The following is a 57,671-nucleotide window of genomic DNA, read 5'->3' as shown; positions in this document are numbered from 1 at the left end:
TGGGTGTGCAAGGTTTGCAAATTTTCGAGCAATGCTCTTTGGAATGTGCAAATAAAGATGAGTACGTAAAAGCTGTTGAACCGCTGTATTTGCGCCGTCCGGACGTGTCTGTGCCAAATCCGCTTAAGCATGTGCTTGGCTCTGGCGAAGCGAATAAGGCAAAAGAGAAATAGAAGCGTTTTAACGATTTGAGTAATTATGATTGTTGATATAACGCGTTCTCAATTTCCAGCAGTAGCCGAGAATTGCAATATAGTTCCAAAGTGCGATTTTACTTGCGATGAGTTAGCGCAAAAAATAGCGCCTATTGAAGCTGACTTGTTTGGCAAAGGCTCATGGAATGAGAGCATGATTTCGCAAGAATTACAAGCTCCTATGCGCGCGTATTACGCTCAAATCGACGAAAATACGCATACGTTATGCGGGTATGCTGGCTACTGGTTTGACGGCGACGACGCGCAAATAATGACAATTGGCGTTGCGAAAAAATATCAAAGAAAAGGCTTAGCGGCGGAACTTTTATCAACTATGATCAAAACCGCAGAAAAAATTGGTGCCAAACGCATGCTGCTAGAAGTGCGAGTTGACAATGTTCCTGCGCTCGCGTTGTATGAACGTTTTGGTTTTAAGAAAATGGGTTTGCGAAAACGTTACTATCAGCCGGAAGGTGTGGATGCGTACACAATGTGCGCTAATCTAACCGCAAAAAATAACGGAACTGAGGAATAACGAGGAATAACGAGGAATAAAATGAGCGAAGCAATCGTATTGGGAATTGAATCAACTTGTGACGAAACTGCCGCAGCTATTGTGCGCGGACGCACGCTGGTGTCAAATGTGGTGGCATCTTCAATGCAAGAGCATGCGCGCTACGGCGGTGTGATTCCAGAAATTGCTTCTCGTGCGCACGCTGAAGCTTTTGTGCCGGTTGTTTCTAAAGCTTTAGCAGACGCAAACATGGATTTAAGCGATGTTGACGCGATTGCAGTAAGCGCAGGTCCTGGTCTTGCTGGCTGCTTAGCTGTGGGAGTTTCGGGAGCTAAAGCATTAGCTTGGGCTGCAAATAAGCCGATTTATGGTATTAATCATGTAATTGGGCATATTGCAGTAACGCAATTGCAATTCGGCGATGTGCCGGAAGATGTACTTGCTTTAATTGTTTCCGGCGGTCACACTTCGCTTCTTCACGTGAACGATATTGCTAAAAGTATTGACGTTGTTGGCACAACTTTGGACGATGCTGCCGGCGAGTGCTTTGATAAGGTTGCGCGATTGCTTGGATTCCCATACCCGGGTGGTCCTCATATTGATAGGCATGGAAGGCTTGGAAATCCGAATACTTTGAAAGTTCCGCAAGGTTTAACGCAAGGTCGTTCCGGCAAAGAGCATCCGTACGATTTCAGCTTCTCGGGTGTAAAAACTGCTGTTGCTCGTTGGGTTGAAGCGCGTGAAGCTCAGGGTCTTGAAATTCCAGTTGATGACGTGTGTGCTTCTTTGGCTAATTCTGTGGCGGAAGTGCTTTCTAGAAAAGCTATGATGGGCTGCGAGCAGTACGGTTCTAAAACGCTTATGATTGGTGGCGGATTCTCCGCTAATTCGCAGCTTCGCGAGCATTTGTTGGCTTGCGGCAAGGAGCATGGAATTGAAGTGCGTTTGCCAGAGCTTAAGCTTTGCACGGATAACGGTGCGATGGTTGCAATGCTAGGCGTGAATTTGGTAGAAGCAGGGGTTCGTCCTTCTGCTCCTGATTTTGCAATCGATTCTGCTATGCCGCTTACGACGGTGAGCTTATAATAGTAGAAATAATAAAAGTCGCGCTAAGAAATCGTGCTCTAAAAATAAGTGAGGTGTTTTGTGCAGTCAGTTAATTCGCGTAGTGGAGTGTTACGAGTAGGTGAGAAGATTCAGTTCACCGATCGTAAAGGTAAGCGAATTACTGCACAGCTTGTTGCAGGCGGGGTTACGCAAACTGAGCACGGTCTTATTTGTCACGACGACGTGATTGGTCAAAGCGAAGGCGTTGTAATTACTACTGTTAGCGCAAAGCGCGAAACGCAACAAACTATTGTTGATCCTTCTAAATCGTCCAACAAACCTTGGAAGGCGGCGCGCGCTATTGGTGGCTGGGATTATGTAGTTATGCGGCCGCGCATGGTTGACTACGTGCTTTCTATGCCTAGGGGTGCGCAAATTATGTATCCGAAAGATATTGCGCAAGTAATCGCTTTAGGAGATATTCGTTCTGGCATGCGCGTTTTGGAGTCGGGGGCAGGCTCTGGCGCGATGAGCTTAAGCCTTTTGGACGCAGTTGGGGAGTGCGGAAAGCTTACTACGATTGAGCTTCGCCCGGATTTTGCACGAATTGCTGAATCTAACGCAACTTTGTACTACGGAAAGCGACCAGAATGGTGGAATTTGCTTACTGGCGATTTTGATTCTGTTGCAAAAACCTTAGATGCGCACAGCGTGGATCGCATTATGCTAGACATGCTTGACCCTTGGAATCGCCTTGAACAAGCACATCGCGTTATTGTGCCTGGAGGCGTGCTTATTGCGTATGTTACGACTACTACGCAAATGTCTCGCATGGCTGAAGCTTTGCGAGAAAGTGGCATGTGGACTGAGCCAGAAATTCAAGAAACATTGGAGCGCACTTGGAAAGCTCAAGGTTTGGCTGTGCGCCCGGATCACGCGATGATTGGTCACACTGGATTTTTGATTGTTTCACGCGCAATGGCTGAAGGTTTTAGTGCTTTGAAGAAGCGTGAACACGGTACTAAAGATACTGTGAGCGATATTGACGATATGACAGCAGAAGAGCGCGCTGAACAGTTGGAAGACTTGTCTTTGCGCGATATTTCGGATCGTAAATTGCGTAAAGTTTTACGTGATTTAGACGTGCAACTTGCGCAATTGCCGGAAGATTCGCAGTCGCAAGATTTGCAAGATTCGCAGTCTGCACAACAATCAGCGCATAATCAAGCTAAGTAGGAGAGCATTATGGCATCACCAATGAAAAAGCTTATGAAGAAAGCACATCATAGTAAGTACGTTTTGTTGCTGATGCGTCATGCGAAGGCTGAAGCTCCTGAAATGGGCGACGACTGGGGTCGTGGTCTTACTGATAAGGGCTTGAAGCAGGCGAAAATTATGGCAAAAGGCTTGGAATCTTTGAAGCTTGTGCCGAATTATATTGTGTGTTCTAGTGCGAATCGCACTGAGCAAACTTTGAAACGCATGTTGAAGCGTTTTGGCGACTCTCCTGTGGTTGAGTCGCGCAAAAGTCTTTATGATGGCGGCATGCAATCTGTTATGGACGAGTTGCAAGCGATTCGAGGCGATGTTCATACGACGATGATTGTTGGGCATGAGCCGACGATGTCGATGGCTGCGCAGTGGCTTTCTTCGCCTGATTCGGATCCGGATGTGCTTGGGGCGATGCGTTTGGGGCTTGCTAATGCGTCGGTTGTGGTGCTTGTGTCTGATCGTCCATTCGCGACTTGCGGATTGCGCGGTGCTACTGCTCTCGCAATCCTTACGCCCAAATCCTTTGCCTAGCTAAGAATGCGCTGATTTCTGTTGTTCAAGGCACACTAGCATCAGTGCTGCCGCCCACACCACGCCAAAAAATAATCCCCCCGCTGCGCACCCACCCGTAGCTTAATTGCATAGTTTATGTTATTTTGATTGGTTTGTTGTGAGCAATGGAAATTGCTTGGTCGAGCAATATAAAAGCGGAGCGATAGTAATATCTTTTTGATAAATAACTATTTTTGAAAGAAAGTAAGTAAAAAACTAAACTTAACTATGCAACCTTTAAGTCTAAATAAGGTATAAGAGCGTAGCGCTGCGAGACAAGTAATTTCCATTGCTCACATTTCGCCAAGGAAAAGAAACGCGCACGCAATTAAGCATATAAATTAATCTTATAACGACACCCCAAGTTCTTGAATGACCGCATTCAAGCATTTCTTTGCTAGGCTAAAGCGAGTCAAAGAAATTTTTTGGAGGATGTATGTCTACGGTTTTTACTTCGGTTTCCGGTTTTCCACGTATTGGCGCTAATCGTGAGTTGAAGAAGATTATTGAACGTTACTGGAAGCAGGATGCTTCTTTGGATGAAGTGCGTGAAGTTGCTCAGTCTTTGCGAGCTAAGCATTGGCGTTTGCAAGCTGAAGCTGGGATTGATTTAATTCCAAGTAATGATTTTAGCTACTATGACCAAATGCTCGATACTGCTATTTTGCTTGGTGCTGTGCCTGAGCGTTATCGTAAATTGAATTTTGAGCATGCTGAGGATACGCTTTTTGCCATCGCGCGCGGCTACCAGGGTGAGCGCGGAGATGTGACGGCTTTGCCAATGAAGAAGTGGTTTACTACGAACTACCACTATATTGTTCCGGAAGTTGAGAATCCGGAAGGCTTGCATTTGGCTGGAACTAAGCCTTTTGACGAGTTTTTGGAGGCTCGCGCGCAGGGTTTGGAAACGAAGCCTGTGCTGATTGGTCCGTACACTTTTTTGAAGTTGGCTCGTACTCCTGAAGCTCAGGAGTTGGAAGTAACAGAGTCTGTGATTTCGGCTCTGGCTTTTGCTTATGCGAGTATTGTTAAGCGTTTTGGCGAGCTTCACGCAACTTGGTTGCAATTTGATGAGCCTTATTTGGCGTTGGATAAAGAGCAAGGCGATTTGGAGCTTTTTGAAGCTTTGTATAAGCCTTTGCTTGAAGTCAGGAGTGCGGAAGTTAAGCTTCTTCTTAACACGTATTTTGGCAATATTGCTGACGCTTACGAAACTGTGAATAATCTTGGTTTTGACGGCGTTGGCGTTGATTTAGTGGAAGGCAAGGAAGAAAATCTTGCAGCCATTGAGCATTATGGTGTGAACGAAAAAACTACGCTTTTTGCAGGCGTTGTGAACGGCCGTAATATTTGGCGCAACGATTATGCTGTAAGCCTTGGTTTGGTTGACGCTTTGCGCGAGAATATTACGGATCGCGTAGCTGTTTCTACTGCTTGCTCGCTTCTTCACGTGCCTTTTAGCACTGTTGGTGAGGATGCTTTGGGTGCGGATGTGTTGCAACATTTTGCTTTTGCTGTTGAAAAGTTGCAAGAGATTCGCGATATTGCCAATCTTTCTGCAGAAGGCGACGAAAGCCGCAAATCTAGTAACGTTTTGGCTAAAAATCAGGCTTTGTTTGACGGTTCACGCGTGAAAGCGGATGTTGCTGTTGCTAATCGTCTTGCGAATCTTAAAGATTCTGATTTTGTGCGATTGCCTAAGAGGGCGGAGCGTCAGCGTCTGCAAAAGGAATCGCTTGGCTTGCCGGATTTGCCAACGACAACTATTGGATCCTTCCCACAAACTAAGGATATTCGTAACGCTCGTGCTGATCTTCGTAAGGGTGAAATTACTCGCGAAGCTTACGACGAGTTTATGCGCAATCGCATTGCTCAGTGCATTGAGCATCAGGAGCAAATTGGCTTGGATGTACTTGTTCACGGCGAGTTTGAGCGAAACGACATGGTTGAATATTTTGGCCAGCATTTGCGCGGCTTTAAGTTTACGAAGAACGCTTGGGTACAGTCTTATGGCACTCGCTGCGTGAAGCCTCCAATCGTGTGGTCGGATGTTTCTCGCGAGTCTGCAATTACTGTGGAGTGGAGTGCTTATGCTCAAAGCTGCACGAAGCATATTGTTAAGGGCATGCTTACAGGTCCTGTGACGATTCTTAACTGGTCTTGGCCTCGCGAGGATATTACGCACGAGGAGCAGACTCAGCAGTTGGCTCTTGCTATTCGCGATGAAGTGTTGGATTTGGAGCGCGCTGGTATTCGCGTGATTCAGATTGATGAGGCTGCTTTGCGCGAAAAGTTGCCGCTTCGTCGTTCTGATTGGCATAAGAAGTATTTGGATTGGGCTATTGCTGCTTTCCGCCTGGTTCATTCTGCTGTGGCTGCGACTACGCAAATTCACACGCATATGTGCTATTCGGAGTTTAATGACATTATTCGTGACATTGACGCTATGGATGCGGATGTGATTTCTTTTGAGGCTTCTCGCGGTGACTTGGTTGTGCTTGACGCTATTCACGACGCGCATTTTGAGACTGAGGCTGGTCCTGGCGTTTACGACATCCATTCTCCTCGCGTGCCTAGTGAGACGGAGCTTGTGGAGCGTATTCACGAGATTTTGCGCAAGATGCCTGCCGAGAAGCTGTGGATTAACCCGGATTGCGGTCTTAAAACTCGAGGTGACGCTGAAACTTGGCCAAGCTTGGAGAATCTTGTTTCTGCAGCTAAAGAGGTTCGCGCGCAATTGCAAGCTAACAAGCTAAGCAATCAGCAGTGCAATTCTCAGTGCAAGGGGTGAGTTATGCCATATAAACCAAAGTTTTCGCTGGAAGTTTTCCCACCTAAGCGCACATCTCCTATTGGTACGATTTACGATACTTTGGATGGGTTGAAAGGCCTTGACCCGGATTTTATTTCGGTTACTTACGGCACTGGAAAGCTGCAGGATCGCACTGCTACTGCGCGTATTGCGAATACTATTCGCTCCGAATACGGCATTGATGCGGTTGCTCATTTAACAGCTCGATACCTTGATTACGATGCTGTTGATGAAGCTTTGGAAATGTTTGATAATGCTGGTGTTTCCGGTGTTTTGGCTTTGCGCGGCGACGTGATTGCAGGCCAGGAAGCGGCAGGCGTTTTTGAGCACGCTAGCGACTTGGTTTATTATATTCGTTCAAAGCACCCGGATTTGCCGATTTTGGGTGCTTGCTACCCGGAGAAGCATCCGGAAGCGGAAAGTTTGCAAGCGGATATTGATAATTTGAAGCGCAAGGTTGATGCGGGTGTTACGCATTTAATTTCGCAACTTTTTTACGATAACGAGGATTTTTTGCGTTTCCGTGATTTAGCTCGTGCCGCTGGTATTAATGTGCCAATTGAAGCTGGCGTGATGCCTGTTGCGAACGCTTCGCAAGTTAAGCGCATGACGAGTTTGTGTGCGTCTCGCATTACTTCGCAAGTTTCCGCAATGATGGATCGTTGGGGGAGTAATGCTGATTGTTTGCGCGATGCTGGCAGTATTTTTGCTTCTCAGCAGATTAACGATTTAATTGCTGAAGGTGTGGATGGCATTCACTTGTATACCATGAATCACCCGGGCATTGCGCGCAGGATTTGGGCGAATGTGAAGCCGCTGTTTACGAAGATTGGGTAGTTTGCGGCTTTTTGCGAGTTTTTGTTTGATGTGGCGCGAGTGCGCGGCTGGTTGCGCGGCTTTATAAATATTAATGTTAGTGTATAAATGTATAAAAAATTGCGTTTTATACTAAACATGTGTTTAGAATCGCCATTAAAACTGTAATCTAGCTTACATTTACTATATTAATTTTGATTGCAAAAACCTGCCGAAAACGTTGAAATAAAGTCTCGCGGGGGGGGGGTTAGTAGGCTATGCATCATAACAGATACATTGCAAAATATTCATATATTAGGTATTATTGAACATAAATCTCAACAAGGGATTCGTGCTTTTGAAAGCTGAGTGGAAGTTTTATATGTATCTGATTGTAGTTCAATCAGCGTTTGATTACTACATAAAGCTCTTCACTAATAAATTCATAAAGACTTATTCAGAGAGAATCGATATTAAGGAGATATCATTATGATAAATTCAAATTCCGGAAAGCACGCACGCAAGGTTACATTGGATGCTGCAGTAAGTAACGCGATTGCGAAGGCTGTGGATGCTCGCAAGGTGGCGGCGTTTACGGTTGGCGCTGCAGGCGTGTTAGCTGGTGCGTCGTTCGCTTTTGGTGCAACTCCGGCAATGGCGGCGGAGGTGAGTGGTACTCCTGATACTAAGCCGGATGTAGCTCAGACGCCTGTGACTGCTGGTGAGAATGCTGGGACTGGTAAGAAGGCTGAAGCTGGCGATAAGAATCAGACTGAAGCTAATAAAGAGGCTGGGTATAAGGCTGAGAATACCAATAAGCAGGCTGAGCAGAAATCCGAGAATACTGTAAATACTGATGGTACTGAAAATAAATCGACTGTTGTAAAGATTCGTGGTAAGCGCTCGGTAGATAATCCGCCGTCTGGACATACTGCGACTGTTCAAGATCGCGCTTCTGGTGGTTCAGCAGGTCAAGATCCTAATAAAATTAATCCAGACACAACGGATACCTCTAATACCAAAATCGATATTAACGAGAATAACGCTGAAACTATGCCAAATGCGTATGCTTGGGGAAGCTCAGACAACACGTATAGTGTAGATGGCGAAAAGCATACTGTTACTTTCCACTTTGCAGCACCAAAAGATGGTAGCAAGATTACCAGTATTGCTATTTTCCCTGCTAGGACAAATGGTTTCAATAATGCAAAAAGTGAGAAAGGTATTGATTTTTACTCGAAAGATCAAAACAAACACCAAGCTTATTCTGGTGAATATACATTTACTCCTAATAACGATGGATCTGCTGATCTTAAGATGACAACTCTTTTCAGAGATGGCAACCTTAATGGCGGCGCTGAGAAGTATGTAGCCAGTCGCTCTATTTTCGTGTACGTAACTAAAGATGGTAGTAGCACAGAAACTATTGCATATAAAACAAACGTATTCCGCGCTGTAACGCTTGTTCCGCCAAAGACTTCTGGCTCTGTGGTGCTTAAGTATAACCAAGAGCTTACTCCTGAAAAGGTTCAAGCAGCAATTACTGAAGCTGGCAATGTTAAAATACTGAGCGTAGCGATAAAAAGTCGGTAAATGATCAGCTTTCTGGAGCGTTTACGCAAAATATTAACGTAAAGTCTGATGATGCTTACGACAAGACTACATTTAATGCTATTAATACTGAAACCTCAGCTCAAGGCGCAACGGATAAGACTTACGTAGCTGGCGCGAAGACGCTTAACACCTATATGGTTACGGATTTGGGCTTTAAGTCGCAAGCTATTCCGCTTACGGTTGCGCGCTACGACACGCGTATCGACAAGCCAACTGTTGAAGATCCAACTAACGTTTCGCAAGAAGTAAAAACCGACATCATCAAAAAACTTGCGGCGCTTAACAATGTTGCCCAAGACAAGGTAAGTATCAACGACAAAGGCGAAGCTGTAATCCACTTTGATGGTGTTGATGAAAAGGACGCTCCTAAGATTGCGCTCAAAGACCTCGTCCTCAAGAATCTCAAAGCTGGCGAGTACGTTGTTCCAAGCGATGATAAAGCAGTCTTTGTTGCTAACCCACTCGATTACTCGAAAGACGAGATTGCGCGCATTAAGCAGGCTATTTTTGATGCTAATAAGACCAATAAAGACCTTAACCTTACCAGCGTAGATCAGATTTCACTTGAATATCTTAAGGGCGATTTTACTAAAGCTGGTCAAGCTAATCAGGGCATCTCGAACGGTCAGGCGGAAAATACGATTACCGTTAAGATCAAGACCGATAAGGCGGTTGCTGAGTTTACGTCTAATGTAAAAGAGAGCAAGCTTACTAAGCTTCCAGACATCCGCAAGGATTATGACGTTTCGTGGACTAAAACCAAAATTGATGGTCGCGACACCGACGAGGGTATTTCTTGGAGTAATGATCAGAAAACCACTATCATCTATCGTTACGATCCAACTAAAGCAGAAGGGTTTGATACAACAAAGATTCTTGGTTTGCTGAAAGCTACGCCAAAAGACAAGCAAGCTGGTTTGCGCGACCTTACAGGCGGCGAGACGCTTCAGTATGAAGGTACAGGGACTAACGCGCAGAAGTCACACATGCACTATGCGTTGCAAAATGGCGAGCCAACGGGCGAGCTTACGCTTGGCAATATGGGTGGTCCATACTGGTCTGGGAATCAGAAAGTCTCTAATTCTGATGTAGACCTCGGTGATGCAGAGTCTGAAGCAGGCTCGTATTCGTGGGATACAGAAGCTGGCCCTGTAAAGGTAGCCGGCAAGAAGGGCAAGATTTTCAAGGCGCGTCTGTTTGTTGAGCCGTATGCAATGACGTACTATAAGCATGTTTATATGGAGCAAGGCCGCAATCCTGGTAATACAGCAAAGGCAATTAACGTTATCTTTGTGCCGCAGACGAATCATAAGACGAAAGACCTTTCGGATTCGATTGGCGAGCACAAGACCGAAAACGTTGAGGGCAAGGATGTTCCAACACAGTCGAAGTATTACAACGCGTCTGCTGATAAGAAAGATGCGTATGAAAAGGCATTAAAGACTGCAACAGACTTGCTTGCAACTGTTAAGGACAAGCAAGAAAAAGACCTTACCGAAGAGCAGAAGGCGCAAATCGATAACGCTACGATTAACCTTAATAAGGCACGCGCCGAGCTTGATGGTGCTGACACCAACAAGGATAAGCTGAACGACTCGATTGATGCTAATGGTAAGGCTGCAGAAGGCACTACCGCCGCAACTGGCACGCAAGCAACAAACCAGTTCAAGAACGTAAGCGACCCTGACTTCAAGAAGGCAGACGGTTCTGATGATAAGGACAGAAACGAAGCTGCTAAGAAGGCAAAGACAGATTACGACAAGGCTCTTGAGGAAGCTAATAAGGTAAAGGAAGACAAGAACGCCACGCAGAAGGCTGTTGACGACGCTAAGGCTAAGCTTGATGCTGCGCGCGAAAAGCTTAACGACTTTACCACCAACAAGGATGAGTTGAATAATGCCATCGCTAAGGACGGCAAGGTAAACACGGGTAGGGATAATCAAGGCAATCAAACGCTGACAAATGCCGATCCAACTTACCAGAACTCGACTCCTGAACAGCGCAAGGCGTACGACGACGCTGTTAAGAAGGCTGATGAGGTCTTCAAGGATCCAAACGCTTCTCAAAAAGAAGTAAACAAGGCTATTGATGATCTTAAGAAAGCTAAGGCAGCACTTGATGCCAACGCAACCGACAAGGCTCCTCTTGCCGCTGCGGTGCAAAAGAGCTTAGATAAAGATCCTAACAAGCATAGCGTGTTCTACACGAACGCCAAGAATAAGACTGGCGATACTGCTGCTCAGCAAGCCGTTAAGAATTACGATGACGCACTTGCAAAAGCTAAGCAGGTTCTTGCTGACGACAAGGCCACCAAGAAAGACGTTGAGGATGCCAAGAAAGCACTCGAAGATGCTGAAAAGGTACTTTATGCTGAAACTTATCAGACAAAAGCAACTGATTTAGCGGAAGCTATTGCGGACAACTTCAGCGGTTATTTGATGCCGGCCTACTTCAATGCCTTTGATAAGGCACAAGCTGAGGGCAAAGATTCTCAGGCTGCTAAGGACTTCAAAGCCTATAACGACGCTTATCACGCTGCAAAAGACTTGATGGATGAATTAAATAAGCCTGGGAGCACCGTAGATCAGAAAAAGGTTGATGCGGTTAAAGAGCAGCTAATCGCTGCTCGCAAGATTATTGACACCTACGCAACCGACACCAGCAGACTTTCGGCTGCTGCGCTTAATGACTTTGCAATACAACACAGCCCAGCCTACGCGAATTTGAAAGAACTTGCCGAAAAGCAAAATCCTAGTGAAGAAGAAAAAGCTAAGGTAGAAGCTGCTAAAAAGGCTAAGGAAGCGTATGAAAAGGCAGCAGCGAAACTAACAGCTGCGCTTACTAACACGCTTCCGAAGGATCAAGCAAATGGTCATGATATTCCTGATAACATTATCCCAAAGGAAGATGGCGATCCTAACGATAAGGACTACCTGAAAGACATTCAAGCGCACAAGAACGGTGAGCCGCTGAACAGGGATGTTGACACAATCCTTAAGGAAATGAACGAAGCAGCGAAGGCACTGGATAAGTTTGCGACTAAGACCGACGAGCTGATTAAGTCGATTAACGAGGACGCAACCACTCATCCAAGCCCTGCGTTTAAGAACGCGTCGCAGCCAAGCTTCCAAAAGCCTGATGGCTCGGGACCGGATGATGCCAAGAACGCTGCTGCTAAAGCGGCAGCAGATGCCTACGGCAAAGCACTCAACGAAGCCAAAGACTTGCTCAAGAAGCCTGATGCTACGCAAAAGGAAATTAACGACGCCAAGGCTGCTCTTGACAAGGCTCGCGCCGAGCTTGACAAGTACAACACCGACGTCGCCAAGCTCAAAGCGAGCGTAAAGAAGCATGGTACCAAGGCAGACGTTCCTGCTCCAGAAGAAGGAACGCTTACCTCTGATGCGTATCGCAATGCGTCTGATCCTCACTTCATGAAGGAGCAGGATGGCAAGCTTGTTCCTGATGATGATAAGAACAACAAGGCCGCCGCAGACAAGAAGGCGTATGATGAAGCTTTGACAAAAGCTCAAGAGCTTTTGAAGAAGCATGATGATAAAGATACGCCGCAAGACGCAAAGCCAACTCAAAAAGAAATCGACGAGGCGCTGAAGACTCTTGACGAAGCTCGCAAGAAGCTTGAGGATAACTATAAGACTGTTACTACTGGTCTTGAGACAGAAATTAACAAGTCTACTGCTGAACATGCTCCTGCTGTTACTGAAGGCGACTTTGAAGCTACTCCAGAGTTCAAGAATGCTCAAGCTAAGACAAGCGATGGTAATGAAAATGCAGACGTTACTGCTTACAAGAATGCTCTTGCAAATGCTCGCAAGTTAGTAAGTGATGCAAAGGATACAAACAAGAAGAACAGCGAACGTCCAACGCAACAGCAGATTAACGATGCGTTCGATGCTCTTACTGCAGCTAAGAAGCAAATTACTGACAACTACAAGACGAATTTTGAAGCGTTGACTTCTGCCAAAGACTTTGCAGATGATGGCTTCAAGAAGACGCCTGAGTATCAAAATGCTCTTGCTAAGAAGACTGCTGGTGATCCAGGTGCTACAAATGACTTGGGTGAAACTGGCAAAGACACTGGCTTCGAGAATGTTCTCAATCAAATCAAGCAGAAGCTTAATGATGATAACTGGAAGAAGACAGCAACTCAGAAGTCTGTAAACAACTTGCTAAAGAAACTGCAAGCAGCTCAAGACAAGATTGCTAACAACTACAAGACTGATGCAAAGCTTCTTGAAAACGAAGTCGGCGATAAGGACGCACAGGGTCAACCTGTAACACCTCCATTCGAGGCGTCGGTTGAGTACAAGAACGCGCTTGAAAAGAAGAACGCTGGTGACGCTACTGCAACGGAAAAGCTTAAAGCTTATGCCGAGAAGCTTGCTAAAGCAAACGAGCTTATTGAAAAGGTCAAGAATCCTGATCCAAACGCAAAGCCAGAAGATCGTCCAACTCAGAAGCAGGTTGATGATGCTCTTGCGGCTTTGAAGAAGGCCAAGAAGGATATCGACGACAACTTCAAGACCAAAGTCGACGCTCTTAAGAAAGAAACGAAAGAGCTTAAGGACGACGGCGGAGCTAAGCCAGACACCGAGAAGTTCGAAAAGTCTACCGAGTATCAGAATGCTCTTGCCAAGAAGGGTGCTGACAGCAAGGATAACGCAGACATACAAGCGTACAATGACGCTTTAGCGAAAGCCAATGAACTTCTTGATCTATTCGACGAGAGTGGCAATCCAAAAGCCAACATTCCAGCTGGAAAGCAACTCCCAACTCAGCAAGAAGTTGACGAGGCTCTTAAGAATCTGAAGGAAATTAAAGATAAGATTACTAAGAACTACGTCACCAGTCCGCATGACTTGCAAGAAGAAGTTGATAAGTCGAAGGGCGGAGATACTGACACCAGAACCGACGTGTTCGAGAATACTCCAGAGTTCAAGAATGCGACTGCTAAGGGTGATGACGCTGCTAAGAAAGCTCTTGACGACTATAACAAGAAGCTCAAGGCTGCCAAGGATCTTCTTGATAAGTTTGATCGCACTACTGGAAAGCCAAAGACTGATCTTCCAGATGGTACTAAAGTCCCAACTCAAAAGCAACTTGACGATGCTCTGAAGGATCTCCAAGCCGCCAAGAAGAAGATTGCCGATGATTACAAGACTGATCCTTCCAAGCTGAAAACAGAAGCAGATGCTGATGCTAAGTTCCGTGATTCTGTATTCTTTATGATTGGAATGACTGAGGATATTGACGCCTATAACAAGGCTTTGGCTGAGGCTAACAGTGTGCTTAAGGATCCGAATGCTACTCAGGCTGAGGTTGACGCGGCTTTGAAGAAGCTTCAGGCGGCTAAGTATAAGATTAATCACCCGTTTGGCATAGGCAGTGGTGTTGGAAGCGGTAGCGGCTATGATGCTGATGCTAGTGATTCTCAGAGTGCTTCGGTTGATAAGACTGCTTTGCGAGTCGAGGTTAATAATTCTGAAGCAGATTCTTCTGCTGCGTCTAAGGCGAATACTGCTGCTGCTAGAGCTTACGTGAAGGCTTTGGCTGAGGCTAAGCGTGTGCTTGCTGATAAGAATGCTACTCAGGCTCAGGTTGATGCCGCTTTGAGGAATCTTAAGGCTGCTAAGGCTGCGTTGCGTAATGCTTCCGGTAATGCTGGTGGTCTTGCTAAGACGGGTGCTGCAACTGGCTTGTTTGCAAGTCTTGCTGCAATCTTCTCCGGTCTTGGTGCTGCTGGCGTAGCTTCTCGCCGTCGTAAGCACTCTAACGAGTAGTCTATCGCGTAACTAAAATCCCTCGCAGGTTATCTTCCGATAATCCGCGAGGGATTTTTTCATCCGCTGCCGCTGCACATGCTGTTCCTGTAGCTTTGCGCCAGTGCTTTGCAAACGGTGACTATTTGTTGCTTAAAGAACATTAGCGTCCGTGCTGAGCGAAGACATGCTCGCGCGGGTAACGCGCTTGCTACGAAACTCGCGTTGGAAGTCCACTGGACTTCCAACTTAAGCGAGTTTCCGCTCCGAGTTACCTTCGCGCGCTACGCTTTAAGCGCTTCGGCAGGTCGTCGCGCAGAGCCGCAGGCTGCTGATTCGCCAAGCGAAGAAGAAAAATCGAAAAATCTCTGCGATAGACACGGTTATTAACGAATTAGCACGCAGAGTTTGGGGGATTTCTTTACGAGCACTAAAAGAGGACTGATGGAGCAACGTTCGTAGAGAACAAAGTATGCATGAGAGTCTTTAACAGCCAAAGCGACTGAAGGACGGGACGTGCGAGGAGAGAAATCCCCCAAAACTTGCGCCACGTTAAGAATGATGCCTAAAACTCGCCACGCTATGAGCGCGAAAGCAGGTAGTTTCGCAGCCTTGTACACCACCACAATGTAAAGTTGCGGTATGGAAAGTGCGAACAGAACAGATAGTGCAACTACTGAAACCAACTGCAACGAAAGCAGCACAAACTCTTCCGCACTCACCTCAAGAAGCCTTATTAAAGCCGGTTTTTCTCGCCCGGATGCCGCACGTTGCGCAATGATAGCAATATGCAAAAACTGCAATAAAATATCTTTTGAAACACTACTAAGAAGCGCGCTCACAGTTGAAGATCCAGATTCTGCATTGCTTTCATTGCAAGATTTAAGTGAAACATACCCCGAAATAATAAATAATATTTCAACTTCAAATTCGCAAGTATCTGACTCATTAACAAGCCTAATGCAAGTATTAGGTGCGTCTAACGCGTTGGCAATGCTTATGCGCACAAGACCTAATCTTATAAAAGCTGCAGCAAATGACCCGAATCATCTTTTTGCAATGACTAGGGAAGAACGCGTAAAAGACTTACTCGAAGCAATACAAGCTTACACTGCAACAGTTGTTTCTTCTGAAAGCAGCGATTCTAACACAATTTACTTAACATCACTCGGCTTTGCACAAGCAGTTTCTGCGCTTCGTGCGCGCTACCGTGAGCATGTTGCTGCAATTATGGCGGCTGATTTAGCGAGCGCTGACCCTGTTGAAGTGCAGCCAGATATTAGTCGTAAGCTTTCCGACGCTGCCGATGCTGTTTTAGAGGCAGCGTTGTCTATTTCGCGAGGACAGGTTACTGGTTCTTCCGCATGCAGATTTGCGATTATTGCTATGGGCAAGCTTGGAGCGCAAGAAATTAACTACGTTTCCGATATCGATTTGATTTATGTTGTGGAGCCTGCGGATTTAAGCAACAAGCAGAACCAGGATGCTGCTTTGCGCGTTGGTGTTTCTATGGCAATGGTTTTGCAAAAAGTATGCCAGTCGGTGGTTATGGGCTCTGTGGAGCCTCCGCTTTGGCAGATTGATACTGCGCTTCGCCCGGAAGGTAAGGATGGTCCTCTTGTTCGTAGGCTTGATTCTCATAGAGAATATTATGAAAAGTGGGCGAGTAGCTGGGAGTTTCAGGCGCTTTTGAAGTCGCGCCCTGCAGCAGGGGATACGGATCTTGGAAAAGCTTATCGCGATATGGTTGAGCCGTTTATTTGGAAGGCTTCTGGTCGTGAGCATTTTGTAGCTGACTGCCAGCATATGCGTCAGCGTGTGGAGTCGCTTATTCCGGCTTCTCAACGCGATTTGGATATGAAACTTGGTAAAGGCGGCTTGCGCGATGTTGAGTTTACTGTGCAAATGCTGCAGCTTGTGCACGGAAGTGAGGATGAGTCGCTTCGAGTAAGGGATACTATTTCCGCTTTGCAAGCGTTGGCTCAAGGTGGCTACGTCTCTAGGTCTCAGGCGGCGCTATTGGCAGAACACTACCGTTTTGAGCGTGTTCTTGAGCATCGTCAGCAAATGTGGAGTATGCATCGCACGCATTTGTTCCCAGATTTGGGTGCGCAAGGAAACGGCGGCTTGGATCGCGCGCGCACAATTTCTACAGAGCAGCTTAACAACAATGAGCAGATTTGCCGCCTTGCTCGTGCTGTGCGGCTTCGTCCGGAAGAGTTAGTTGCGCGTTTTGATAAAGCTCGTCGTGAAATTCGGCACTTGCATAAGGATATTTACTACCGTCCGATGCTTCCTATTAACGCTCAAACGGATGCGGATCCTATTGTACTTTCGCCGGAGGCTGCTCGCGCGCGCTTTGCTTCTATTGGTTTTGCGGATGCTCGCGCAGCACAGTTGCATGTTGAAGCGCTTACAGAGGGGCTTTCTAGGGCTGCTAAAATTCATAGAATTTTGCTTCCGGCAGTGTTGAAGTGGCTTGGCGACGGGCAGAATCCGGATATGGGTTTGCTTGCGTGGCGGCGTCTTGCGGAGCGTTTTGGCGGAAAAAATACGTATCTTGGTTTTTTGCGTGATTCTCCTTCCGCAGCTCAGCGTCTTTGCCACGTTTTGGCGGATTCGCGCTATCTTGGCGACGCTATGATGCAGTCTATGCAGTCTATTACTTGGCTTGGAGACGACGAAGCGTTATCTGCGCGCGATAGGGCAAGTCTTGACATGCAAACTAGTGCAATGGTTGCGCGTTATGCAAGTAATATTGCGGATTTTGCGCAGTCTTTGCGCGCTCTTCGCCGGCAGGAAATTGAGCGAGTTGCTTTAGCTTGGATGTGTGGTCTAATTGATGACGATACTTCTATGCTTGCAATGAGTGATGTGTTTGATGCTATTTTAGATGCGACTTTGCAATGGTCCATGCGTGAAGCTGTGTCAGTCATGAATTTGAATGCTCCTCAAGCTGAAATTGCTATTATTGCTTTAGGTCGTTACGGTGGTAGAGAAGTAAACTTCTGTTCTGACGCAGATATTATGGTAATTTACAAGCCTGTTGGTGAAGATTGCGATTTCAACGCAGCTCACCGCTTTGCGCAAAAAACTGTAGATATTTTGCGTAATATTTTGCAAGGTCCTCTTACGCTTGAACCAAAAATCATGGTCGATTTGGATTTGCGTCCGGAAGGAAAAGACGGTCCGCTTGTTCGTTCGCTAGAATCTTGCGAAAAGTATTATCGTCAATGGGCTAGCACTTGGGAGCATCAAGCGTTGTTGCGAGCGCGTTTTGCTGCAGGTTCTAAAGAGTTGGCGGATGCTTTGCTTGATGGCGTTGTGAACGAATTGCGTTACGCTGCAAATCCTCTTAGTGATTCTCAGCTTGCTGAAATTCGTAAGCTTAAAGCGCGTATGGAAGCGGAGCGTTTGCCTCGAGGTGTGAGTAGGGACAGGCATTTGAAGCTTGGTCGTGGCGGTTTAAGCGATGTTGAGTGGACTGTGCAATTGATGCAATTGCAATATGCTTCAAAGCATGAGTCTTTACGAGTAGTTGGAACTATGCAAGCGTTGAAAGCATTGCAATCTGAGCATTTTATAAGCGATGAGGATGCTGAAGTTTTAAGCCGTTGCTGGCATATGTGTTCTGCGGTGCGTAACGCAAACTTCTTGTGGTCTGGCTCAATGGCTCGCGCGGATGTGATTCCAACGGACTCGTATTCGCTCGGCGGAATTGCAACTTACCTTGGCTATGAGCCGAACCAGGGTCGCGTTTTTGAAAACGATCTTCTAGCAACTATGCGTCAGTGTCGCGAAATCATGTCTCGCCTGTTCTACGCTCGCTAGGCGTTATGGCGTAATTGCGTCATCTTAGTACGATTTGCGTTTATTGTTGCATTCTCTTCTTTAGGATATAATTACAGGACGGGAGGTGATTTTAATGAAAAATGCAGTAATGAGTAATGATGTAAAAGAAAGAGCTAATTCTTCAGTTTTTTATGCTGATGTTTCTGCGCCTATAAAACAAGCAGTCAGTGGTGAAAATTTAGAAGAAAATGACGAATTATTGTCTACTGATTTTGCTGCAAAACTTATGCATAGTTATAAGCAGTCAGTTTCTGGTTTAGCATGCCCTTATGCGGATGTTTTTGCTGAGTTAGAAAAGGGCTTGTAATGAGTTCTTTTAATATTCTTGTTACTCAAGATGCAGAAACTGATTTAAAAATATAAGAGACTATATTGCATCTAATATCTCTAAGAAAACTTCCGTAAGAATTATTAATCTTATTAAATCTGGTATTGAAAGACTGTCTCTTTTTCCTCAGTTTGCACCTGCAGTTAAGTATGAGCCTTGGAATTCACTTGGCGTGCGTCGTATAGTTGTAAAGAATTTTCTTGTTTATTACAGAGTTGTTTTAGAAGAAAATACAGTTTATATTTTGAAGGTTACTTATGGTAAACGTAATCAACAAACTGTATTGGAACAAATAGATTTATTGGATTAAGTACTTATCAAATGTTGCATAATAAGTTATAGTTCTCCGCCACTCCGGGGGTGGGGGATTCGTCAACGCTAATCAGTAAAATTACGTAGGTCGCGTGTGGTTGCGACCGTTTGCCAATTGACGGAAGGTGAGCGGTACTTATTATGACGAACGCAATTTCTAGTTCTTTACATCAAACTTTTTCTCGTAGCACAATTGCAAATTCTCTAGCGGGCAAAAGTGTTGTTACATTAGACGATATTTCAACTGCGCAAATACGAATGCTTTTAGACAAAGCGCGATACATTGATTCGCACCGTAAAGAAGTGGCTCACACTTGCGATGGCAGAGTGTTGGCCACTCTTTTTTATGAGCCGAGCACGCGCACTCGCTTAAGCTTCGAAACAGCAATGCTGCGTTTAGGCGGAAAAGTAATCGGTTTTGCAGGTGCGCAACTTTCTAGCGCAAGCAAAGGTGAAACTGTAAACGATACTTTGAAAGTCGTGTCTAACTATGTTGATGTTGTTGCAATGCGTCACCCAAAGGAGGGTGCTGCTTTTGTTGCAACGCAAGCTGTGAACACTCCTATTATTAACGCTGGCGACGGCGGTCACATGCACCCAACTCAAACTCTTGCAGACTTGGCAACGATTCTTGCGCGATTTGGTCGCCTTAATAATCTCACTGTCGGCTTATGCGGCGACTTAACTTATGGTCGTACAGTTCACTCGCTTATTGAAACTTTGTGCCGCTTTGGAAACGTTCATTTTGTGCTGATTAGCCCGGATGAGCTTAAAACTCCGCAGTACGTAATCGACCGCATTAATGACACTCCTTCGTGCACTTACGAAGAAACTCGCGACTTGATGGAAGTTATTGGCAAGCTTGACGTGCTTTACATGACTCGCGTGCAAGAAGAGCGTTTTACGGATCGCGAGCAATACTTGCGACTTCGTGACACGTACATTTTGACTGAAGAAAAATTGCAAAAAGCAAAGTCGCATATGCCTGTGCTGCATCCGCTTCCTCGAATTAACGAGATTGCTCTTGACGTTGATGATGATCCTCGCGCAGCATACTTTGAGCAGGTTAAAAACGGTATGCTTATGCGTATGGCTTTGGAAAGTTCCGTTCTTGGAGACGAGCTTTGCGGCTACGAGCCAACTGATTTTGTAAACGTGCCAGAAGACGAATTGCGAGCAGTTGACGCACACGGAATTTCTTTGGCGGATCCTCGCGTGCACGTAACGGACGTGAATGTGCCTGAAGATCTTACTTGCCCGAATCCTCGTTGCATAACAAACAGCGAACTAACTCTTAAACGCAAGTTCTACAAAGCTGATTCCGTAAGGCACGAGTATCGCTGCATGTATTGCGACGAAGAAGCAGAAACTAAATAAAAAATTTAATAATATTATTATATAACTGTAAAAATTACGCAAAACCAGGAGTGAAATGAACGAATCAGGCACCTTAACTTTGCGCAATATCTCTGTGTGGGATACTGGCGAACGTATTGATCTTATTGTTGATGGCGTTCGTCAGGATGCCCTTATAGAGCAGAATGCGCGCGTTACTGGCGACATTGACGCAAGCGATTGGGTTGTTGCTCCTGGTTTTGCAGATCCGCATGTACATTTTAGAGATCCAGGTCAAACAGCAAAAGAAACAATGATGACAGGCAGTGAGGCTGCTGCGGCTGGCGGTTATACGCAAGTTTTGATTATGCCAAATACTGTTCCTGCGGTAGACGGTGAGCCTTGGGAAGATGCTCCATTTGATGTAGAAAATGTAGTTGACTATTTGCAGCGTTATGGTTGCATTTACGGCGTAAAATTGCCAGTTCGCTACGATTTGAGCGTGTGCGCATCATTGGGGCGTAAAGGCTTAAAACCAAGCAATATTGAGCTTTGGAAAAAGTATGTTGCTGGAATCGACGACGACGAAAAAACTTCTCCTATGAAAAAGCACCCGATTACTGCTATAAGCGACGACGGTGCTGCAGTACCTGAACCGATTTTGCGAGATGTGTTAGCTATGGCAAAACAAACTGGTTTGCCATTCGTGGAGCATTGTGAGCATCATGATACGGGAGCTGTGAACGAGGGTCCGATTGCAAAAATGCTTGGTGTTGGTGGAATTCCAGCTTCTACTGAGCTTGCAATTGTTCAGCGAGATATTGATGCTTCCCGAGAAACTGGCGTACATGTGCATTTCCAGCATGTGAGCACTGCTGCTGCGTTTGAAGCTATTCGTAAGGCAAAGAAAGAGGGTTTGCCGATTACTTGCGAAACTGCGCCTCACTATTTAGCTTTGTGTGATGAGGATGTTTTGCGATATGGTGCTATGGCTAAGATGAATCCTCCTCTTCGTTCAAAAGCGGACAGGCAAGCAACGCTCGCTGCTATTGCGGATGGCACAATTGACATGATTGCAACAGATCACGCGCCTCACACTGCGGAAGAAAAGTCAGGAGATTTTGCAAGCACTCCTAACGGAATTATTGGGCTTGAGTGCGCGTATGGTGTGTGCCACAAAGTGCTTGTTGATGCAGGATATACGGACGATAAGCATTTAATCGAATTGATGGCAGTAAATCCAATGCAATTGATGAGCAGAAGACCTACTGATATTGCGGCTTTGCTTAACGTTTCTTCGCGATGCGCAAACAAGCGAACGCTGCGTTTAAGTATTACTGAGCACCCTGAAAACGTTGATTTAGTGCTGATTAATATGCGCGAAAATTGGGCGGTTGACGCAAATTCGTTCCATTCAAAAGCTCGAAACACTCCTTTTGATGGATGGCAACTTACAGGCAGACCTGTTGCGACGATTATTGGTTCAGAAATTGCTTTCTCGAGAATGTGATTGATTAAATATAAATTTGGAATGGTAGTAAATTATGGACGAACTTATTGAAGCGATTGCAGCCAAGCAAAATCCTAGTGTTGTGGGCTTGGACCCTAAGCCAGGTATTGTACCAGCCGAAATTATTAGCTCTCTTGCGGACGAAGTTTTGCAAGAAGTAGAAGGCGAGGATGCGCTGCCAACGCTTTTAGCTACAGCTTATTTTGAGTTTAATCGCGCTATTATCGACGCGGTTGCAGATTTTGTGCCGGCTGTAAAGCCGCAAATTGCGATGTACGAAGCACTAGGTTCCGCTGGAATGGACACGTACGCAATGACTTGCGAATACGCAAAATCGCAAGGATTAGTTGTAATAGGTGACGCAAAGCGCGGAGATATTGGCTCTACAGCTGGTCAGTATGCTGCTCATTTAAGCGGTTTCGCTAATCTTTCTTCATATTTTGAAGACGAAAATGCTACTGGTAACGCGCTTCCTCAATCTCTTAAAAATCTTCTAAAAAGCTCTAAAAATCTTGACGTTTGGCATGAAGATTCGCTTACAGTAAACCCTTATATGGGTTCGGATGGCGTGAAGCCTTTTATCGATGAAGCGGTAGCGCACGATAAAAGCATTTTTGTGCTGCTTCGCACTTCGAATCCTTCTAGCAAAGAGCTGCAGGAGCTTATTTTGCAAGATGGCAAGCCAGTGTATGAGCATATGGCTGATTTGATTGAGAACTGGGGTGCTTCAAGCATTGGTAAGCACGGTTATTCAAGAGTTGGTGCAGTTGTAGGTGCCACGCATCCGCAGGAGGGCAAGCATTTGCGCGAGATTATGCCGCACACTTTCTTCTTGGTTCCAGGCTATGGTGCTCAAGGCGGTACTGCTCAAGATGTTGCTGGAATGTTTGATGCAAATTCTGAAGGTGCTATTGTCAATTCTTCGCGCGGTATTATTGGTGCTTGGAAAAAGTCTGAAGATTACGCTAAAAATCAAGGGCACATGTCTCTCGATGACATTCTTGATATTGTGCGTGATTCTGCAGCTGTTGCTGCGAAAAATATGCGTGACGACTTGAGAAATGCAGTGTATCGCTAGAATGTATAACTAAAATAAATATAACTAAAAATATAATTAAAATTAAAAATAAAACGCAACGGTACAAAACACATACAAGGGTAGGGGAAACCACATGAGTGATGGCATGTTTATTCCAACGCGAAAAGCCTCTGGAAACGCCATAATTACGTTACGTGAAGACGCTTTTGATTCTTCCGGCTCAAGTTCTGCAGACGAAAGCAATAATGCAAAATATTCGCGCCTTTGGGGGCGTAGAGCTGTAGAAGTACTCAATAATGAGAAGCTAGACGAAGGCGTGTACCGTTTGACTTTGCGAGATTCTGAGATTGCTAAAAAAGCTGCTCCTGCGCAATTTGTGAACTTGTATTCCCCTGATCCAACTGCTATGCTTCCGCGTCCTTTTGGAGTTGCAAGCGTAGAAGGCGATACTTTTACTTTGATTTTTGCTGTGATTGGCAAAGGCACTGCTAAGTTTGCTGAGCTTAAGCCAGGAGATAGCATTGACGCTCTTGGACCTTTAGGACTTGGCTTTAATATTTCCAAACCTGCACATTATCTGTTGGTCAGTGGCGGCTTGGGCGTGCCACCTATTTTGTGTGCTGCTCAAACGCTTTCAAAGCGTGAAGATTCTAGCGTAACGGCAGTGCTTGGCTACCGTAACAAGCGTTTTGCGGATGATTTAATGAAAGAATATATTTCAGACGTACACAGTATTACAAATGCTGAAGGAACTGTTATTACACTTCTTGACGAACTTGAAGAAAGTCAGCATCTTAATTTTGGAGACGATTTGCCAACGGTTATTTTGTCTTGCGGACCTTTGCCTATGATGAAAGCTGTAGCTCACTGGGCGCATGAAAGAAATATTGAGTGCCAGCTCAGTTTAGAAGCGCGTATGGGCTGCGGATACGGAACTTGCGTTGCTTGCGTTGTTGACACTTTGGAAGGCAGGCTGAAAGTTTGCAACGACGGTCCTGTTTTTGATGCGAATCGTTTGGGTTGGGAGTAAAAAATATGAGTGCTGTAAATAATGCCGAAAATAATTCTGTAAATAACGCAAATTCTGCAACAAATTCCGCTGAAACTTTTGGCTTTGACACAAGCCACGTGTGGAAGTATCCAACTCAAGTTGCAGGCGTTAAGTGGAAAAACATGGTTGGTACAGCTTCTGGAACTTTCCAGCTTGCAGCTTGCCGACGCTTTTACGACGTAAGCCAACTCGGCGCAATTTGTACAAAAGGCGTTTCACCTGTTCCGTGGGAAGGAAATCCTTCTCCGCGCACTGCAGAGTCTCCTTCTGGAATGGTAAACGCAGTTGGATTGCAAAATCCTGGCGTTGACCACTACTTAGTAGACGAGCTTCCGAAACTAAAGAAAATGGGAGCGCTTGTTATTACTAATGTTGCAGGGCACAGTGACGACGATTATGCGCAAGTTGTTGAAAAGCTTGCAGATTCTGCTGCAGACATGCTTGAAATTAACGTAAGCTGCCCAAACGTAACTCACGGCGGAATGAGCGTTGGCACGGATCCGGTGGCGCTTCACCGCTTAATTAAGCATCTTCGCGCAATGACAGATAAGCCAATGATTGTAAAAATGACGCCAAATGTGACGGATATTGTTTCGATTTGCAAAGCTGCTGTTGACGCTGGTGCGGATGCTCTTAGCATGATTAACACGCTTGTTGGTTTGCGAATTGATATTCGAACCGGCGAGCCGATTATTGCAAACCGTACGGGCGGCGTTTCCGGCCCTGCAATCTTCCCGATTGGACTTGGATTTGTGTGGAGAGTTCGTCAAGCTATGCCAGATATTCCAATTATTGGCATTGGCGGCATTGATTCCGGCGAAAAAGCTTTGGAATACTTGTATGCTGGCGCTAATGCTGTAGAAGTTGGTGCTGCCGCTTTGGTGGATCCTACTGCTCCTATTCGCATTGCTCGCGAGCTTGATGATTTGCTTGATTCTCGTCCAAAGCTTGCGTCTTTACTTGCCGAAGGAAAGACTTGGCGCTGAAATTAAGTATTTAAAAGGTATTTAAAAAGTATTTAGAAAATATTTAAGAAATTATTTAGAAAGTATTTAAAAATATTTTAAGAAAGAGAGCTAATTATGGCAGAATTAGACGAACGTTTTACAAAGTTTTTGCTTGATTCAGGCGCGCTTAAATTTGGTGACTTTACACTGAAATCTGGTCGTCAATCACCTTATTTTATTAATGCTGGCGCTTTTGACGACGGCATGAAAATCGCGAGCTTAGGCGCGTACTATGCTCAGCGCGTTGTTGCAGCAATCGAAGACGGCAAACTTCCGCAAGATATCGACACTGTTTTCGGTCCTGCTTATAAGGGCATTCCGCTGGCAGTTTCTACGGCAATGGCTTTGACGAATAATCACAATATGCCTGTTGGTTTTACTTTCGACCGCAAAGAGCGAAAGGACCACGGCGACGGCGGAATTATGGTTGGAAAACCGTTAAAAGACGGCATGAAAGTTCTGCTTGTTGACGACGTAATGACTGCTGGAACTGCAGTTCGCGAAACTTTGCCGAAGCTTAAAGCGGAAGCAAATGTGCAAGTTGTTGGCTTGATTTTGGCAGTAGACAGAATGGAATGCACGAAAGACAGTGAACTTTCTGCAGTAAAAGCAGTAGAGCAGGAGTTTGGTTTCCCAGTTTTGCCAATTGCAAATGTGCGCGAAATTTTCGCTGCAGCAGAGCGTTTAGTTAATGCTGACGGTAAGCCAGTTATGGATGAGGAATTAGCTTCGCGCGCTGCAGATTACTTGCGTACGTATGGTGCGTAACTATCTTCTACAATTTCGGAACCAAACGGCCACAACGCAAGTTTTGCCATTTTGAAAGATTGTATGCCAAATGGAATGCCAACAATTGTGCAGCAGCAAATGAATCCTGAAATGATATAGCCTAATGCAAGCATTGGTCCAATGAAAAATACAATCCATAGTATGTTCCAAATTGTGCTAGTGCCGCCTCGGTAAATAACATGTTTTCCAAATGGCGTGAGCGTGAGCTTTGCCATTTTGAATGCTTGAATACCGAATGGTATGCCAATAACGGTTATGCAAAGAAGGAAACTTATAAGTAACCAGCTTGCAGCAATGAAAAGACCGCCGAATATCAGCCACACAATATTGCCAAGAAGTTTCATATTATTAAGTATATAATTTCGCTGCTATCGGTACACGAATGCATAAGTTGACACTTTGTGGCATAATAAGCAAGGTTTATTTCTTAGCTGCTTAATTTGCAGCCTATTAGCGAAAGAAACGGGTAACTCGTGGCACAGACTACCAATGATATTAAGAATGGATCGGTTTTGAACCTTGACGGTCAGCTTTGGACCGTCGTTAAGTTCCAGCACGTGAAGCCAGGCAAGGGTCCTGCTTTTGTGCGTACCACCATTAAGAACGTGCTCTCGGGCAAGATTGTCGACAAGACTTTTAATGCCGGCATGAAGATGGAGTTCGAGACCGTTGATAACCGCACGTTGCAATATTCATACGAAGATGGCGACAACTTCGTCTTTATGGATATGACCACTTACGACCAGGTTTATATTCCTAAGGCTTTGGTTGGCGAGCAGAGCAAGTATTTGCTTGAAGGCACCGACTGCATCGTAAGCTTCCATGACGGCACTCCTTTGAGCGTTGAGCTTCCAGCTTCAGTGATTTTGACTGTTACTCACACTGAGCCAGGCTTGCAAGGCAATCGTTCTAACGCTGGTACTAAGCCTGCAACCGTGGAAACCGGTGCTGAAATCCAGGTTCCGCTCTTCGTGGGTGAAGGCGAAAAGGTGAAGGTCGACACTCGTGACGGCTCTTACCTTGGTCGTGAAAACTAAAGAATTAATTATCTAATTAAAACAATTAGTTATCTAATTAAATTAGCTATTTATTTCTCAATAATTTTTTATAGTGTGACCCGGTGGCGATTATTCGTTGCTGGGTCGCGTAATTTTTGATACAACTTTATTAAGTAATTTTTATACGTTACACAGAAGGGCGTTACGATGGCACGTTCTACCGCTCGTAAAAGAGCTTTGAATACGCTGTATGAGGCGGATGAGAAGAATCAGCATATTCTTTCTTTGCTTGAGGAGCGAGTTAAGGAGCCTGGCGCTCAAACTCCGCTCCCAGAGTACGCTATTGAGATTGTTCGAGGCGTAGGAGAGCGACGTAACAGAATTGACAAGACACTAAACCGCTATTCGACTGGCTGGAAAGTTGGCAGAATGGCTGTTATTGATCGCAATATTTTGCGCATTGCGGTGTGGGAAATGCTTCTTAATGATGAGATTCCAGATAAAGTTGCTATTGACGAGGCTATTGCGCTCGCAAAAATGTATAGCGATGACGAAGCTATTGCGTTTATTCATGGCTTACTAAGCGCGATTATGGCAGATAAAGACGCTTGCTTGGCAAAGTTTAACGGCGAATCTTCTCCTGAAGACGCTGCTACGGAAGAGTCTACGGAAGAAGCTGCTGCCGAGTAAGAAGCAATAACTATCGCCGGCGCGTCGCCCGTCCGCCAACCTGAGTAAACTTGCCACGAATATCCTAAAGCCATAAGGGGGTTAAGGTGGATTACAACGACACCTTTGCCGGATTCGGCAGTGATGATGCAGTATTGGTGTTGGAGGATGGTCAGGTTTACGTTGGTAAGCCTTTCGGTGCGCAAGGTTCTACGCGCGCTGAGATTGTGTTCTCCACGGGCATGACTGGTTATCAAGAAACATTAACTGATCCAAGTTATGATCAACAAATCGTAGTTCAAACATTCCCACATATAGGTAATACGGGAATGAATCACGAAGATTCAGAATCTGCCCACATTTGGGTTGCAGGTTACGTAGTTAAGGAGCCAAGCCCAGTAGTTAGCAATTGGCGAGCTGAAGGTTCCTTGGAAGACGATTTACAAAAGCAAGGTATCGTTGGCATTAGTGGTATTGATACTCGAAAGCTGGTACGTCATTTACGCTCGGTAGGCGTTATGCGTGCCGGCATTTTTTCTAATAAGGCCCTGGTTGATCCGTCAACCGGGGCTTTTCGTACCGTCGCTTCTTTCGTTGACGAAATTAAGCAAACTCCTCAAATGCAAGGTTTGCGTTTAACGGATGAAGTCAGTACTAAAGAGACATACACGATTGAGCCTTGCGGTGATTTTGAAGAAAAAGATCCACTTTACACGGTTGTAGCAGTTGACTTTGGTATTAAATCTATGACTCCTCACCGTTTGGCTGAACGCGGCTGCTGTGTGCACGTTGTAAGCTCCTCAATAAGCTTCGAATCGCTGCAAGCTCTTAACGCAGACGGCGTATTCTTCTCGAATGGTCCTGGAGATCCTGGCCAAGCAAATCGCGAAGTTGATCTTTTGCGTAAAGTTTTGGATGCAGGTTACCCGTTCTTTGGTATCTGCTTTGGAAACCAGTTACTTGGTCGCGCGCTCGGCTTTGGAACTTACAAGTTGAAGTTTGGTCACCGTGGTATTAATCAGCCTGTAAAAGACGTTACAACCGGAAAAGTGGAAGTTACGGCTCACAATCACGGCTTTGCTGTGGACGCACCTCTTGATGGCCCTGTTCAATCTCCTTACGAAAACGGCCACTTTGGTCGCGTAATGGTGTCGCATATTGACTTGAATGACAATGTTGTAGAAGGCTTACAATGCCTTGATATTCCAGCGTTCTCAGTGCAATATCATCCGGAAGCTGCAGCAGGCCCGCACGATGCTTCCTATCTATTTGACCGTTTTGTGCAATTGATGCGCGAAAACACTCGAAAAAGCAAGTAAGATTTTAAGATTTACGGAAAGAGAAGTTTACTATGCCAAAACGTACTGATATTAAGTCGGTTATGGTAATTGGTTCCGGCCCGATTGTTATTGGTCAGGCTGCAGAGTTTGATTATTCCGGAACGCAGGCTTGCCGAGTTCTTCGCGAAGAAGGCATTCGCGTAATTTTGGTCAACTCTAACCCGGCTACGATTATGACCGACCCGGAACTTGCGGACGCAACATATATTGAGCCAATTGACACTTCGATTTTGGAGCGAATTATTGCAAAGGAGCGTCCGGATGCGCTTCTTCCAACGCTTGGTGGTCAAACTGCACTTAATGCTGCAATGGATTTGGGTCGTGCAGGAATCCTAGAAAAATATAACGTTGAGCTTATTGGCGCTTCTTTGGAAGCAATCGACCGCGGCGAAGACCGAGAGCTTTTCAAAAAAGTCGTTGAAAAAGCCGGAGCTGAGTCAGCAAAATCCTTTATTGCTCACTCGATTGAAGAAGTAGACAAAATTGTTGAAACTTTAGGATACCCGGTAGTAGTACGTCCAAGCTTCACAATGGGCGGCTTGGGCTCTGGTATTGCTCATAACGAAGAAGAGCTTCACCGCATTGCAGGAGCCGGCATTCACTATTCTCCAACAAACGAAGTGCTTATTGAAGAAGGCATTGAAGGCTGGAAAGAGTTTGAGCTTGAACTTATGCGCGACGCAAAAGATAACGTCGTAGTTGTTTGCCCAATCGAAAACGTCGATCCTGTAGGCGTGCACACTGGCGACTCGATTACAGTAGCTCCTTGCTTTACGCTTACAGACCGCGAGTATCAGAAGATGCGCGATATTGGTATCGCTATTATTCGAGGCGTTGGCGTTGACACCGGTGGTTGCAATATTCAGTTCGCAATCAACCCTCAAACTGGTCGCATTATCGTCATCGAAATGAACCCGCGTGTGTCTCGTTCTTCCGCGCTCGCATCTAAAGCAACTGGCTTCCCAATCGCAAAAATCGCAACGAAACTTGCTCTCGGCTACACTTTGGATGAAATTCAAAACGATATTACGCGTTCAACTCCTGCAAGCTTCGAGCCAACAATCGACTATGTTGTAACGAAGATTCCGCGCTTTGCTTTCGAAAAGTTCCCAGGAGCAGACACCACGCTTACAACTTCTATGAAGTCAGTTGGCGAAGCAATGGCTTTGGCTGGAAACTTCCAGGAATCCCTTGGAAAAGCAATGCGCTCAATCGACAAGCGTCACGCGTGCTTTAGCTGGGATGGCGAGCGTCCAAGCGAGGAAGAAGTTAATAAGCTTCTTGAAGAAATGCACACTCCAACGGAGCACCGCTACTTGCAAATTCAGCGCGCGCTTTGGGGTGGAGCTACGCCGGAGCAGATTTTTGCAGCAACAAAAATCGACCCTTGGTTTGTAGAGCAGCTGGCTCAAATTAACGAAACTGCGCTCGCGGTTCGTGAAGCTGAAACTTTAACTCCTAAAGTTTTGAAGCGTGCTAAGCTTGCTGGTCTTTCGGACGTGCAGATTGCGCATTTGCGTAATCTTGGCGACGAAGGCGAAAACATGGTTCGTGAGCTTCGTTGGGCTTACGGTTTGCGCCCTGTTTACAAGACTGTTGACACTTGCGCAGCTGAGTTCGACGCAGCAACTCCGTACTACTATTCTTGCTACGCTGACGAAAGCGAGTTGAAGAAGCGCGATCGCGAAGCTGTGATTATCCTTGGCTCTGGTCCAAACAGAATCGGCCAGGGTATTGAGTTTGATTACACTTGCGTTCACGCTGTTCAGGAATTGGGCAAGGATTACGACACCATTATGGTTAATTGCAATCCTGAAACAGTTTCTACAGATTACGACATGTCTGACCGCCTTTACTTTGAGCCTCTTACTTTCGAAGATGTGCTTGAAATTTACGAAGCAGAAAAGAAGCTTGGACCTGTTAAGGGCGTGATTGTGCAGCTTGGTGGTCAAACGCCACTTTCGCTTGCTGCTCGTCTTAAAGCTGCAGGAGTTCCAATTTTGGGAACGACTCCTGAGGCTATTGATTTGGCTGAAAATCGTGAGCTTTTCGGCGAGGTTCTTCGTCAAGAAGGCATGAACGCTCCCCGATACGGCACAGCTTTGAGTCTTGAGGAAGCAAAAGATGCAGCTCACGCAATCGGCTACCCGGTTCTTGTGCGCCCAAGCTACGTGCTCGGCGGTCGCGGAATGGAGATTGTATACGACGACGCTCAGCTTGCAAAGTATGTTGATCGCGCATTGGATGAGGCTCGAGCAGACACGGTTGTTTCTGGCAGATTGCCTTCGCCGCTTTTGATTGATAAGTTCCTTCAGGACGCTATTGAAATCGATGTTGACGCGCTTTACGACGGCAACGAGCTTTATATTGGCGGCATTATGGAGCATGTTGAAGAAGCTGGTGTGCACTCTGGTGACGCTGCTTGTACTCTTCCTCCAAGCACGCTTTCGGACGATCAAATCCGCCGCCTTCGCGAGGGTACGCTTTCGATTGCGCGCGGCTGCTCAGTTCGCGGTCTGATTAACGTGCAGTACGCTTTTATGGCAAACACTTTGTATGTAATTGAAGCAAATCCTCGAGCGTCTCGTACTGTTCCGTTTGCTTCTAAAGCTACTGGTGTTGCTCTTGCTAAAGCTGCTGCTCGAATTATGGCTGGTGAAACAATTGCACAGCAGCGCAAGCGTGGACTTCTTCTTCCGCAAGGCGATGGTGGTGATATTCATCCAGGTCAGCAAGTTGCTATTAAAGCTTCTGTGCTGCCGTTCAAGCGTTTCCGCACTCCTGTTGGTCGTACGGTTGATATTTTGCTCGGACCAGAAATGCGTTCTACCGGCGAAGTTATGGGCTTCGATCGTGACTTCCCACATGCTTTTGCTAAGAGCCAGCTTGCAGCATACAAGGGTGGTTTGCCTACCAGCGGCAACGTGTTTGTGTCTGTAAGTGATGCAGATAAGCGTCAACTTCCGCTTCTTGCAGTGCGATTAGTGGAGCTTGGTTTTACGATTTGGGCTACTGAAGGTACAGCTTCTGTGCTTCGTCGTTATGGTATTGATTCCGTGATTGTCGATAAGCTTTCTAGTCAGGGCGACACGGCGAAGGATATGCCAAATAGTGAGAAAGCGCATGAAAGAATCGGTAAGAATGTTGTAGAGCTTATCGAAAATGGTAAGATTGATATGGTATTGAATACGCCGAATTCAAGGGGATCGCGCACTGATGGTTATGCCATTCGTGCAGCAGCTGTAGCAGCTGATCTTCCGCAATTCACTACTATTACCGAATTCGCACCAGTATTAATGGCTATTGAAGCTGTTAAGAACAACGATTATCAGGTGATGAGCATACAAGAACATGCTCAGCAGTTGTTTGCAATTGAACAGGCAGAAAGTCAAGAAAGTCGGGCTTAATACATGACCGAGAGCATTCGTGATCAAGAAGTGCAGGCGCAACGATCCGATTTTGGTTTGCGTTTGAAGAACGCTATGGCAAAATATGGACCATTGTGTGTTGGAATCGATCCTCATCGCAAAATGCTGCTTAATTGGGGATACAACATGGATGCTCTTGGAGCTGAACTTTTTTCTATGCGCATGCTGCAAGCTATGAATGGTAGGGCAGCGGCAGTTAAATTCCAATCCAGCATGTTTGAGCGCTATGGTTCTAAGGGTTTCGCAGCGCTTGAGCGTGTGCTGTATGCCGCTCGTCAAATGGATATTATTACTATTGTTGATTGCGGTCATGGAGGATTGTCTACTACTATTTCTGCGCTTGCAGACGCATATTTTAAGCCTGGAGCTCCGCTTCTTGCTGATGCTATTACTTTGCTTCCTTATTATGGCGCACGTTCTATGGGCGGCTTAATTAACGAAGCTCTTAATAACGGTCGCGGTGTTTTTATTGCGTCTCTAACTTCTAATCGCGAAGGCGCAAGTTTGCAAACTGCTATTAGGCAAAGCGGAACTTACCGCGGAACTACTGTAGCTCACGGAATTGCTCAAACGGCTCAAAGTTTTAACAATAAAACTAAAGGAATGGGTTCTGTTGGTTTAATTGTTGGAGCGACTATTGGCGACTGGATGAACGGTGGTGGAATTGACGTAACCAGTTTTACTGGTCCAATTCTTTCTCCTGGTTATGGGTGGCAAGGTGCAGAAGCTGACGATTTAAAGCGTGTTTTTGCTGGTACACATGGTAATGTATTGGTAACTGTTTCGCGTTCGATTGCGTCGCATGGTCCAGATATTGGTGAACTTTCGGCTGCAACTGAACGCATAGCATTGGATATTCGTCAGGCTCTTGTTGATTCAGACGAATGTGTGTAAACGAGAGGTAAACAAATGGGTGCCACGGATGAGACTGCAGATTCGCAGTCTAGACGTCGATTAATCGTATTAACGGGTCCTACTGCGGCTGGTAAAGGCACAGTAGAAGGCATACTTCGTGAGAAGCATCCTCATATTTGGCTATCTGTTTCTGCTACCACTCGTGCGCCTAGACCTGGTGAATTTAATGGTATTCACTATTGGTTCTTAGATGAAGAAGAATTTGAGCGTCGTAAGCGTAATGGTGAATTCTTGGAAACCGCGCTGGTTCATGGCATGGCTCATTATGGCACCCTTCTTCAGCCTGTTTTGGATCATCTTACGCAAGATATTCCTACTTTGCTGGAAATAGATTTGCAAGGAGCTAGGCGCGTAAAACAAGAGGCTGCTCGTCTTGGATTAGAAGTTGTGTACGTGTTCATTGCGCCTCCGAGCTTTGAAGAGCTTAAGCGTCGTCTTATTGGTCGTGGTACTGAAACTCCTGAGCAGCAAGCAAAACGTTTGGAAACTGCTAAAGTTGAAATTGCTGCAGCTAAAGAGTTCGATGTTGTTATTGTGAACGATAATGCTGAGCGTGCCGCAGATGAACTGTGGAATGTTATTGCAAGCGAATACGACTTATAGTTAAAACTTACGCAATATCCAATCGATAGCATATAATAAGCCTTTTGGAACTATTGTGGCACCATAGAATTTGGAGAATATTATGGCATTAGGCACTCAGCCAACACCTACTGGTCTTGCGAATCCACCGATTGATGATTTAATGCAACATGCGGATTCCAAGTATGCGCTTGCCTTATTTGCTGCAAAACGAGCACGTCAAATTAATGCTTATTTTACTCAGCTTAATGAAGGTTTGCTTCAAAATGTTGGCCCACTAGTTGAGTATCAAAATCAAGAAAAGCCTTTAGCTATTGCTTTCCGCGAAATTAATGCTGGATTGCTTGAAGAGACTCTTGGTGAGGACGATTTAAGCGAAGGTAATTAATAAGCCTTGCTAATAAACGTCTTTATGGGTATTCGCAGTCGCGTATCATCCGTGCTCAATAAAGCGGATGCACGGCTGCGTTTTTCACTTTATTTAGCCTGTATTTAGCCTTATCGACTATAAACGTAAGGGGGAAATGTGGAAGAACGTAAATTAATTTCTGCAGAATCTGTAACTGAAGGTCATCCTGACAAGTTATGCGATCAAATTGCTGACGCTATATTGGACGATATGCTTCGTCAGGATTCTCATGCGCATGTTGCTATAGAGGTTTGTGCTTCCGTTGGTCAGTTTGTGGTTTTTGGCGAAGTGCGTGGTGAAGTTTATAGCGATATTCCGGGAATCGTGCGTCAAGTTGTTCGTAATGTTGGCTACACGAGCTCCACAATTGGTCTTGATGCTGATTCTTGTGGTGTTATGGTTTCTTTAACTGAGCAAAGTGCAGAAATTAATCAAGGTGTTGCTAGGTTGGATGCTTCTTGCGAGAGTGCATCTTCTCGTGAGGAGCACTACGCTGCTCAAGGTGCAGGCGATCAAGGTGTTATGTTTGGTTACGCTAGCGACGAAACAGATACTTTAATGCCTTTGCCGATTTATCTTGCTCATCGTTTAGCTCAAAAGCTTGCTAAAGTTCGTAAAGATGGCACTGTTGCGCATTTGCGTCCAGATGGGAAAACTCAAGTAACGATTGAGTATGATTCAAAAGGATCGCCTAAACGTTTGGATACTGTGCTTATTTCTACTCAGCATGACCCAGAAGTTTCTAGAGACTGGTTACAAGATCAGCTTGTTGAACATGTTGTTAATCCTGTGTTGGACGAAGTTCTTGCTCAAAAAGTTGCGCACGATTCGTACCGTATGCTTGTAAACCCTACTGGCTCCTTCGTTTTGGGAGGTCCTGCAGCTGATTCGGGCTTAACTGGTCGAAAAATTATTGTTGACACTTATGGTGGTGCTGCTCATCATGGTGGTGGAGCTTTTTCCGGTAAGGATCCTAGCAAAGTTGACCGTTCTGCAGCTTATGCAGCTCGCTGGGTTGCAAAAAATATTGTGGCAGCTGGTTTAGCTCATAAGGCAGAAGTTCAAGTTGCTTATGCTATTGGTATTGCTGATCCTGTAAGCGTAAACGTAGAAACTTTCGGAACTGAAGCTGAAGGTATTACGCGTGCAGATATTGCGCGTGCTGTGCGTGAAGTATTTGATTTGCGTCCAGCTGCGATTATTGATGAGCTTAACTTGCTTAAGCCAATTTATGCTCCAACCGCAGCTTATGGTCATTTTGGTCGTACGGATGTCAAATTCCCTTGGGAAGAAACGAATCGTATTGAGCAATTGAAAGATGCGCTAAAAAAGTAGTTTTATTGATAAATTTTGCTGTAAAATAACAGTAATTATGTGATGTAATTCAAGTAAAACTAAGGGTTATTTATGGCAGAGCAACCTTCGCTAGACGGCTTAGCGCGTAAAACAAGACGTAAGCGCAATGCTGTTTCTCTAGTGCCTGCTAATGAATGCCCTATTGCGCATGTGATGCTTGATGTTCAAGCTTCACATTTAGGTCGTACTTTTGATTACTTGATATCGCAAGATCAAGATGAATCTGCTCAGCCTGGGGCGTTTGTACGCGTTCGTTTTGGAGCACAAAAGCTCACTGGAGTTATTTGGTCTCGTTCTTCGCATACAGACACCCCTCATACTGCTTTAAGATTTTTAGAGCGCGTGTTTCCTTCAGATGTTTTGCTTTCTAAATCTTTGCGAGACGATATTGACGCCATAGCTAAAGCTTATGGTGGAACTAGCTCAAATATTTTGCGTCTTGCTGTGCCTCAACGCGTAGCTCGTGTTGAGCATGAGGAAGTTTTTGACAACATACGCTTGCAACGCAGAAAACAGTGGCGTGAAAATCTTAAGAAGCGTTTGCAAAACGATAACAATACAAACCCAGGTTACGCTACAACTTCTCGCATGATTTATGATTACGAAAATGCAAATATTTTATACAATGCATTAATCAAAAAATCTATTGACGCAAGTTTTAGTGAAAATAAAACAGAAAATCAATTAGTCAAGCAAGCAGAAAATAATTCTTCTCAATCTTTTATTGTAGACGCTTTACCAGGTTCTTGCCGACTTGCACAAGATTTAGCGTGGATGATTGTCACTGCTTTAAGCGCGTGTAAGCAAGCTGTTGTAGTTTTGCCGACGCTAAGAGAAGTAAATGATGTAATGCGCGCGCTAATGGTTTACGGATTAAAGCCATATAAGCGTGTCAGTGAGAATCATCGTGGTTTTTCTGCTGGAAGTTTTGATGGCGATGTAGCTCGACTTTGTGCTGCGGATCCTCCAGCTGATAGATATAGAGCTTGGCGTGCAATCGCGTCCGGAATAGTTCCTTGCGTTCTTGGCACTAGAGCTGCAATGTATGCTCCAGTTGAGGGAGATGCTTTATTTGCGATTGTTGAAGATTGCGCGTACCAATATGCTGATGGCATGATGCCGTATGCTCAAGCGCGTGGAGTTATGCGACTTCGTGCGAAAAGGCATGGCGGCGTATTTGTGTCAATGTCGTATTCCAGAAGCGCGCTTAGTCAAAGTGAAGTAGACTGCTATATGTCAAATGCGCAAGATGCGCAAGGTGAGCAATCTGTTCAAACTACTAAAGTTATTCAAACTACTCAATCTGCTAAAACTGCTGAAACAATAAGCGGATCTAGCATCCCTGTAAGTGCGAGTAAACTTGCTCGCGAAAAGTTAGTTCCGTGGGTTCGTTGGCTTAATCGTGAAGCTTTATTGAAATTAGCTGACCCAAGTATTGGCGCTCGCATACCGCATAGCGCAGTAAGAGCTATTAATGATGCTCTTTCGGATGGTAAGCCTGTGCTGCTTTCTATTGCGCAAGATGGTGTGACGCAATCGGCTATATGCTCTTCTTGCAAACGTCAAGCGCGCTGTAGACGATGTACCGGGCCTCTCGATGTTGCAAATAGTCAGCAAACAGCACGTTGCTCGTGGTGTGGTGCTAGTGCAATAAATTGGTCTTGTTCTAATTGTGGCAGTAGCAATATGCGAGTTATACAAGTTGGCGCTGCTGGTGTTGCAGAAGAATTATCTAAACTATTTCGCAACGTGCCTATTATTATTTCGTCACAACACCAACCGAACGGAATTATCCAGTGTATTGATGAAAAACCTGTAATTGTTGTTGCAACTCCTGGATGTGAGCCTCGCGTACAAACGCAAGACGCAAATTGTAACGGAGAATATGGTGTTGTAGCAATACTCGATACGTGGGTAAGTTTGTACGCTTCGGGGCTTGATGCGCGAATAGATACACTTAATTCGTGGATGAAAGCTTCTGCTTTATGTGCTCCTAGAGCGCGCGGAGGAAGTGTGCTTTTGATTGGCGAAACGTATCCTGTTCTTGCGCGTGCGCTTACATTGTGGGATACGACTCAACTTTCTTGCAATGAGCTTTCAGAAAGAGCTCAAGCAATATTGCCGCCTTGTGTAACTGCAGCATGCGTATGGGGTGCTCGTGATGCGGTTATGCGTGCGCTTGAAAACATTGGTGCAATGCAAGAAAATCTTGGGTGCGAAAGTAGTCAAGATGCTGATTTTTCAGCAATTTCTCCATTATTAGGAATTGTTCCAATGCATCCGCCTGTTACAGACAGATACCAGCATTTTGACGATATTTACGACCGTGTAAAAGCTGTAGTAAGAGTTCCGCTTTATTTAAGACAAGAATTAGTGAACCGATTGCACAAGGAAGTAGCTCGTCACGTAGCAACACGTGCTGCAGGAGAGTTGCGTTTTTGTGTTGATCCAAAAGATTTATTAGCGTACTAACTTACTAATAGGGGAGAGAAAAATGTTAAAAACATATCATTGCGCAGTTTTGGGAGATCCTATTTCGCATTCGCTGTCTCCTGTGCTTCACAACACGGCTTATAAGGTTTTAGGTCTTACAAATTGGCAATATAGTAAGGAAAAAGTAAGCGAAACAGAGCTTCGCGATTTTATTGCGCATCTTGACGATTCTTGGAAAGGCTTAAGCCTTACTATGCCGCTTAAAAAAACCGTAATGAAACTCGGTACACCTTGCGACTACTGGTCGCGCGCGCTTAACGTGGCAAATACTGCAGTTTTTACTAGCAACCCAGCAACCGCTTCGCAATCGCAAATAAAGCTATACAACACTGACGTAAGTGGCATATTAATAACATTTATGCAAGCATTACATGAGCGTATATGCGAAGTAAAAAAGGCTGTTATTATTGGCAGTGGCAACACTGCGTCCTCTGCATTGGCAGCTTTAATTGAAATTGCGCAAGTAGCAAAGCTTGAGCAAGTGCAAGTTGTTGCTAGAACTGAAGATGACGGTAGTGTAAAAGGCGTTGAACGTTTTAATAATCTTATACAAAAGTATTGCGCTGATTTTCCAAATAAAATAAGCATAGGTCAAAATAATAAAAGCGAAGAAAATGACGCTATGTATGAGCCTGTGCAAGGTATTGAGTTCCCAACAATAAGCGAAGAAGTATTTTCAAAATTTGCAGACTATAGCGCAGAAAAATTGAGTGCAGAAAAATTGTCAGAATGTGATAAATCTCTCATTTTGAAATCTTTAAATTCACTCGAAGCTGTTCGTGCAATCGCAGAAGCAGACATAGTCATAAGCACAGTTCCAGCGCATGTAGCAGATCCAATTGCGCTTGCGTTGAAAGCGTACTGTCAAGATAGTGCGAATAATCAAACGAAATTAGGAACATTGCTTGACGTAGTTTACGATCCTCGCCCAAGCATGCTACTTAGTGTATGGCAACAATACGGTTGCGCTATTGGCGGAGAAGAAATGCTTTTGCAACAAGCTTTAGCACAAGTAAGTCTTATGACGATTGAGTACAGGCAATCTAAAGAAAATTTTGGGAATTGTGCTAAGACTTGCGCTGAGGATTGTGCTGAGACTGGTTCTGAGCTTGGTTATAAACCTAGTGCTGACAAGGCTAGATATTACGATGACGTAAGTAGTCTCATGCGAAAAGCCTTACAGGAGGCATTATGAGCGATAATACGCAACATACTACGCAAAGTGATGTGCAACGTGATGCGCAACATACTACGCAACGTTCCGCGTCGACTAGTATGCAACTATCTGACAGATTTGAAGTTATGCTAATTACAGGCATGAGCGGAGCTGGGCGCTCGCACGCTGCTAACGCGTTGGAAGATATGGGATGGTATGTTATCGATAATCTTCCGCCAAAACTGCTCATACCGCTAGTAGATATGATGACTTCATCCGGTTCTAAAGTGCATAAGCTTGCTGCTGTTATTGACGTGCGTTCTAGAGGATATTTCGACGACCTGTTTGCAGTTCTTGCGCATATTGATGACCTTGGTGTAAAAACGCGAATTCTGTTTCTAGATGCTTCAGATGCTGTGCTTATCAAGCGTTACGAGTCTGTGCGTAGACCGCATCCTTTGCAGCGCGGTGGCAGACTTATTGACGGTATTCTAGAAGAGCGAGAGCTGCTCAGTCATCTGAAAGATTGCGCAAATATTATTATCGATACTTCTGCACTTAGTATTCACCAACTTTCTACAAAGCTTTACGAAGGATTGCTTGGAAAAGGCTCTTCTACTGTTTCTGTGCATATTTTCAGCTTTGGATTTAAATACGGCATGCCAATGGACGCTGATTTTGTTGCCGATATGCGATTTTTGCCGAATCCTTTCTGGGTTCCTGAATTAAGGGAGCTTACAGGTAAGGATCAAGCTGTGCAAGATTATGTTTTATCGAATTCTGCGGCAATTACATTCTTAGATTCTTACGAAAATGCGCTTCTTACAGCTATCGACGGATTCGCTAAAGAAGACAAGCATTACGTGACTATTGCTGTAGGATGTACTGGCGGTCAGCATCGTTCTGTTGCCGTAAGTATTGAGCTTGCTAGACGTTTGAGATTGCACGGTTTGCAAGTTACAGTATCTGCAAGAGAGCTACAGAGAAGATCATAATAAGTGGAGAAGTAAAGTAGCAAAAAGTAAAGTAGTGAAAAAGTAAAGTAGTGAAATGCGATTATGAAACTAATCAATTAAAATTAATTAAAAAATTAAATAAAAATTGTGTAAATTATATAAAATATAAAAAATCTTGTACTAAAAGCATGTAAAGCATGTGCAAAAACCGGTAAAATGTCCAACGTATTCTGTATCACAGAAAGCCGGGCATGTCGTGTGCCACAGCATCATGCAAGTACCCAACAGCACTCATATTTTAAGAAGAACAAAAGTAGGAGGTTGTCCCTTGGCTCTTCTTGACGACGTCAAAAATGAACTCGTTTCAAACAACAATGAGCTCCCGACTGTCATTATGGCTCAAGCTGCAGCAATGATGCGCTTTGCTGGCGGCTTAAGGCCAGTAAATAATCAAGCTGTTATTCGCGCTCAGTTGGATTCTCAGCGCGCAGCTCAGTGGCTTGTTGAGGTATTGAAAACTTATTTCCAGAGGGAAGCAACAATTGCTCAAGTTTCTCGGCAAACTCCTACGGGCACTGTAGTTCGCTATGACGTGGTAGTTGAGCGTGGTGCTGCAGCACTGGCTTTGCAATCTGGTCTTCTTGATCGACGTATGAGAATTGTTGCAGGTCTTGCACCTGAGATTGTTGGTGGAAGTATCGCCCAAATCAAAGCAGCTTGGCGTGGTGCTTTCTTGGCTCACGGTGCTATTTCCGACCCTGGCAAAGCTAGCTATTTGGAAGTTGTTTGCCCAACTCATGAGGCTGCAAATGCTTTGCAAACTATGGCGGCGCGACTTGGCATTAGCGCCAAGGCTCGTCAGGTTCGTAGCTCTGAGCGAGTGACGTTGCGCGATTCTGACGCAATTGAGCGAATGTTGATTTTGATTGGTGCTCCTCGTTCTGCTCGCGAATGGACCGGTAAGCGTTCGGACGGTGAAGCTCGCGGAAAAGCAAACCGTTTGGCTAATTTTGACGATGCGAATATGCGTCGTAGTGCTAAGGCTGCTGCTGAGGCATGCGAAAAGGTTCGTCACGCATTCGATATTTTGGGCGACGATATTCCAGATAATTTGTTGATGGCTGGAAAGCTTCGTCTTGAGCATAGCGACGCAAGTTTGGAAGAGCTTGGTCACTTGGCTGATCCTCCTATTACAAAGGATGCGATTGCAGGGCGAATTCGTAGACTTTTGCAGCTTTCAGCGAAGGTTGAGAAGTCGCGTATGCAGCAGCTTTAATGCTGATTTTGCGTGGTTTGTAGCTGTATTGGCTGGCGGGTTTTTTTATGTGGCTGTGAGCGGTGGGTGTTACTTGTCTCGCAGCGCTCCGCTCTTATACCTTACTTGGACTTAGCGGTTGCGTAGTTAAGTTTAGTTTTTTACTTACTTTCTCTGCAAAAATAGTATTCGTCAACAAGATTATTACTATCGTTCCGCTTTTATATTGCTCGACCAAGCAACACCCACCCCTCACTCGTTAATTCCAATCGCAGTTGTTTTTGGTGTGGTAGGAAGAGTGATTGGTGTGGAGTGTGCAGCAGCACCGATGTTAGTGTTCGCCAAGCAATAAATACTCAACGTCTGCAGAGCATTAATGTCAAAGTTCACTAAGCAACATATAGTCGACGTTTGCAAAGCATTACTGCAAAGCTTCAGACGCAACGTTTGCAAAGCGCAACTGCAAAGCTACAAAACCACTTTTCGCAGAAGCATTACTGCAAAGCTACAGACGCAACGTCAGCAGAGCACTGGTGCAAAGCTGCGTTGTTCATAGGGATTGTTGAAGATGTGCGGTATAATTGCACCCGGCAATGTGTTGATGTTTGAGGCTGATTTTGCGTTTTGTTGAACGAAGTAAGCCGGCACGGTAAGCCAGTATGTAAGTCAAATATGGTAAGCCAATATGGTTTGGAAAGGATACCAATGAAGACACTGAAAGATTTGGGAGATTTGAGTGGTAAGCGCGTATTGGTTCGCGCTGATTTTAACGTTCCTCTCAAGGGTACGACGATTACTGATGATGGTCGTATTCGTGCTGCTTTACCAACCATTAAGGCTTTGCGTGAGCAGGGTGCTAAGGTGATTTTGATGGCTCACCTTGGTCGTCCAAAGGGTCAGGTTGTTCCAGAGCTTTCCTTGGCTCCAGTTGCGCAGCGTTTGGGTGAATTGCTCGGCACAAATGTTGTTTTGGCTGCAGACACTTACGGCGAAGATGCTCAAGCTAAGGTAGCTGCCATGAATAATGGCGACGTTGTTTTGCTTGAAAATGTGCGCTTCAACGCGGAAGAAACCAGCAAGGATGCTTCCGAGCGCGCAGCTTACGCTAAGAAGATTGCTTCTCTTGGCGAAGTGTTTGTTTCCGACGGCTTTGGTGTTGTGCACCGCGCTCAGGGTTCAAATTACGATGTTGCTGCCGATCTTCCAGCAGCTGCAGGCTTGCTTGTTGAAAAGGAAGTTAAGGCACTTTCTCGCGCAACTGAAAACCCAGAGCGTCCTTTGACTGTTGTTCTCGGCGGCTCTAAGGTTTCCGACAAGCTCGGCGTTATTGAAAACTTGCTTTCTAAGGCTGATCGTCTTGTTATTGGCGGCGGTATGGTGTTCACATTCCTCAAGGCTTTGGGTCACGAAGTTGGTACTTCTTTGCTTGAAGAGGATCAACTCGAGAAGGTTAAGGGATACATTGAAACCGCTAAGAAGAATGGCGTTGAGCTTGTGCTTCCAACTGATATTGTTGTGAATGCTGGCTTCCCAGCAGGGGATACTCCAGTTGCTCCAGAAGTAGTTCCAGCAGACGCTATTCCTGCAGACAAGATGGGCTTGGATATTGGTTCTGACTCTCAGAAGCTTTTCCACGACAAGATTGTTGACTCCAAGACTGTTGTTTGGAACGGTCCTATGGGTGTGTTCGAGGTTCCAGAGTTTGCAGCCGGTACTCGCGCTGTAGCTCAGGGCTTGGTCGATGCAACTAAGAACGGCACTTTCACTATAGTCGGCGGTGGTGATTCTGCTTCTGCAGTGCGCAACCTTGGATTCCCAGAAGATGGCTTCTCGCACATTTCTACTGGCGGCGGCGCTTCTCTCGAGTTCTTGGAAGGCAAGACTCTTCCAGGTTTGAGTGTGCTTGAGTAAGTAATATTGCTTGAGTAAGTAGTATTTACGCGAGCAAGTATAAACTAAATATTTCCGCTTATGCCGACTTTCGATTTTATGAATCCGTTTTGTAAATCGAGGTCGGCATAACACTAATTTGCGCAATACTATTAATCTTCAATCCTCAATTTTTAAGGGTGATTATGGTTGTTAAAAGAAAGCCGCTAGTCGCAGGTAATTGGAAAATGAACTTCAATCACCGCGAAGCAACGCATTTTATACAAAAATTTGCGTGGCTACTGCGTGACGCGCATTACGACTATCACGATTGTGAAATTGCACTTATGCCTTCTTTTACTTCAATAAGAAGCGTGCAAGTTCTTGTTGAGTCTGACCATTTGCCAATATTGTACGGAGCTCAAGCTGTTTCTGTTACTGCTCAAGGTGCTTTTACTGGTGATGTTTCTGCAGATATGCTTGCAAGTCTTGGATGTTCAATGGTTATTGTTGGTCATTCTGAAAGACGCAAGTATCATCCTGAAGATGATGCAAATATAGTTGATCAAGTTCGAGCTGTTCTTGCCGCAGGAATGCAGCCAATTCTTTGCGTTGGTGAAAGTCTTAAAGAACGTCAACAGGGTGTTGCGCTGGATTTTGCTGTAGGGCAAGTGCATGATGTAACGCGCGATTTGGATGCGAAGCAAGCTAAGCGTTTAATTATTGCGTACGAGCCAGTTTGGGCAATTGGTACGGGTATGGTTGCCACTGCTAACTCAGCTCAGGAAGCTGCATTGGCTATTCGTGAAGACTTGCGCGTTACGTTCGGTGACGATGTTGCAGATACTGTTCGTATTCTTTACGGCGGATCTGTAACTTCTTCTAATGCTTCAAGTCTTATCGCGGAGCCAGATGTCGATGGATTCTTAATTGGTGGTGCTTCTCTTGATGCGCAAGAACTTGCTAATATTGTGCGACTAACGGCTGCGCAAACACGTTTAGAGACTAAATAAGCTTAAGCGGTCAAAGGTTATTATTAAACTTAATTGAGTACTGTAAAACAGGAGGTTGGTTGTGTCCACTGTGAAGATTATTTTGCAGGTGTTGCTTGTGCTCACTAGCATTTTGCTCACATTGTTAATTTTGATGCACAAGGGCAAGGGCGGCGGCCTTTCCGACATGTTCGGCGGCGGTTTAACGAAGAACGCTGGTAGCTCTGGTGTTGCAGAAAAGAACTTAAATCGTTGGACGGTTATTATAGCGTTGATTTGGGTGGCTGTTATTGTTGCCTTGAACCTTATGACTAAGTTCTCACTTATCTAAGTATTCTTTTAAGCGCGTAGTCGAAAGATTGCGCGCTTTTTATTTTATAAATCAAAATTTATGGGCTTGTGTGTGATCTTGCGTACGCGCTTGCATTTGTGCGATTTACAAATTCATTATGCACATTAAAAATAGTGGGTAACTATAATGCTTCGTTTTTCTCCTTCTTTAGTAATTGCTGATCTTGACGGCACAATGCTTCACGATTCCGATACTTTTGAAGGCCGCTTTTTAAGCAGCGAAACTGTGCAGGCTGCTGAGCGTTTGCACGAATCTGGTATTCCGCTTGCTATTATTACGGCTCGTCCTGTTGGAAGCGCTTTTGATTTTGTTCACGATTTAAAAGCTCAAGTTTGCGCGTATCTAAACGGTGCGCTTATTGATTTTGATTGCGTTCACAGCACTATTTCTGAACTTACTTCGCAGCGAAGCATTGATACTCTTACTCGCTTTGGTTTTGACTCTAATCTTGCTGCTGATGTTTGCCTGCGATTGCTTGATAAAATACCTACGCTCCGTCTTGGTATTGTGATGAACGACGTTCGTTACACTAATTTTGATGTTCGTATGCTTTGGAACGAGCAGGATTTTATTATTACAGATTTTTCCAATGTTCCAAGTGGCATAGCAGACAAAATCATTATTGTGCCGCGAGATTGCGAGAAGGAACAGCTTCAGCGTATTATTCCGGATGATTTTTCCTTGCATATTAGCGAAGATGTGTTGTGGATGCTTACGAATCCTCTTGCGAACAAGGGACATGCACTGAACGTTATTTGCGATCGTTTGGGCGTTAAGCCTAGCCGTACTGTTGTTTTTGGCGACGATATTATTGATATTGATATGTTCCGTGCCGGTGGTTATGGGGTAGCGGTGGCGAATAGTAATCCGCGTTTGCTTGCGATTGCGGACGAAGTTTGCGATTCCAACAATGACGACGGTGTTGCCAACTGGCTTCATTCAACCCTTTTTACTAGATTGTGAATAACCAACCTTTTTTCGTTACTGGCGCAGTTGGGCGGAGTCATACGTCGAGCGCTCCAATTGTGGGGAAATTTCCTCGCGTTTGGAGCGTCTAACCCTCCGCAACCCTCCAAATGCGAGATGATGCTCGCGCTCTAAGCGCTCGCTTACGAAACTCGCTTGCGCTATCGCAACGTTTTAACCGAATCTCGCTGGCGAACTCTTTCTGGCAAGTAATCACCGTTATTTTCTCAGTTGGTTGACTGAGTTAGTAACGGTGTTGAGCTTATTACCGTTATTTTCTCAGTTTGTTGACTGAGTTAGTAACAGTGTTGAGCTTATCACCGTTATTTTCTCAGTTCGTTAGCTGAGTTAGTAACGCTCACTACCTTCCTGTAATACCTCTTATCCACAACGCTCAAAATTTATTGCGCAAATATTGTATCTTTGAATAATAAATTGTATGAGCAATACTAGTAACGAAATAATACGCATGATCGAAAATGCAGAAAGTAATCATCAGTGCATACGACCAATTACTGGTGCGCAAAAGCAGTATGCGTATAGGTGCGTGAAGAAAGGCACTTTTGTGCGCACTTTCCGCAATCTTTACGCGCGAACTGAGTATTGGCAGAAGCTATATCCGTCTGAAAAAATGCGTCACATAGCTATTTCTTTAATGGAGATTTATCCAGAATGGAAGTTCACTGGTCCTACTGCTGCTGCGCTACTTGGCTATGATATTGTGGAAAATTATGATGATGTAGAAGATGGCAGTGATAATATTCAGCGCAACTTCAGTTCTTCTGTAAGTTCAACGAAGATTTATATTCGTAGTTCTGTGCACAAGTCTGCTAACGATAATCCGTATTTGCATAGGATTATGCGAACATGCAAAGAACAGGATGGTACAAGTGATGACGTGCGCATTGTGCAGCCGAGTCGAAATCATGGTAGACGTCTCGTTACGCTTCCGCATTCAAGTGACAGGGTAAGTTATGAGATTAGAAGTCATATTGTTGACAAGAGCACGATGCTTTTTGATGTTGCGAATACTGTGAATTTTAGGACAGCGCTGCCGATTTTTGATTCTGCTGCGCGCGATAACGTGAATTTTAACAAGGTTCTTGAGATTTGCGGAAGAAGATACGGGACTTCTGCTGGCGGACGTAGAAATGGTTGCGCTAATAAGTTGCAATACGCGGACGACGTTTATGATGAGTACGATTCATTCAATGAAGAGTATGAAGATTTGCGTACTCGTGAGAAGAGTGTAGTTACTGCTAATTCTGCGGAGTCGTTTGCGAATGCATTCGTTGGCGGCGGGTTCGGAAAATATGGGAGTAAGGAATATTCGCTTCTTATGCTGCGCCGCCTTTGCCTTTTTAAGAATGGTTTAAGTGAGAATGGCGGCGAGTCTTTTGCGCGCGGCACGATGATTGATCTTGGGTTTATGGTGCCTGAGTTGCAGCATGAGTTTGTTGCGTCAAATTCTAGGGTTAAGTATAGGTGTGATTTTTTGTGGCGGGTTTCGGGCGGTGGTCTGATTGTTGGTGAGCTTGATGGGTATGGGAAGTATTTTGTTGATTCGACTAATTCTACGCATGCGAATATCAACTTCAATTCTTCGTCTGATACTCAAATGTTGCGTAATTCCTACAATCAGGCCGCTATTAATCGCAATATTGATAGGCAGGCGGAGCGCGAGTCGGTGCTTTTTAGGGAGTGCGGAGTGAGTAAGATTGTGCGCTTTAATTTTGCGGATGTTGTTGGCGTTAAGAATCTTGAGCGGAAGCTTGTTGAGGCTGGCGTGCCGCGGATTATGCGCGTTGGATAATATCGAGCGCTTAAAGCGCGCACGCTTTACCGTTTTTCGTTACTGGCGCAGTTGGGCGGAGTCATACGTCGAGCGCTCCAATTGTGGGGAAATTTCCTCGCGTTTGGAGCGTCTAACCCTCCGCAACCCTCCAAATGCGAGATGATGCTCGCCGCTCTAAGCGCTCGCTTACGAAACTCGCGTGCGCCATCGCAACGTTTTAACCGAATCTCGCTGGCGAACTCTTTCTGGCAAGTAATCACCGTTATTTTCTCAGTTGGTTAATCTGCTTGAGTGCTCCAATTGTAGGGAGTTTTCCTCTCGTTTGGAGTGCTCCGCAAACAAAAACCGCACATGTGTGAATTAATCCACGAACATGTGCGGTTTATGTTTATTTATTACTGATTAATCAAATCAGGCGTTTACGCGATCGATGCCGGACTGCACGTCAGCAATCACGGAATCCCAAGACTTGATGAAGGCGGCAACACCGTCGGCCTCAAGCTTGTCGGTAACGTCCTTAATGTTGATGCCAAGCTCAGCAAGCTTGTTCATAACAGCGTGGCTCTCTTCGTAAGTGCCCTTAACGGAAGCAGCGCCGTTGCCGTGATCAGCAAGAGCGTTCAAAGTCTTTTCTGGCATGGTGTTCACAACATGCTCAGCAACCAACTCGTCAACGTACTTGCAGTCGGAGTAAGCTGCGTTCTTGGTGCCGGTAGAAGCCCAAAGTGGACGCTGCTTCTTAGCGCCCTTAGCTTCAAGAGCAGCCCAACGTGGGTCAGCTGCGAACTTCTTTTCGAAGAGTTCGTAAGCCAAGCGAGCGTTAGCAACAGCAGCCTTGCCTTCAAGAGCCTTAGCTTCATCGGAGCCGTTAGCTTCGAGGAGCTTGTCAACAGCGCTATCAACGCGGGAGACGAAGAAGGAAGCTACGGAACCAATGTGCTTCAAGTCGTGGCCGTTAGCATCTGCCTGAGCGATACCTTCGATGAAGGCGTCGATAACCTGCTCGTAGCGCTCGAGGGAGAAGATCAAGGTTACGTTCACAGAAATACCCTTAGCAAGGGTAGCGGTGATAGCTGGAAGACCTTCCAAAGTTGCTGGAATCTTAATCATAACGTTTGGACGATCAACCTTTGCCCAAAGCTCTTCAGCCTGCTTCTCAGTGTTAGCAGTATCGTGAGCCAAGCGTGGGTCAACTTCGATGGAGACGCGGCCGTCAACGAAGTCGGTCTTTTCAGCGATCTCGCGGAAGATATCGGTTGCGTTACGAACGTCGGTGGTGGTCAACTCGCGGATAGCGGTTTCAACGTCGACCTTGCCGAGTTCCTTAAGCTGTGCATCGTATGGGCCAACCTGGCTCAAAGCCTTCTGGAAGATGGATGGGTTGGTGGTAACGCCAACAACATTCTTATTAGCAATCAAATCCTGCAAAGAGCCGGACTCAATGCGGGTACGGGACAAATCGTCCAACCAAATAGAAACGCCGGAATCGCTGGTGCGCTGCGTTGCTTCAGTCATGTTATCTCCTTAACACTGTGCTCCACCAATTGGGGCACGTCGGTATTTTGGCGTTTTTACAAGAAACAGCGGTTGATGTCGAACCAACGGTAGCTCGGCATCAACACGCCGTCGCTGTCTCTTGTGAAGTGTTTCGTTAGCACTTCTAGTTTTGTGACATACCAATTTTATTTTGATACATCAAGCTTTTTATTCGCTACCTATTTGCGATTCTCTACTATTTGCGATTTGCTTTTAGTAGCAATCTACTTTTAGTAGCAAGTTTCGCTTAGGCGCGAGCTTCTTCGATAGAAGCCTTAGCAGCTTCTACTACGTGCTCAGCAGTAATGCCCAAGTCGATCATGTTCTGACCGCCGTCACCCTGCAAGCCGTACTGTTCGATAGAAACAGCCTTGCCGCAATCGCCAAGATACTTGTACCAAGGCAATGCCAAGCCAGCTTCGATGGAAACGCGAGCTTTGACGGACTTTGGCAAGATTGCTTCCTTGTACTCTTCGTCCTGCTCTTCGAACCATTCGAGGGATGGCATGGAAAGAACGCGAGCCTTAATGCCTTCAGCAGCCAAAGTCTTGGCGCCAGCAACAGCCCACTGAACTTCGGAACCGGTTGCCATGATGATTACGTCTGGAGTGCCTTCGCAATCAACCAAAACGTAAGCGCCGTGCTTCACGCCTTCGCGAGCCTTTTCAGCAGTCTCAGCGAGGGTTGGAACGCCTTGGCGGGTCAAAATCATAGCAGTTGGATAGCTGTTCTTCTTCTCGAAGAAGTAACGGTAAGCTTCAGCAGTCTCGTACTCATCTGCAGGGCGCACAACCTCAAGCTGAGGAATAGCGCGGAAAGCAGCCAAGTGTTCGATTGGCTGGTGAGTTGGACCATCTTCGCCCAAAGCTACGGAATCGTGGGTCCAAACGTAGAGATTTGGAATCTCCATCAAAGCAGCCAAGCGAACTGCTGGGCGCTCGTAGTCAGAGAACTGGAAGAAGGTGCCGTTGAATGGGCGAGTGTCAGAACCAAGCAAAATACCGTTGGTAATAGCACCCATTGCGAACTCGCGCACACCGAAGTGAAGCTGACGACCGTACTCGGAAACGTTTGGCCAAGTGCGGGTTGCGTCTTCGGATGGACCGAAGGAGTCAGCGCCCTTAATGTTGGTGTTGTTGGAGCCGCCCAAATCAGCGGAACCGCCCCAAAGTTCTGGCATAACAGCAGCAATTGCGTTAAGAACTGCGCCGGAAGCCTTACGGGTAGCAACCTTAGAGCCAACTTCGAAGCCAGCAACCAAGTCGTCAATAGCCTTGTCGAAGCCTTCTGGAAGCTTGCCAGCCTTAAGACGCTCGTAAAGAGCAGCCTTATCTGGGTTGGCGGCAGCCCACTTTGCAAGAGCCTCATCCCAAGCCTTGTGGGCAGCCAAGCCGCGCTCTGCAACCTTGCGAGCGTGAACCAAAGCTTCTTCGTCGATTGGGAATTGAACTTCTGGGTCGAAACCGCAAAGTTCCTTCAAGCCCTTAACAGCTTCTTCGCCAAGCTTGGAGCCGTGGGAAGCTTCGTTGTTGGTCTTGCCTGGGGTTGGCCAAGCAATCAAAGTATTAACCTTAATGAAGTGAGGCTTATCAGTAACTTCCTGAGCCTTTTCAATAGCTGCAGCCAAAGCCTGAACGTCTTCCTTGTAGGATCCGTCTGGCTGGATGAAGCTAACTTCATCGGTGTACCAACCGTATGCACGGTAACGAGCAAGAATATCCTCAGAGAAGGTGAGCTTAGTGTCACCTTCAATCTGAATGTGGTTTGCATCGAAGATTACAGTCAAATTGCCAAGCTTCTGGTTTCCAGCCAAGGAAGCAGCTTCAGAAGAAACGCCTTCCTCAACGTCGCCTTCGCCGCAGATAACCCAAACCTTGTGATCGAATGGGGAAGTGCCAGCTGAAGCTTCTGGATCAAGAAGACCGCGCTCAAAGCGCTGGCCGTAAGCGAAACCAACAGCAGAAGCAAGACCCTGACCGAGTGGGCCAGTAGTCATTTCGATGCCTGGAGTCAAGCCGTATTCTGGGTGACCTGGAGTACGCGTGTCTGCACCGCCACGGAAATACTTGAGATCGTCAAGAGTCAAGCCGTATCCAGAGAAGAACAACTGCACGTATTGCGTAAGCGAAGCGTGACCGCCAGAAAGAATAAAACGATCGCGGCCAGCCCACTTTGGGTCAGCTGGATCGTGCTTAATGAAATGCTGGTACAATGTGTACGCAATCGGTGCTAATGAAACAGGGGAGCCAGGATGTCCGTGTCCTGCTCGCTCAACAGCATCAGCCGAGAGAACCTTCGCCATCTTTACGGCGCGCTCGTCTAATGCAGACCAGTTGAAATCGGTCATGTGATCTACTTTCCTTCCAATAATCCGGGTTTTTAAGCACAGCTTACGCTGGCTTTTTACCCTCTCATTGCCCTTCAATCCTATCTTTCGCGCGCGACGAATATGTTACAAAGTGTGTCAAAAGTTTGCTTTTATGTTCTGTTGCGAGTTTGCTTTCACACTATACTTATACTTTGCTTTTACGCTACGTTTAGTGCTAATAAATTGCCAAAAATAAGCTAGTATAGAAATCGAATAAGCTAGTATAGAAATCAAATAATATGGTATAGGAATACATTATTTATGCGTATTTGGGAGGAGCAGTAATGCAGTCGCGACGCATGATGATTTTGCGCGCAGTCGTTGAGGATTATATTCGTTCTCAAGAGCCTGTTGGTTCTGCAGCTTTAGCAAAACATCATCAGCTTGGTGTAAGTTCCGCTACTATTCGTAACGATATGTCGGCTTTGGAAGAAGAAGGCTACCTTGTGCAGCCGCACACTTCCGCAGGTCGCATCCCTACCCAAAAGGGGTATCGCTATTTTGTTGACGGCTTGGCTGCAGTTATTCCACTTTCTGAACCGCAGCGTCGCGCTATACGCAACTTTTTAAGCGGATCTGTTAGTTTGCAAGATACTTTGCAACGTTCCGCGCGTCTTCTTGCAAGTATTACGGGTCAAGTCGCTCTCGTAGCATCTCCAGCATTGTCTAAGTCAAAAGTAAAAAGAATTGAGATTGTTCAAGTATCGTCTTCTACGCTTTTGGTTGTTGTGATTACAGATACTGGAGGCGTAGCTCAGCACATGATTCAAGCAACTACTATAAATTCAAATGACTTATTGCATCTAACTAATATGGTTAATGAGTGCTGCATTGGGCTATCTCTTTCATCTGCTTCACAACGCGTTTATGCGCTCGCAAATCGCAAGGATTTAGCGTCAGCTTTGCAAATTATTAGTCAACTTGCTAACGCTTTAGAAGATATGCATGACGGTGAGCATACTCACGACTTATATATGGCTGGAGCTTCTCAACTTGCGCATAGACAAAGTATTGTTGATTTTGCTTCACTTTTTGACGCACTCGAAGAACAGGCTGTTATTATGCGACTGATGACTTCGTTAAGTGAGGAAGCAAGCGATTGTGCAAGTGGTGTTAGTGTTGCAATCGGCTCGGAAACGCACACTCCTGGTTTGCTTAACGCTTCTGTTGTAACAAGCACTTACGGATACAATGCTGATTCTGACTCTGCGTTTATTGGATCAATTGGTCCTACGCATATGGATTATGCTGCAACGATGACTGCTGTTAAGGCTGTTGCGCGCTACCTTAATTCGTTTATATCCGAAAATTCATAAAACGTGGCTGGTTTATGGCTGGTTATTCGGCTTATGTCTGGCTGTGCCTTATGCAAGAATGATTTTAGAAAAAGGTAAAAGGGGAATTAATTGACTGATTACTACAAAGTTCTAGGCGTTGATCACAATGCTAGCGACGACGAAATTCGCAAAGCCTATCGCAAAATGAGCCGCAAATATCATCCTGATATTGCAGGCGCTGAGTTTGAAGAAAAGTTTAAGGAAGTAAATGCTGCCTACGACGTGCTTTCTAATCCTGAAAAGCGTCGAATGGTAGACATGGGTGTTGATCCTAACGATCCTTCTGCAGGAAATGCCGGAGCTTCAGGTGCTGGTTTTGCAGATATGGGCATGGGCGACATTTTCAGCCAGTTCTTTGGCGGTTCTTTCGGTAATTCGCAAGGACCAATTTCGCGTGTGCAGCCTGGCGATGATGCGTTAGCTGAGGCTCGTATTGATTTGAAAACCGCTATTTTTGGCGGAAATGTTAGCGTACGGTTAACTACTTTTGGCGTTTGCAAGGATTGCTCTGGTTCCGGTTCTGCCGACAATTCCGCTCCAGAACAGTGCTCTGTGTGTCACGGTTCTGGCTTCTGCCAAAAAGTTGTGCGCACTATGCTCGGTCAAATGATGTCTTCGATGCCTTGTGAGCATTGCGAAGGTCACGGCACGATTATTAAGAATATTTGCCAAAACTGCCACGGTCATGGTCGTGTGCGTTCAATTCGTGAAGTTGGAGTGAACGTGCCGGCTGGAATTCGTGACGGTAGTCGTTTGCGCTTAGCTTCCCAAGGAAGCGTTGGTGAGTGCGGCGGTCCTGCCGGCGATTTGTACGTTGATATTCATATTCGTGCAGATAAGCAATTTACTCGTAACGAGGATGATTTGCATTGTTGGATTACAGTTCCTATGAGCTGGGCTGTTCTTGGTCGTAGCCTTGAAATCGACACTTTTGATGGTGCTCAGAAAATAACGATTCCTGCAGGCTGCCAAAATGAAGACACTATTACTTTGCCAAATCTTGGTGTGACGAAGCTTCGTTCTAAAGATCGCGGAAATATCGTGGTTCATGTGCTAGTGCAAACGCCTTCTAAGTTGAATGATGAAGAGCGTGCTTTGATTGAAAAATTTGCTAAATTGCATGATAGTTCTATGAAGCAAGTGCAGCAGCATTCGTTAAGTGAGCAGTCGAGTGAGCGTAAAGGTTTCTTTAGTAAATTAAAGGAAGCTTTTGCCGGCTGATTTTACGGATTTAATTTACTGCTTTAAACGGCTTTAATTTACGGCTTTGATTTAAAATAGTGGGGAAATATGGCATTACCAATATTGTTTGCTGGAACTCCGGAAGTTGCGGTTCCGTCTCTTCGCGAGTTAACTAAAGATAGTGAGCATTTTGATGTTCGCGCTGTTCTTACGCGACCGGACGCTCCGACTGGTCGCGGTAGAAAGCTTGTGCCAAGCCCTGTGAAACAGGCTGCTCTTGAGCTCGGCTTGCCAGTGCTTGAGTCGGATCCTAAAAATGAAGATGTGTTTCTTGAACAGCTTGCGGCAACCGGTGCAAAAGCTGCAGCAGTTGTAGCATACGGCAAGATTTTGCGACAGAATGTTTTAGACGCGTTGCCGCTCGGCTGGTATAATCTTCATTTTTCGCTTCTTCCGCAATGGCGAGGTGCAGCTCCTGTGCAGCGCGCCATTTGGGCTGGGGATGATATTACAGGTGCTACGGTTTTTCGCATTACGCGCGGCATGGATTGTGGGCCTATTTTGGCGCAGTTTACTACAAAAATTGAGTCTCACGAAAATTCTGGCGATCTTCTTGCACGACTTGCAAACGACGGCGCGCCGCTTCTTGCAGCATCTCTTCGTGGCATGGAAACTGGTGAAATTGTGCCGGTTGAGCAAGATCAAACTCCTCAAGAAGTTGCGCAAAAAATCACTGTTGAAGATGCTCATATTGATTTTCATGCGCCAGCTTTTGCAGTCGATCGTCAAATTCGCGCTTGTACGCCAAATCCGGGCGCGTGGTGCGAGCTTCATGCGGACGATGAACATAATGCGGATCCGATTACTTTGCATGTTTTACGTGCAGTTCCGGCAGATGCTAACGATCCGCATGGTGAGGAATTGATGAAGCTTGATCCTGGAAAATTGCTTGCTGGCAAGAAGCAAGTTTGGGTTGGTACTTTAAGCGGCGTACTTGAACTTTTGGAAGTAAAAGCGCAGGGAAAGAAAGCTATGAAAGCGGCAGACTGGGCGCGCGGAGCTAGGCTTTCGGCAGCAGCTTACTGCGCATAAAATTATGATTATGAACTTTTCTTCGATGTTGCCAACTTTGTCTAAACCAGGGCTTTTGGTTATGGATGTTGATGCAACGCTTATTGAGGAAGAAGTTATCGATTTGCTCGGTGCAGAAGCTGGATGCGGCGATGAGCTTTCTGCGATTACAGCGCGAGCAATGCGTGGCGAAATTACTTTCGATACTTCCTTGCGTTCGCGCGTGAGTATGCTTCGCGATTTGAATATTGACGAGTGCAAAAAGCGTATTATTTCTAAAATTCATGTAACTAAAGGCGCGAATGTTTTAATTGACACGCTTCATGCGCACGGATGGAAAGTTGGCGCAGTTTCTGGCGGTTTTCATGAGATTTTGGACGAATTTTTGCCGAGTTTGAATATTGATTTTTGGGCGGCTCACCATTTAGAGTCTATTGACGGCAAGCTTACTGGCAACGTACTTGGAAATATTGTTAATGCTAATGCAAAAGTTGAAGCGCTTAGAACTTGGGTAACTAATCTTGGAATTGATCGCGAACAAACTGTTGTAGTGGGGGATGGAGCGAACGATATTTCAATGATTAAATTCGCTGGATTAGGCGTAGCTTTTTGCGCAAAACCAACAGTTCAAGCGGCTACTCCTTACTGCATTCTTACTCGCGATTTAAGCGCTGTCTTGCGTTTTTTGAATGCGAATTAATACGTTTTTAAAAGTAAAAGTTGAGTAATGTACGTAGGCAATGTAAAATTGCGAATGATGATTAAAGATTAATGATTAAATTTTTTGTGAAAGTTCTGTATCTTTTAACCGCAGAGCTTAAATGTGTTGGTGAATCTTTCTATTGTTGAGTAAAATAAAGTTAATTTATGGGAGAGAGAGTGTGCATAAATACGGGAATTTATGCATTTAGGGTAGGGAGCGTAAGTTGAATTTACGAGAAGTTGCGCTTGAAGTTGCGCGTATTTTGGAAGATGTTGGTAAACATGCGTATCAGGATCAATTAAGCCCTCAAGATATGACGTCGATTGCGTTGGGTGATCCTAATAAATCTGAATCTGGTTTTGGCGATAAGCTCGTGCGTTTTATTCAAAATCGTTTGACTTATGTGAATCCTTTCCAAGGTTTTTGGCAAACTAAGCCGGAGCAATGCAATCCGGGAGAACGTTTTTGGTGCGTTGGAAACGTTGACGGTGCTATTAATTTTAATCGCGATATGGCTGAGTGGACTCTTACGGTTTCGCTTTTTGAGTTTAACGATGAAGGCTCCGCTCGTCCGGTTCTTGGCGTTGTGCACGCTCCTGCGTTGGGATTGACTTATTTGGCTGCAAAGGGTCAGGGTGCTATTCGTATTCGTAGAACTCCGCAAGGAGAGAAGCGTGAGAAGATTACGCCTTCCACAACTTCTACTTTGCAGGGATCTGTGGTTTGTTATGGAATGTCTTATATACCTGGTGAATCTAAGCGCGCGCTTGACGTAGTCGCTTCTGTTGAAGAGGGCTGCCCTGCGGATATTAAGCGTATTGGACCTGCGTCGCTCGACTTGTGCAAGGTGGCAGATGGCACTTATGACGCTTATTTTGAGCCTCACTTGCATCATTGGGATATTCCAGCTGTTTCTGCTGGTGCCGTGGTTGTGCTAGAAGCGCAGGGTCAGGTTTGCCAGTGGGATGGAAATCCTATTCATTGGCGACGCGAAAATGACGTAGTTGCTTCTAACGGTTTGCTTATTAACGAGTTAAAGCCGTATCTTAAATAAGCAATATTCTTGCGTAAGTAACTAATATTCTTGCGTAAGTAGTTAATAGTCTTACGTAAGCAGTCAATAACATTACGCAAGTAACTCGTAGCCTTGCGTAAGCATTCAATTATCTTGCGGCGTATCGTAATTTTTTTTTCATAAATATTATGACGTCTTAACATGTAATTTATACGTATTCATGCGTGATTTGCGAATTATGTGATTTACGCTACACAAATTATTGCATGAAAAGGTTTGCAATGTATGAATAGTTGAGTACCATATAACTTGTACGAATGTCAGTTTGCACATTTTTATGCATGCTTGAAACGTATTAAGAGAGTATGAAGCGTTGTGTAAATAGCAAATTGGTATGAAACAAAGAAGCGAATGCTAATTTGTTTGGCTGCTGCATTATTGCATATTACAAGTTATGCATAAGCAGAAACATAAAGAAGACACATTATTGAAGTGAGGAATAATGACGAAGAAGATTATGAGTGCGAAGCATCTTGCCGATTTGCAAAAGTCTATGCAAAAGTCGAGTAACAGCGTTATTTACGCGCCACTTTCTAAGAGCGTGTGCGCAGCTATGCTCGCAGGCGCAATGGTGCTCGGGGGGGGTATTCGTTTCCTCGCCTGCCTATGCTGACGGTTATGTAGACGGCACTGGCAACAATGTTTATTACGGTTTCAAAACTGATGCAAAATATGCCGAGGCTCATTTCAACATTGACGTTGAATATTACGATACCTTTGAGCATGCCAAAGCTGGCGGTACTGAAGGCATAGACCCTCTTGGTAAATTTGTTCGCGTTCATTATCTTTCTAATTGCCACAACAATGCTACAGCTGACGATTGGCGATTCCGTCCAATGTGGTGGTTTGGTGTTCCTGCTGGTTTGAAAGATCCTCAAGATATTCAATTTAAGCGTATTGAAAAGTTAACAAAAAATGGCAAGGAGCAGGTTAAACCTGCTGGTTCTTCGCAATATATTACAACCGACGCAAACGGTTATGGTGCAGTTTCGAACAAACATTTTAATAGTCCTAAGGAATGGACTAATATTTCTAATTATTATTTTAGTGACGAAAATATTCTTG

The 57,671-nt window shown here is 45.3% G+C and carries 44 protein-coding genes (2 of these 44 running past the window's edge); 41 read left to right on the top strand and 3 right to left on the bottom strand.

Going from position 1 to position 57,671, the window contains the following annotated elements; translation table 11 throughout:
- The 18 genes from tsaB to pyrE all read left to right on the top strand — a co-directional run.
- Window positions 1-173, top strand: partial view of a tRNA (adenosine(37)-N6)-threonylcarbamoyltransferase complex dimerization subunit type 1 TsaB gene (gene tsaB / locus D0T18_RS03260; RefSeq protein ID WP_004108251.1) — the final stretch only. Its footprint begins 655 nt before the window's first position; only the last 173 of its 828 coding nucleotides appear in the window; the start codon falls outside the window, past its left edge; the stop codon is at window positions 171-173.
- A 25-nt stretch (window positions 174-198) separates the two neighbouring features.
- Complete coding sequence (gene rimI / locus D0T18_RS03255) at window positions 199-729, top strand: ribosomal protein S18-alanine N-acetyltransferase (protein ID WP_102703168.1); 531 nt, start codon at window positions 199-201, stop codon at window positions 727-729.
- A 21-nt stretch (window positions 730-750) separates the two neighbouring features.
- The gene (gene tsaD, locus D0T18_RS03250; protein ID WP_076002926.1) at window positions 751-1,794 is read left to right on the top strand and encodes a tRNA (adenosine(37)-N6)-threonylcarbamoyltransferase complex transferase subunit TsaD; all 1,044 of its coding nucleotides are present in this window, start codon (window positions 751-753) and stop codon (window positions 1,792-1,794) included.
- A 60-nt stretch (window positions 1,795-1,854) separates the two neighbouring features.
- Window positions 1,855-2,991, top strand: a complete 1,137-nt coding sequence (locus D0T18_RS03245; RefSeq protein ID WP_076002925.1) for a tRNA (adenine-N1)-methyltransferase — start codon at window positions 1,855-1,857, stop codon at window positions 2,989-2,991.
- A gap of 9 nt (window positions 2,992-3,000) precedes the next feature.
- A complete protein-coding gene (locus D0T18_RS03240) occupies window positions 3,001-3,558 on the top strand; it encodes a SixA phosphatase family protein (protein WP_004108244.1) in 558 nt (185 codons plus the stop codon).
- Window positions 3,559-4,015: 457 nt separating this feature from the next.
- A complete protein-coding gene (metE, locus tag D0T18_RS03235) occupies window positions 4,016-6,370 on the top strand; it encodes a 5-methyltetrahydropteroyltriglutamate--homocysteine S-methyltransferase (RefSeq protein ID WP_116440469.1) in 2,355 nt (784 codons plus the stop codon).
- A gap of 3 nt (window positions 6,371-6,373) precedes the next feature.
- The gene (gene metF / locus D0T18_RS03230; protein ID WP_116440468.1) at window positions 6,374-7,228 is read left to right on the top strand and encodes a methylenetetrahydrofolate reductase [NAD(P)H]; all 855 of its coding nucleotides are present in this window, start codon (window positions 6,374-6,376) and stop codon (window positions 7,226-7,228) included.
- A gap of 447 nt (window positions 7,229-7,675) precedes the next feature.
- A complete protein-coding gene (locus D0T18_RS07090; RefSeq protein WP_479680566.1) occupies window positions 7,676-8,779 on the top strand; it encodes a hypothetical protein in 1,104 nt (367 codons plus the stop codon).
- Window positions 8,780-8,934: 155 nt separating this feature from the next.
- The gene (locus tag D0T18_RS03225; RefSeq protein WP_479680565.1) at window positions 8,935-14,601 is read left to right on the top strand and encodes a peptidase; all 5,667 of its coding nucleotides are present in this window, start codon (window positions 8,935-8,937) and stop codon (window positions 14,599-14,601) included.
- A 621-nt stretch (window positions 14,602-15,222) separates the two neighbouring features.
- Window positions 15,223-18,411: a bifunctional [glutamine synthetase] adenylyltransferase/[glutamine synthetase]-adenylyl-L-tyrosine phosphorylase gene (locus D0T18_RS03215; RefSeq protein WP_116440467.1), complete on the top strand. Its 3,189-nt coding sequence runs from the start codon at window positions 15,223-15,225 to the stop codon at window positions 18,409-18,411.
- A 94-nt stretch (window positions 18,412-18,505) separates the two neighbouring features.
- The gene (locus tag D0T18_RS03210) at window positions 18,506-18,739 is read left to right on the top strand and encodes a hypothetical protein (RefSeq protein ID WP_116431632.1); all 234 of its coding nucleotides are present in this window, start codon (window positions 18,506-18,508) and stop codon (window positions 18,737-18,739) included.
- Window positions 18,740-18,791: 52 nt separating this feature from the next.
- On the top strand, window positions 18,792-19,070 hold the full coding sequence (locus D0T18_RS03205) for a type II toxin-antitoxin system RelE/ParE family toxin (RefSeq protein WP_338029250.1): 279 nt from the start codon (window positions 18,792-18,794) through the stop codon (window positions 19,068-19,070).
- A 143-nt stretch (window positions 19,071-19,213) separates the two neighbouring features.
- Entirely contained in the window at window positions 19,214-20,449 is a 1,236-nt protein-coding gene (pyrB, locus tag D0T18_RS03200; protein WP_116440466.1) for an aspartate carbamoyltransferase, read from the top strand.
- 55 nt (window positions 20,450-20,504) lie between these two features.
- Complete coding sequence (locus D0T18_RS03195; RefSeq protein ID WP_116440465.1) at window positions 20,505-21,917, top strand: dihydroorotase; 1,413 nt, start codon at window positions 20,505-20,507, stop codon at window positions 21,915-21,917.
- 34 nt (window positions 21,918-21,951) lie between these two features.
- Entirely contained in the window at window positions 21,952-22,995 is a 1,044-nt protein-coding gene (pyrF, locus tag D0T18_RS03190) for an orotidine-5'-phosphate decarboxylase (protein WP_012914270.1), read from the top strand.
- A 94-nt stretch (window positions 22,996-23,089) separates the two neighbouring features.
- Window positions 23,090-23,986 carry a dihydroorotate dehydrogenase electron transfer subunit gene (locus tag D0T18_RS03185; protein WP_102703163.1) on the top strand — a complete coding sequence of 299 codons (897 nt, stop codon included), beginning with the start codon at window positions 23,090-23,092 and terminating at the stop codon, window positions 23,984-23,986.
- Window positions 23,987-23,991: 5 nt separating this feature from the next.
- The gene (locus D0T18_RS03180) at window positions 23,992-24,993 is read left to right on the top strand and encodes a dihydroorotate dehydrogenase (protein WP_116440464.1); all 1,002 of its coding nucleotides are present in this window, start codon (window positions 23,992-23,994) and stop codon (window positions 24,991-24,993) included.
- A gap of 96 nt (window positions 24,994-25,089) precedes the next feature.
- Window positions 25,090-25,782, top strand: a complete 693-nt coding sequence (pyrE, locus tag D0T18_RS03175; protein WP_116440463.1) for an orotate phosphoribosyltransferase — start codon at window positions 25,090-25,092, stop codon at window positions 25,780-25,782.
- Here pyrE and D0T18_RS03170 read toward each other — a convergent pair.
- On the bottom strand, window positions 25,758-26,147 hold the full coding sequence (locus D0T18_RS03170; protein ID WP_116440462.1) for a YccF domain-containing protein: 390 nt from the start codon (window positions 26,145-26,147) through the stop codon (window positions 25,758-25,760). The genes pyrE and D0T18_RS03170 overlap by 25 nt on opposite strands.
- Before the next feature lie 129 nt (window positions 26,148-26,276).
- Here D0T18_RS03170 and efp point away from each other — a divergent pair, with 129 nt between their 5' ends.
- The 17 genes from efp to D0T18_RS03080 all read left to right on the top strand — a co-directional run bounded on the left by efp (window position 26,277) and on the right by D0T18_RS03080 (window position 47,352).
- Complete coding sequence (efp, locus tag D0T18_RS03165; protein ID WP_116440461.1) at window positions 26,277-26,840, top strand: elongation factor P; 564 nt, start codon at window positions 26,277-26,279, stop codon at window positions 26,838-26,840.
- Between the two features lie 168 nt (window positions 26,841-27,008).
- Window positions 27,009-27,491 (top strand): transcription antitermination factor NusB, encoded by a 483-nt coding sequence (gene nusB, locus D0T18_RS03160; protein ID WP_004106395.1) that lies wholly within the window; start codon window positions 27,009-27,011, stop codon window positions 27,489-27,491.
- Window positions 27,492-27,577: 86 nt separating this feature from the next.
- Window positions 27,578-28,789, top strand: a complete 1,212-nt coding sequence (gene carA / locus D0T18_RS03155; protein WP_116440460.1) for a glutamine-hydrolyzing carbamoyl-phosphate synthase small subunit — start codon at window positions 27,578-27,580, stop codon at window positions 28,787-28,789.
- A gap of 32 nt (window positions 28,790-28,821) precedes the next feature.
- Window positions 28,822-32,217 carry a carbamoyl-phosphate synthase large subunit gene (gene carB, locus D0T18_RS03150; RefSeq protein WP_116440459.1) on the top strand — a complete coding sequence of 1,132 codons (3,396 nt, stop codon included), beginning with the start codon at window positions 28,822-28,824 and terminating at the stop codon, window positions 32,215-32,217.
- Between the two features lie 3 nt (window positions 32,218-32,220).
- The gene (gene pyrF, locus D0T18_RS03145) at window positions 32,221-33,132 is read left to right on the top strand and encodes an orotidine-5'-phosphate decarboxylase (RefSeq protein WP_116440458.1); all 912 of its coding nucleotides are present in this window, start codon (window positions 32,221-32,223) and stop codon (window positions 33,130-33,132) included.
- A 15-nt stretch (window positions 33,133-33,147) separates the two neighbouring features.
- Window positions 33,148-33,756: a guanylate kinase gene (gmk, locus tag D0T18_RS03140; protein ID WP_004108618.1), complete on the top strand. Its 609-nt coding sequence runs from the start codon at window positions 33,148-33,150 to the stop codon at window positions 33,754-33,756.
- 82 nt (window positions 33,757-33,838) lie between these two features.
- Window positions 33,839-34,123: a DNA-directed RNA polymerase subunit omega gene (gene rpoZ, locus D0T18_RS03135; protein WP_004108619.1), complete on the top strand. Its 285-nt coding sequence runs from the start codon at window positions 33,839-33,841 to the stop codon at window positions 34,121-34,123.
- Window positions 34,124-34,261: 138 nt separating this feature from the next.
- Window positions 34,262-35,479, top strand: a complete 1,218-nt coding sequence (metK, locus tag D0T18_RS03130) for a methionine adenosyltransferase (protein WP_116440457.1) — start codon at window positions 34,262-34,264, stop codon at window positions 35,477-35,479.
- A gap of 72 nt (window positions 35,480-35,551) precedes the next feature.
- The gene (locus D0T18_RS03125) at window positions 35,552-37,972 is read left to right on the top strand and encodes a primosomal protein N' (RefSeq protein ID WP_116440456.1); all 2,421 of its coding nucleotides are present in this window, start codon (window positions 35,552-35,554) and stop codon (window positions 37,970-37,972) included.
- 22 nt (window positions 37,973-37,994) lie between these two features.
- Window positions 37,995-39,188: a shikimate dehydrogenase family protein gene (locus tag D0T18_RS03120; protein ID WP_116440455.1), complete on the top strand. Its 1,194-nt coding sequence runs from the start codon at window positions 37,995-37,997 to the stop codon at window positions 39,186-39,188.
- Between the two features lie 80 nt (window positions 39,189-39,268).
- Window positions 39,269-40,144 (top strand): RNase adapter RapZ, encoded by an 876-nt coding sequence (gene rapZ / locus D0T18_RS03115; protein WP_100066708.1) that lies wholly within the window; start codon window positions 39,269-39,271, stop codon window positions 40,142-40,144.
- 289 nt (window positions 40,145-40,433) lie between these two features.
- On the top strand, window positions 40,434-41,381 hold the full coding sequence (gene whiA / locus D0T18_RS03110; protein WP_012914259.1) for a DNA-binding protein WhiA: 948 nt from the start codon (window positions 40,434-40,436) through the stop codon (window positions 41,379-41,381).
- 684 nt (window positions 41,382-42,065) lie between these two features.
- Complete coding sequence (locus D0T18_RS03100; protein ID WP_004108635.1) at window positions 42,066-43,271, top strand: phosphoglycerate kinase; 1,206 nt, start codon at window positions 42,066-42,068, stop codon at window positions 43,269-43,271.
- A 164-nt stretch (window positions 43,272-43,435) separates the two neighbouring features.
- Complete coding sequence (gene tpiA, locus D0T18_RS03095) at window positions 43,436-44,242, top strand: triose-phosphate isomerase (RefSeq protein ID WP_004108638.1); 807 nt, start codon at window positions 43,436-43,438, stop codon at window positions 44,240-44,242.
- A 61-nt stretch (window positions 44,243-44,303) separates the two neighbouring features.
- On the top strand, window positions 44,304-44,552 hold the full coding sequence (gene secG / locus D0T18_RS03090) for a preprotein translocase subunit SecG (protein ID WP_004119067.1): 249 nt from the start codon (window positions 44,304-44,306) through the stop codon (window positions 44,550-44,552).
- 147 nt (window positions 44,553-44,699) lie between these two features.
- Window positions 44,700-45,536, top strand: a complete 837-nt coding sequence (locus D0T18_RS03085; RefSeq protein WP_116440454.1) for an HAD hydrolase family protein — start codon at window positions 44,700-44,702, stop codon at window positions 45,534-45,536.
- Between the two features lie 472 nt (window positions 45,537-46,008).
- Window positions 46,009-47,352, top strand: a complete 1,344-nt coding sequence (locus D0T18_RS03080) for an AMP-dependent synthetase (protein WP_116440453.1) — start codon at window positions 46,009-46,011, stop codon at window positions 47,350-47,352.
- 393 nt (window positions 47,353-47,745) lie between these two features.
- Here the strand turns inward: D0T18_RS03080 and tal are convergent, their stop codons facing one another.
- Together tal and tkt are read right to left on the bottom strand one after the other, a co-directional pair.
- Window positions 47,746-48,849, bottom strand: a complete 1,104-nt coding sequence (gene tal, locus D0T18_RS03070) for a transaldolase (RefSeq protein WP_012914254.1) — start codon at window positions 48,847-48,849, stop codon at window positions 47,746-47,748.
- A gap of 268 nt (window positions 48,850-49,117) precedes the next feature.
- Entirely contained in the window at window positions 49,118-51,217 is a 2,100-nt protein-coding gene (tkt, locus tag D0T18_RS03065) for a transketolase (RefSeq protein ID WP_102703154.1), read from the bottom strand.
- Window positions 51,218-51,537: 320 nt separating this feature from the next.
- Here tkt and hrcA point away from each other — a divergent pair, with 320 nt between their 5' ends.
- The 6 genes from hrcA to D0T18_RS03035 all read left to right on the top strand — a co-directional run.
- The gene (hrcA, locus tag D0T18_RS03060; protein ID WP_162861136.1) at window positions 51,538-52,554 is read left to right on the top strand and encodes a heat-inducible transcriptional repressor HrcA; all 1,017 of its coding nucleotides are present in this window, start codon (window positions 51,538-51,540) and stop codon (window positions 52,552-52,554) included.
- A gap of 90 nt (window positions 52,555-52,644) precedes the next feature.
- Entirely contained in the window at window positions 52,645-53,796 is a 1,152-nt protein-coding gene (gene dnaJ / locus D0T18_RS03055) for a molecular chaperone DnaJ (RefSeq protein ID WP_102703152.1), read from the top strand.
- Window positions 53,797-53,865: 69 nt separating this feature from the next.
- A complete protein-coding gene (gene fmt, locus D0T18_RS03050) occupies window positions 53,866-54,849 on the top strand; it encodes a methionyl-tRNA formyltransferase (RefSeq protein WP_004108659.1) in 984 nt (327 codons plus the stop codon).
- A 25-nt stretch (window positions 54,850-54,874) separates the two neighbouring features.
- A complete protein-coding gene (gene serB / locus D0T18_RS03045; protein ID WP_004108662.1) occupies window positions 54,875-55,528 on the top strand; it encodes a phosphoserine phosphatase SerB in 654 nt (217 codons plus the stop codon).
- 226 nt (window positions 55,529-55,754) lie between these two features.
- Window positions 55,755-56,585, top strand: a complete 831-nt coding sequence (locus D0T18_RS03040; RefSeq protein WP_004108666.1) for an inositol monophosphatase family protein — start codon at window positions 55,755-55,757, stop codon at window positions 56,583-56,585.
- Window positions 56,586-57,067: 482 nt separating this feature from the next.
- Window positions 57,068-57,671, top strand: partial view of a MiiA motif-containing surface protein gene (locus tag D0T18_RS03035; RefSeq protein ID WP_338029249.1) — the beginning only. Its footprint extends 5,177 nt past the window's final position; 604 of the gene's 5,781 nt are visible here — the first part of the coding sequence; its start codon is at window positions 57,068-57,070; its stop codon lies beyond the right edge, outside the window.

The sequence above is a fragment of the Gardnerella swidsinskii genome, assembly GCF_003397705.1.
GTDB classification, from domain to species: domain Bacteria; phylum Actinomycetota; class Actinomycetes; order Actinomycetales; family Bifidobacteriaceae; genus Bifidobacterium; species Bifidobacterium swidsinskii.
This window is presented reverse-complemented; position numbering and strand designations above follow the sequence as displayed.

Coding starts and splice junctions, on each gene's coding strand:
- rimI (WP_102703168.1), top strand. CDS start 199: ATGATTGTTGATATAACGCGTTCTCAATTTCCAGCAGTAGCCGAGAAT.
- tsaD (WP_076002926.1), top strand. CDS start 751: ATGAGCGAAGCAATCGTATTGGGAATTGAATCAACTTGTGACGAAACT.
- D0T18_RS03240 (WP_004108244.1), top strand. CDS start 3,001: ATGGCATCACCAATGAAAAAGCTTATGAAGAAAGCACATCATAGTAAG.
- metE (WP_116440469.1), top strand. CDS start 4,016: ATGTCTACGGTTTTTACTTCGGTTTCCGGTTTTCCACGTATTGGCGCT.
- metF (WP_116440468.1), top strand. CDS start 6,374: ATGCCATATAAACCAAAGTTTTCGCTGGAAGTTTTCCCACCTAAGCGC.
- D0T18_RS07090 (WP_479680566.1), top strand. CDS start 7,676: ATGATAAATTCAAATTCCGGAAAGCACGCACGCAAGGTTACATTGGAT.
- D0T18_RS03225 (WP_479680565.1), top strand. CDS start 8,935: ATGGTTACGGATTTGGGCTTTAAGTCGCAAGCTATTCCGCTTACGGTT.
- D0T18_RS03215 (WP_116440467.1), top strand. CDS start 15,223: ATGGAAAGTGCGAACAGAACAGATAGTGCAACTACTGAAACCAACTGC.
- D0T18_RS03210 (WP_116431632.1), top strand. CDS start 18,506: ATGAAAAATGCAGTAATGAGTAATGATGTAAAAGAAAGAGCTAATTCT.
- pyrB (WP_116440466.1), top strand. CDS start 19,214: ATGACGAACGCAATTTCTAGTTCTTTACATCAAACTTTTTCTCGTAGC.
- D0T18_RS03195 (WP_116440465.1), top strand. CDS start 20,505: ATGAACGAATCAGGCACCTTAACTTTGCGCAATATCTCTGTGTGGGAT.
- pyrF (WP_012914270.1), top strand. CDS start 21,952: ATGGACGAACTTATTGAAGCGATTGCAGCCAAGCAAAATCCTAGTGTT.
- D0T18_RS03185 (WP_102703163.1), top strand. CDS start 23,090: ATGAGTGATGGCATGTTTATTCCAACGCGAAAAGCCTCTGGAAACGCC.
- D0T18_RS03180 (WP_116440464.1), top strand. CDS start 23,992: ATGAGTGCTGTAAATAATGCCGAAAATAATTCTGTAAATAACGCAAAT.
- pyrE (WP_116440463.1), top strand. CDS start 25,090: ATGGCAGAATTAGACGAACGTTTTACAAAGTTTTTGCTTGATTCAGGC.
- D0T18_RS03170 (WP_116440462.1), bottom strand. CDS start 26,147: ATGAAACTTCTTGGCAATATTGTGTGGCTGATATTCGGCGGTCTTTTC.
- nusB (WP_004106395.1), top strand. CDS start 27,009: ATGGCACGTTCTACCGCTCGTAAAAGAGCTTTGAATACGCTGTATGAG.
- carB (WP_116440459.1), top strand. CDS start 28,822: ATGCCAAAACGTACTGATATTAAGTCGGTTATGGTAATTGGTTCCGGC.
- pyrF (WP_116440458.1), top strand. CDS start 32,221: ATGACCGAGAGCATTCGTGATCAAGAAGTGCAGGCGCAACGATCCGAT.
- gmk (WP_004108618.1), top strand. CDS start 33,148: ATGGGTGCCACGGATGAGACTGCAGATTCGCAGTCTAGACGTCGATTA.
- rpoZ (WP_004108619.1), top strand. CDS start 33,839: ATGGCATTAGGCACTCAGCCAACACCTACTGGTCTTGCGAATCCACCG.
- D0T18_RS03125 (WP_116440456.1), top strand. CDS start 35,552: ATGGCAGAGCAACCTTCGCTAGACGGCTTAGCGCGTAAAACAAGACGT.
- D0T18_RS03120 (WP_116440455.1), top strand. CDS start 37,995: ATGTTAAAAACATATCATTGCGCAGTTTTGGGAGATCCTATTTCGCAT.
- rapZ (WP_100066708.1), top strand. CDS start 39,269: ATGCAACTATCTGACAGATTTGAAGTTATGCTAATTACAGGCATGAGC.
- D0T18_RS03100 (WP_004108635.1), top strand. CDS start 42,066: ATGAAGACACTGAAAGATTTGGGAGATTTGAGTGGTAAGCGCGTATTG.
- tpiA (WP_004108638.1), top strand. CDS start 43,436: ATGGTTGTTAAAAGAAAGCCGCTAGTCGCAGGTAATTGGAAAATGAAC.
- D0T18_RS03085 (WP_116440454.1), top strand. CDS start 44,700: ATGCTTCGTTTTTCTCCTTCTTTAGTAATTGCTGATCTTGACGGCACA.
- D0T18_RS03080 (WP_116440453.1), top strand. CDS start 46,009: ATGATCGAAAATGCAGAAAGTAATCATCAGTGCATACGACCAATTACT.
- tal (WP_012914254.1), bottom strand. CDS start 48,849: ATGACTGAAGCAACGCAGCGCACCAGCGATTCCGGCGTTTCTATTTGG.
- tkt (WP_102703154.1), bottom strand. CDS start 51,217: ATGACCGATTTCAACTGGTCTGCATTAGACGAGCGCGCCGTAAAGATG.
- hrcA (WP_162861136.1), top strand. CDS start 51,538: ATGATGATTTTGCGCGCAGTCGTTGAGGATTATATTCGTTCTCAAGAG.
- fmt (WP_004108659.1), top strand. CDS start 53,866: ATGGCATTACCAATATTGTTTGCTGGAACTCCGGAAGTTGCGGTTCCG.
- serB (WP_004108662.1), top strand. CDS start 54,875: ATGTTGCCAACTTTGTCTAAACCAGGGCTTTTGGTTATGGATGTTGAT.